A 55,893-nucleotide genomic window follows, 5' to 3' on the forward strand; every position below is an offset into this window, starting at 1 on the left:
TAAACACCAGGGCCTCCGCTGCATGTCGGCACCCCAAGGCCGCTCCTCGGGGATGATCCACGAATCTGCACCGTGAGGCCCTGGCCTACAAGACCAACATCAGAACCCCACACTCATAGGGTCTGAGGCCGACGGCGCCCTCAGACCGCGTACGGGGCGAGATCGGCCGCCAGGCGCTCGGAGACACGCGCGTGCACCGCGGTGCCGCCGGGCTCGTGGCGGGTCGAGACGATGAGACCCGACTCGTGCACGGCGTTGATGAGGTCACCCCGGTCATACGGGACGAGGGCGTGGATCTCGACCGCCGGCAGCGGCAGCGCGTCGGCGATCGCGGCCCGCAGCTGTTCGATGCCCTCGCCCGTGCGCGACGACACGAACAGCGCACCCGGCTCCAGCCCGTGCAGCACGAGGCGCGTATCGGGGTCGACGAGGTCGGCCTTGTTGAACACGACGATCTCGGCCGTGGACCGCGCGCCCACGTCGCCCATCACGTCCCGCACCGTCGCCAGCTGGGCCGCCGGGTCGGGGTGCGATCCGTCGACCACATGCACGATGACGTCGGCCTCACCGACCTCCTCGAGGGTGGAGCGGAAGGCCTCCACGAGCTGGTGCGGCAGGTTGCGGACGAACCCGACCGTGTCGGTCAGCGTGTACACGCGGCCGTCTTCGGTCTGGGCGCGCCGCACCGTGGCATCCAGGGTCGCGAACAGGGCGTTCTCGACGAGCACACCGGCGCTGGTGAGCCGGTTGAGCAGACTGGACTTGCCGGCGTTGGTGTAGCCGGCGATGGCGACCGACGGAATGGTGTTCCGCTTGCGCTCGGCCCGCTTGGCACCGCGGGCCGGGGCGAAGTCGCGGATCTGGCGGCGCAGCTGCGCCATGCGCGTGCGGATGCGACGCCGGTCGAGCTCGATCTTGGTCTCACCGGGTCCGCGTGAGCCCATGCCGGCACCGGCCGCGCCCACCTGGCCACCGGCCTGGCGGCTCATCGACTCACCCCACCCGCGCAGACGCGGGAGCAGGTATTCGAGCTGGGCCAGTTCGACCTGCGCCTTGCCCTCACGGCTCTTGGCGTGCTGGCTGAAGATGTCGAGGATGACGGTGGTGCGGTCGATGACCTTCACTTTGACGACGTCTTCGAGGGCACGCCGCTGGCTGGGTGCCAACTCGGTGTCGGCGATGACGGTGTCGGCGCCGAGCGCGGCGACGAGGTCGCGCAGCTCCCCGGCCTTGCCGCTGCCGATGTAGGTCGCCGGGTCGGGGTGGGGGCGCCGCTGCAGGACGCCGTCGAGCACGACGGCGCCCGCGGTCTCGGCCAGGGCCGCGAGCTCACGCAGCGAGTTCTCGGCGTCCTCCTGCGCGCCCTGCGGGTAGACGCCGATGAGGACGACGTTCTCAAGGCGCAGCTGCCGGTACTCGACTTCGGTGACGTCTTCGAGTTCGGTCGACAGCCCGGGCACGCGTCGCAGCGCGGCGCGCTCTTCGCGATCCCACTGCTCGCCGTCGGTGTCGCCGTACGCGACGGTCGACTCCTCCTGCAGCGCCTGCGCAGCGCCGAACACGCGCACCCCCGAACGCGACTGCGCGTTGGCCAGCACCCGGTCCACCGGGTCGACCGGTGTCTCGTCGGGGCTGTTCGGGGTGGTGGTGTCTGTCATGTCATCCTTCCGGGGTGGCGCGTGGCCACCCGTGCACTCTAGCCTCCCGCGGCGGGGGGCTCCTCCGCTACGCTCTACTGCGTGCCGAGCGACCACTATTTCAGCGCGAGTCCGTCCAGCGCCGAGAATCTCCGTCGCATCCGGGTCCATCTCGCCGGGCGGGACGTCGAGGTGTCGACGGCCGGCGGCGTGTTCAGTCCCGACCACGTGGACGGCGGCACCGGCGTGCTGCTGGCCAACACGCCGAGCCCGCCGCCGGGCGGGCATCTGCTCGACGTGGGGTGCGGATGGGGGCCGATCGCCTTGTCGCTGGCCCTGGACGCGCCGCACGCGACGGTATGGGCTGTCGACGTCAACGAGCGCGCTCTGGACCTGGTGCGCCGCAACGCGGCGGAACTGGGGCTCGACAATGTGAACGCGGTGCGCCCGGAGGATGTTCCCGACGACATCGTGTTCCGCACGATCCGCTCCAACCCGCCCATCCGGGTGGGCAAGAACGAGCTGCACCGCCTGCTCGAGACGTGGATCCCGCGGCTCGACGAGCGCAGCGACGCCTGGCTGGTCGTCCAGCGCAACCTCGGGTCGGATTCGCTGCAGCGCTGGCTGGCGGCCACGTTCACCGACGGATACACGGTGTCGCGCGCCGCGACCGGTCGGGGATTCCGCGTGCTGCGCGTGCGCCGGCACGGCACGCCGCCGACCGCGCCGATCACCCTCCCCTGAGCACCGGCGGCCCGCAGGGCACCGGCATCCGTCAGGCGAGCGCCACCGTGCCCGAGAACACCAGGGTCGCCGGGCCGGACAGCAGCACGTGAGGGCCGTCGGCCGCCGGGTCGACGCGGACTCCCAGCCGGCCGCCGGGCACGTCGACCACCCACCGGTCGGGTGCGGCGGCACCGGCCCAGCTGCGCACCGCGAGCGCGGCCGCGGCCACACCGGTGCCGCACGACAGCGTCTCGCCCACCCCGCGCTCGAACACCCGCATCCGCAGCCGGCCGACGCCCCCGCGCACGAGGGGATCGGCCGGTACGACGAACTCGATGTTGGCGCCCGCCGGCGGCAGGGGCGCGAGGATCGGCTGCACCGTCAGGTCGAGCGCATCCAGCTCGGCCGCGCTGGACAACGCCACCACCACGTGCGGGTTGCCGACATCGATGCCCATACCCGGTCGCGGCACGTCGAGGCCGCGCGCCCGCACCGTCACCTCGTCCGGCTCCTCGCGCCAGACGCCCAGGTCGACTTCGAAGCCGTCGTCGCTGCGGGTGAGGGTCTTCACGCCGGCGCGGGTGCCGATGCGCAGCGGCGTGTCCAGCGTGGCCCAGCCGGCATCGACGAGGTAGCGGGCGACCACACGGGTGCCGTTGCCGCACATCTCGGCCGCCGAGCCGTCGGCGTTGCGGTAGTCCATGAACCATTCGACGCCGGCTGCGGCCGCCGCGGCACCGTCGGCGATGCGGTCGGCCCGGACCACGCGCAGCAGCCCGTCGCCCCCGATGCCGAATCGCCGGTCGCACAGCGCCGCGACCTGATCGTCCCCGAGCTCGAGGCCGCCCTCGGCGTCGGGCACGATGACGAAGTCGTTGCCGGTGCCATGGCCCTTGGTGAATGCGATGGTCTCCGGCATCCCCCCATTCTAAGGAGCGAGACCGGCGGTCAGTCGGCGATGAGGCGCTTGCCGGTCGCCCAGATGTCGAACGGCTCGTAGTCGAACGACGGCTTCGGTATCGGGAAGAGCGAACGGACGATCTCGACAGTCATGCGGTCGAGTCTGCCAGCGCCGCCGCGTCGACGGGGGAATCTATCCACCGGATGCCGGCGTAGCGTTTGAACCACGACACCTGCCGCCGTGCGTAGCGACGGGTGAGCGCCTGCGTCTGCGCGATCGCCTCGGCCTCGGTGATCTCGCCGGCCAGCTGAGCGAGAGCCTGCGCGTATCCGATCGCCCTGCGCGCCGTGACGCCGTCCTCGAGCCCGTGCTCACGCAGGTGCCGGACCTCGTCGAGAAGTCCGTCGCGCCACATCGCCTCGACGCGCGCGTCGAGCCGCTGCACGAGGGTCGCGCGGTCGAGGTGCACGCCGATGATGCGCAGCGGCTCGTGCCACGGTGTGGGCGCCGCCGGCAGCACGGCGCCGTGGGTGGCCTCGCCCTGCAGCACGACCTCGAGGGCACGCACGACCCGCCGGCCGTTGCGCGCGTCGATGCGCTGCGCGGTGGCCGGGTCGAGCTCGCGCAGCCGCGCGAAGAGCACGCCCGCCCCGTCGCGGGCCAGGTCGGCTTCCAGCTGCGCGCGCAGGGCGTCGTCGTGCGGCGGGAACCGGAAATCGAACAGCACGCTGGACACGTACAGGCCGGACCCGCCGACCAGGATCGCGTCGGCGCCGCGCGCGAAGATCTGCCCGATGGTGTCGCGGGCGGCCGGCTGGTACGCGGCCACCGCGGCCTCCTCAGTCACCTCGAGCATGTCGAACAGGTGGTGCGGGATGCCGCGGCGCTGCGACGCGGGGAGCTTCGCGGTGCCGATGTCCATGCCGCGATACAGCTGCATGGCGTCGGCGTTCACGATCTCGGCCGCACGTCCGCGCGCGGCAAGGGCCTGAGCGAGGTCCAGGGACAGCCCGGTCTTGCCGGTGCCCGTGGCGCCGACGATCGCCCACAGGCGCGGGGCGGTCACTGCGCGGCGGTGAGGCGCAGCGTCGGCAGGCCGAGCGAGACCGCGCGCGGCCCCGCGCCGGATGCCGGCGCGGGAACGCCGCAGGATTCGGCCTGCGTGCGATCCCAGGCGTCACCGGCGCGGGTGCGGCGGATGCGCAGCGGGGCACCGTCGGGGCTGTCGGCGAGCAGGTGGAACGGCGCGGCGTGGGTCACCACGACCGAGACGATGTCACCGGGCCGGGGCGTGTCGCTGCCGGCCGGCAACTCGAAGTGCACGAGGCGGTTGTCCTCGGCGCGACCGGTCAGGCGGTGGGTCGCGGCGTCCTTCTTGCCCTCGCCGGTGGAGACGAGCACTTGCAGCTCGCGGCCGACCTGCTTCTGGTTCTCTTCGAGGCTGAGGCGCTCCTGCAGGGCCACGAGACGCTCGTAGCGGGCCTGCACGACCTCCTTGGGGACCTGGTCGGGCATGGTCGCTGCGGGGGTGCCCTCGCGGATCGAGTACTGGAACGTGAAGGCGCTCGCGAAGCGGGCCTGCTCGACGACGCGCAGCGTGTCTTCGAAGTCCTCCTCGGTCTCACCGGGGAAGCCGACGATGATGTCGGTGGAGATGGCGGCGTCGGGCATCTTCGCACGGACGCGGTCGAGGATGCCCAGGAACCGCTCGCTGCGGTAGGAGCGGCGCATCGCCTTGAGGATGCGGTCGGAGCCGGACTGCAGCGGCATGTGCAGCTGCGGCATGACCGCTTCGGTCTCGGCCATCGCGTCGATGACGTCGTCGGTGAAGGCGGCCGGGTGGGGGCTGGTGAAGCGGATGCGCTCGAGCCCCTCGATCTGGCCGGCGGCGCGCAGCAGCTTGCCGAAGGCCTGCCGGTCACCGAACTCGACGCCGTAGCTGTTGACGTTCTGGCCCAGCAGCGTCACTTCGATGGCGCCGTCGTCGACGAGGAGCTTGATCTCGCTGAGGATGTCGCCGGGGCGGCGGTCCTTCTCCTTGCCGCGCAGGCTGGGCACGATGCAGAAGGTGCAGGTGTTGTTGCAGCCGACCGAGATCGACACCCAGCCGCTGTACACGGAGTCCCGCTTGGTGGGCAGGGTCGACGGGAACACTTCGAGCGATTCGAGGATCTCCAGCTCGGCGTCGTCGTTGTGCCGGGCGCGTTCGAGCAGTCCGGGCAGCGAGCCCATGTTGTGGGTGCCGAACACGACGTCGACCCACGGCGCCTTCTCGAGCACCGTGTCCTTGTCCATCTGAGCGAGGCAGCCGCCGACGGCGATCTGCATGCCGGCGTGCTTGTCCTTGCGGCTCTTGAGGTGGCCGAGCGTGCCGTACAACTTGCCGGCGGCGTTGTCGCGCACGGCGCAGGTGTTGATGACGACGACGTCGGGGTCGGTACCCGGCTGGGCGCGCACGTAGCCGGCGCTCTCCAGCGAACCGGACAGACGTTCGGAGTCGTGGACGTTCATCTGGCAGCCGAAGGTCCGCACCTCGTAGGTGCGGGCGGCACCGTCGGCGGCGACGGCGGCCGGCGACGGTGCGATCAGCGTCGGCGCGGAAGAAGGCGAAGTCATGATCCGACCATTGTACGAGCGCAATCCGGGTGTCCGGCCGCTGGAGACGGGTCAGGTGAAGCGCACGCCCGTGCGGGGACCGCGGGAGCCCCCGGCCTCATCGAGCGCCTGCCGGGCGGCGTCGAGCGCCTGCGCGCCGTAGCCGCGTCGGGCCAGCTGCCCGGCCAGGCGTCGCAGCGCGACGTCCCGGTCGAGGTCGGTCATGGTGCGGGCCTTGTGTCGGGCGAACTCGAGGGCGCGCTCGGCGTCGTCGTCCGGCGCCTCGGCCAGCGCGGCGTCGACGACCTCGCGGGGAATGCCCCGTTGTGCAAGTGCCTGGGCGACGACCCGTCGCCCCTGCCCCTTGCGGTGCATCGCGGTGTGGATGAGCTGATCGGCCAGCTTCGCATCGTCGAGGTAGCCGTTGCGCTCGAACCGCGCGATCACCCCGTCGACGGCGGCGGCGTCGAGTTCGTGCCCGGCCAGGTGCGTGCGCGCCTCGCGGATCGAGAGCGAGCGGCCCCGCAGCTTGCGCAGCAGCATCGCCTCGGCGGCCTCGATCCGCTCCCGCTCGTCGTCATCGGCCGTCGCGGGGTCGTCGCCGGCCTCGTCGCCGAGCCAGCTGGTGTGCCAGTCGGTCTCCGGGGCACCGTGGCCCGCGGCGTCCGCACCGTCGTCGGCGGGCACGGCGCGGCCGGCGGCAGCAGCACGGGGTAGGTCGGAGACCTCTTCGCCACCGGGTTGCGGCCCGGCGGCGCCGCGCGCCCCGAACAGCGGGATGACGGGGGCGAGCCCGCGGCCGTTGTCGGCCCCGGGCTCGCCCTGGTCGTCGCTCATGCGTCTGTCACCTTGTGCGGCGGCTGCCGGCGCCTCACGCCGGGCGGCGCGCGGTCAGGTCTGCCGCCGGGGCGGGCGGCGCCTCGACCGCCCGCGGAACGCCGATGCCGAGCTTCTGCTTGATCTTCGCCTCGATGTCCGCGGCGATGTCGGTGTTCTTGATCAGGAAGTTGCGGGCGTTCTCCTTGCCCTGCCCGAGCTGCTCGCCGTCGTAGGTGTACCAGGCACCCGACTTCTTGACGATGCCGTGCTCCACCCCGTAGTCGATGAGGCTGCCTTCGCGAGAGATGCCGACGCCGTACAGGATGTCGAACTCGGCCTGCTTGAACGGCGGCGCCATCTTGTTCTTGACGACCTTGACGCGGGTGCGGTTGCCGACCGCTTCGGTGCCGTCCTTCAGGGTCTCGATGCGCCGGATGTCGAGGCGCACGGAGGCGTAGAACTTCAGCGCCTTTCCACCGGCGGTGGTCTCGGGCGACCCGAAGAACACGCCGATCTTCTCGCGCAGCTGGTTGATGAAGATGGCGGTGGTCTTGGTCTGGTTCAGGCCACCGGTCAGCTTGCGCAGCGCCTGCGACATGAGGCGCGCCTGCAGACCGACGTGCGAGTCGCCCATCTCGCCCTTGATCTCCGCCTCGGGCACGAGCGCGGCGACGGAGTCGATGACGACCAGGTCGATCGCGCCGGAGCGGATCAGCATGTCGGCGATCTCGAGCGCCTGCTCACCGGTGTCGGGCTGCGACACCAGCAGCTGGTCGATGTCGACGCCCAGCTTCTGCGCGTAGTCGGGGTCGAGCGCGTGCTCGGCGTCGATGAAGGCGGCGATGCCGCCGGCGCGCTGCGCGTTGGCGATCGCGTGGAGGGTCAGCGTCGTCTTACCCGACGACTCCGGACCGTAGATCTCGATGATGCGACCGCGCGGGAGCCCGCCGATGCCGAGCGCGGCGTCAAGGGCGATCGATCCGGTGGAGATCGTCTCGACCGGGGCGCGTTCGTCGCTGCCCAGTCGCATGACCGAGCCCTTTCCGAACTGCCGGTCGATCTGGGCGAGAGCCGACTCGAGGGCTTTCTCGCGCTCAGCGGGAGAGGGCATGGGTGCTCCTTCTGGTTCGCATTCCGTCGCCTGTAGGCTGTCGCGCCGCCCTCCGGTGGAGCACGTGCTGCGACAAGGCGTGTGGTGTCATCCGACGCTGTCCACGCTATGTGCACCCTCCGACATCGTCGGGCGGAAGCGCATCTTCGGTGGACAGCGGCGGAATGACTCCGCTTGTGCAGGAGGCTATGCCACGTCTCGAACGGATTTTCGATGACACGCCGAAAGCGGATGTTCGAACGCCGGCATCCCGCCGAACGCCGGCATCCCCTGTGCGGGCAGCCCCGCCCCGCCGGGTCACCCGTGCGGGTCAGTTACGCGGCGGGTCCTGCAGGCCCACGCCGTGCCGACGTGCGGGCGGCACATCGGTCTCCAAGCACAGCGCGTACCAGACCTCCCGCGGGTCGACACCCGCCCGCAGGCACTCGGCCGCGGTGCGGTTGCCGACGTGCGGCAGCGCCAGGTCGTTGACCAGGGTCGCGCCTGCGGAGCCGAACTCGCGCGCGACGGCGCGTTCGAACTCGCTGAGCCGCATCGGCGGCGTCAGCGCAGCGACAGCTCGGGCTGGACGAGGTCGTCGCCCAGCGACGCCAGGTCGTCCGGCACGACGTCGGGAATGGTCTGCAGGCCCTCGAGAACCGAGATGCGGTCGCCGACCTCACGCATGATGGACGAGATGGGGACATCGAGCGCTTCGGCGACGGCGGCGAGGATCTCGCTGGACGCCTCCTTCTGACCGCGCTCCACTTCGCTCAGGTAGCCCAGCGCGACGCTCGCGCGCCCCGCGACCTGACGGAGGGTGCGGCCCCTCTGCAAGCGAAGATCACGCAGGACATCGCCGATCTCTTGACGTACCAGGATCATGTCGGGCCCCCTCCTCTGCCTACTTCTGCTGTGTCTCGGGTGGACAACAGTACCTCACCTTTTCGGTCACCATATCCCCTTACCCCTGAGGAATACATGGGAATCACTCATACGTAACAGGTTCGACACCCGCGGTATTCCGAACCGTCAGAGCGCCTCGATGATCAGGCGCAGCGCCCGCGCAGTCGCTTCGGTGCGGATCGTATGGCGGTCGCCGGTCAGCAGCAGCGACTCGGCGCGCGAGCCGAGCGGCGTCGACACGGCGATGTGCACCGTGCCCACCGGCTGCCCGTCGGGCGAGACCGGGCCGGCGATGCCGGTGGTCGCCACGCCCACATCAGTGGGGACGCCCTCATGGCCGAGCGCGCGCCGCGCGCCGTCAGCCATCTGCCGCGCCACCCGGGGGTGGACCGGGCCGTGGGCCTCGAGCAGCGCCTGGTCGACACCCAGCAGCGTCTGCTTCAGCTCTGTCGCGTAGGCCACGACCCCGCCGCGGACCACGGCCGAGGCGCCGGCGACGTCGATGAGAGAGGCGATGACCATGCCCCCGGTGAGCGACTCGGCCACCCCGAGCGTCCACCCGAGCTCTTTGAGTCGGGCCACCAGACGCTCGGGGTCGGTGCGACGCCCCGGCGACACGAGGGTCGATTCGATGTCGTCGGGCAGGTCGGGCGCCGGCGCCGGTCGCCGGGTCATCGTCGCGCCCCCCGCCGTGCGCGGATCGCCGTGACGACGTAGTCGACACCGCTGGCGATGGTGAGGACGACGGCGATGGTCATCGTCACGGCGTTGACGATGTGGATCCACTCCCCCACGACCGTCCACAGCGGCAGCAGTGCGAGCGACAGGGCGACCGCCTGTGCGACGGTCTTGAGCTTGCCCATCCAGGCGGCGGCCACGACGTGGTCGGCGGCGACGATGAGCCGGTCGACGGTCACGCCCAACTCGCGTACGAGCACGACGATCGTGATCCACCAGGGCAGCTCGGCGAGGATCGACAGGCAGACGAACGCGGCGCCCGTCAGGACCTTGTCGGCGATCGGGTCGAGCAGTTTGCCGAGGTCGGTGACGATGCCGTGCTTACGCGCGAGGTGACCGTCGATGCCGTCGGTCGCGATGGCGACGATGAACAGCGCGGCGGCCCACCAGCGCAGAGCGCCGTCGGTCCCGGCATCCGCCAGCAGGAGCCAGACGAAGACGGGAGCGCACAGAATGCGCACGATGGTGATCGCGTTGGGCAGCTGCCTCGGGATGGCCACGGGACGAGCCTACCGGCGTCACTCGCGCCCGGTGAGACCCCACGCGTCTTCATCGCCATCGTCGCCGTCGACGACCTCGTAGCCCGCGAACTGCTCCTCCACCGGGTCGGCGGGCCCGGCGGCGGGCGGCTCCTCGCCGCGCAGCCGGGCCAGGACGGCCGGCAGCTGGTCGGGGGTGACCAGCACGTCGCGGGCCTTCGACCCCTCGGACGGGCCGACGATCTCGCGGGACTCGAGCAGGTCCATGAGCCGCCCGGCCTTGGCGAACCCGACGCGCAGCTTGCGCTGCAGCATGGAGGTGGAGCCGAACTGGGTCGAGATGATCTGCTCGGCGGCCGCCAGCAGCAGCTCGAGGTCGTCGCCGATGTCGGCGTCGATCTCCTTCTTCTCCACGACCGCGGCGACGTCGGGGCGGTACTCCGGCTCGGCCTGGCCCTTGACGTGCGCGACGACCTTCTCGATCTCGGGCTCGCTCACCCACGCGCCCTGCACCCGGATGGACTTGGACGCGCCCATCGGCAGGAACAGTCCGTCACCCTGCCCGATCAGCCGGTCGGCGCCGGGCTGGTCGAGGATGACGCGGGAGTCGGTGACGCTGGTCACCGCGAACGCGAGGCGCGAGGGCACGTTGGCCTTGATGAGGCCGGTGACCACATCGACCGACGGGCGCTGGGTGGCCAGGACGAGGTGGATGCCGCTGGCGCGGGCCAGCTGGGTGATGCGCACGATCGAGTCCTCGACGTCGCGCGGGGCGACCATCATGAGGTCGGCCAGCTCGTCGACGACCACCAGCAGGTACGGGTAGGGCTTGAGCACGCGCTCGCTGCCGGCCGGAAGGGTGATCTCCCCGGCGCGGACCGCCTTGTTGAAGTCGTCGATGTGGCGGAAGCCGAACGACGCGAGGTCGTCGTACCGCATGTCCATCTCCTTCACGACCCACTGCAACGCCTCGGCGGCCTTCTTCGGGTTCGTGATGATGGGGGTGATCAGGTGCGGCACGCCCGCGTAGCTGGTCAGCTCGACCCGCTTGGGATCGATCAGCACCATGCGCACATCGGACGGCTTGGCGCGCATCAGCAGGCTCGTGATCATCGAGTTCACGAAGCTCGACTTGCCCGAGCCGGTGGAGCCGGCCACCAGCAGGTGCGGCATCTTCGCGAGATTCGCGATGACGTAGCCGCCGCCGACGTCCTTGCCGACGCCGATGGTCATCGGGTGGGTGGACGCGGTCGCGGTGCTCGAGCGCAGCACGTCGCCGAGGGTCACGATCTCGCGGTCGGCGTTGGGGATCTCGACGCCGATGGCGCTCTTGCCCGGGATCGGGGCGAGGATGCGGACCTCGTTGGACGCGACGGCGTAGGCGATGTTGTTGGTCAGCGCGGTGATGCGCTCGACCTTGACGCCGGGCCCGAGCTCGATCTCGTACTGGGTGACCGTCGGGCCGCGCGAGAAGCCGGTGACGCGGGCGTTGACGCCGAACTGCTCGAACACACCGGTGATCGCGGCGACGACCTTGTCGTTGGCCTCGGACCGGGCCTTGGGCGGTGTGCCCTCCGCCAGCGCGGCCACCGACGGCAGGCGGTACGGCGCCGCCGACGGCGGGCGGCCCTCGCCGTCACCGCCGAGCCCGGACATGCCCGGCAGCATCGCGTCGTCGATGACCTCGGTCGCGTCGTCGCGGATGCCGGTGTCGGCGCCGCGGGCGGCCTTCTTCGCGCCGGCGACCACGGCCGGATCGATGACCTCGGTGGGGGCGTCCGGAGCCGGGAGGGGCGTGGTGACCGGGTTGTCGAATCCGCCCACGCCGGACGCGTCCAGCAGCGCCGTGAGGTCGTCCGAGCCGAGGTGCCCGTCCGGGTCCTCCTCGCGCCCGCTCTTTGTGCGGCGCCACCACGGCACGCCCTCGTCGGCGTCCTTGTCCGCCTCGGCGAAGGCGACGGTCCCCGGTTCGGCCGGTTCGGGCCGTTCGGCGCCGAACATCCACGCGTAGAGGTCGCCGAGACGGCGGCCGATGCGGTTGGGCGGGGTCTTGGTGATGATCAGCACGCTCAGCGCGGTCAGCAGGCTCAGCACGATCCCGGCTCCCACGGGGGTGAGGAAGGTGAGCGGCTCGCCGAGCATCCAGCCGAACAGTCCGCCGGCCTGGCTCAGCGCGGGCAGACCGTCCTTGGGCTGCGGCCGGCCGCCGAACACATGGCAGAAGCCGGCGACGGCGAGGATGAACATCGCGAAACCGATACCGATGCGGCCGTTGTCGTGCACCGACGCCGGGTGGCGGAACAGCCAGCCGGCGAGGATCAGCAGGAGCACGGGCATGACGAACGCCTCGCGCCCGATGAGCGCACCGACGGTGAAGGCGCTGACGGTGGTGCCGACCTCGGTGCCGATCAGGAACCACTCCACGATCGCGCCGACCACGGCCAGCAGCACGAGCACGAACGGGAACCCGTCGCGCCGCTGGTCCTTCTCGAGGGTCTCCGGACCGAACGCGCGGAAGGCGCCGCCGGTGGCGTGCGCGAGGCCCATCCAGGCGCGGGCCAGGACGGGCGGCTTGTCGGGTTCGTCGACGTAGCGCTTGGGTGCCGGCGCCGGCTTCTTGGCGCGCGAGGACGAGCCCTTCGCGGACGCGCGGGCGTTCGTGGGCGAGCTCGTGGAACGTGCCATTACTCCACGGTAAGCCGGGACGGGCTGTTTTCCGCGGATCGACGCGGCTCGGGCGCCAACCGGCCGGGCCGCGGGTCAGGCCTCGATGACCAGCGGCACGATCATGGGCCGGCGGCGCAGCTGCTGGTTGACCCAGCGGCCGATCGTGCGGCGCACCACCTGGGACAGCGCATGCGTGTCGCGCACGCCCGAGTGGGCGGCGTCGGCGAGCGCCGCGGCGATCTTGGGCTTGACCGACTCGAAGACCGTGTCGTCCTCGGCGAAGCCGCGGGCGTGGATCTCCGGCCCGGTGATGATCTTCCCGGTCGCGGCGTCGACCACGACGATGACCGAGATGAACCCCTCTTCGCCGAGGATGCGGCGGTCTTTCAGATCGGCATCCGTGATCTCGCCCACCGTCGACCCGTCGACGTACACGAAGCCGAGGTCGAGCTGTCCGGCCACGCGGGCGACGCCGTCCTTCAAGTCGACGATGGTGCCGTTCTCCCCCAGGATCGTGTTCTCGGCGGGGATGCCGGTGTCCTGCGCCAGCTTGGCGTTGGCCAGCAGCATCCGGTATTCACCGTGGACCGGCAGCACGTTGCGGGGCTTGAGGATGTTGTAGCAGTACAGCAGCTCGCCGGCGGCGGCGTGGCCCGAGACGTGGACCTTCGCGTTGCCCTTGTGCACGACGTTCGCCCCGAGCTTGGTGAGGCCGTCGATGACGCGGTAGACCGCGTTCTCATTGCCCGGGATCAGGCTGGATGCCAGGATCACGGTGTCGCCCTCGCCCGGCTCGATCGCGTGGTCGAGGTTGGCCATGCGGCTGAGCACGGCCATCGGCTCCCCCTGCGAGCCGGTCGACATGTAGACGATCCGGTCGTCGGGCAGGTCTTTGGCCTTCTTGTAGTCGATGAGCACGCCGTCGGGCACCTTGAGGTAGCCGAGGTCTTCGGCGATGGTCATGTTGCGGACCATGCTGCGCCCCAGGAATGCGACGCGGCGGCCGTGCGCGTGGGCGGCGTCGATGACCTGCTGCACCCGGTGGACGTGGCTGGAGAAGCTCGCGACGATGACCCGGCGCGGGGCCTTGGCGATGACCTGCTCCAGCACCGGCCCGATCGCGCGTTCGAGCGGCGTGAAGCCGGGCACGTCGGCGTTGGTCGAGTCGACGAGGAACAGGTCGACGCCCTCCTCGCCCAGACGCGCGAAGGCGCGCAGGTCGGTGAGGCGCCCGTCCAGCGGCAGCTGGTCCATCTTGAAGTCGCCGGTGGCCAGCACGAGGCCCGCGGGCGTGCGGATGGCGACGGCGAGCGCGTCGGGGATGGAGTGGTTGACGGCCACGAACTCGAGGTCGAACGGGCCGACCTGCTCGTGCTGCCCCTCGCTGACGGTCAGGGTGTAGGGCTTGATGCGGTGCTCTTTGAGCTTGGCCTCCACCAGCGCCAGGGTGAGCCCCGATCCGATCAGCGGGATGTCGGACTTGAGCTTGAGCAGGTACGGCACCGCGCCGATGTGGTCTTCGTGGCCGTGGGTCAGCACGACGGCGACGATGTCGTCCAGGCGCGCCTTGATGGGCTCGAAGTCGGGCAGGATCAGGTCGACGCCCGGCTGGTGCTCCTCGGGGAAGAGCACGCCGCAGTCGACGATCAGCAGCTTGCCGTCGAACTCGAACACCGTCATGTTGCGGCCGACCTCGCCCAGTCCGCCCAGCGGCGTCACGCGCAGGGCGCCCGCTTCCAGGGCGGGCACGTCTGTGACCTCGATGACCATCAGCGGGTCGTCCCGTGGACCTTGGGCAGCGCGCCGCCGGCGGCCGCATTGCGGTCGGGGCGGAAGTTGGAGAAGTCGGCGCCGTCGACGCCCGTGACCAGGGCCAGCTCGTCTTCGATGATCGCGGCCTCCCATTCTTCGGGGCCCACCAGTGGGAGCCGGACGCGGGGACTGGAGATGCGACCCAGGCCATGCAGGATGTACTTCGCGCTGACGGTGCCCGGCACGTGCGTCATGACCGCCCGCACGAGCGGCTCCAGGGCCCGGTGCGCGGCGGTCGCCGCCGCCAGGTCGCCCCGGTTCACGGCATCCACCATCTGCCGGTACGGCGCGGCGGTGATGTTGGCCGTCACGCCGATGAGCCCGGTGGCCCCGATCGCCATGTGCGGCAGCGCGTTGGCGTCGTCACCCGAGAAGTACATCAGGTCGGTCTGGTTGAGCACGCGGCTGACCTCGCTGAAGTCACCCTTGGCGTCCTTGACCGCGAGGATGTTCGGGTGCTTGGCCAGGCGCAGGATCGTCTCGTACTTGATCGGCACGCCGGTGCGGCCGGGGATGTCGTAGAGGATCGTCGGCAGGTCCGTCGCGTCGGCGACCAGCCGGAAGTGGGTGAGGATGCCGGCTTGCGTCGGCTTGTTGTAGTACGGCGTGACGATCATGATGCCGTCGGCGCCGGCCTTCTCGCTGGCCTTGTACAGCTCGATGGCGTGCGCGGTCTCGTTCGAGCCGCCGCCGGTGATGATCTTCGCGCGGCCGGCCGCGACGTCCTTGCCGACCTCGACGAGGCGGATCTTCTCGTCGTCGGTGAGCGTCGAGGTCTCGCCGGTCGTGCCCGTCACGACGATGCCGTCGGCACCGCCGGCGATGACGTCGTCCATGTGCTTCTCGACAGCGGGCCAGTCGACTTCGCCGTCGGCGGTCATGGGGGTGACCAGCGCGACGAGGACCTGTCCGAAGGGGTTGCCCGTGTGCGTCATGTGTCCAGGCTAGCGGGTGGGCGTCGGCCCGATCACCGCCCGGTCCGCGCGAGGCGGGCCGCGAGCGGTGCGGGCAGGATGCGCATGAGGGCGATCAGCACCTTGTAGCGCAGTGACGGGATCGACACGGCCACTCCGCGGGCCGCGTCGCGCAGCGCCTCGCGGACCACATGGCGGGCGTCGAGCCACAGGAAGCCCGGGATCCCCTCCTTGCCCGGCGGCAGGCCCATGCGCTCGTGGAAGTTCGTGTGGGTGAACCCGGGGCACACCGCCGTGACGGTCACACCGCGCGGCGTGTAGGTCACGTTCGCCCACCGGCTGAACGACACGACCCAGGCCTTGACCGCGCCGTAGGTGCCCCGCGGCATGAACGCGGCCACGGATGCCAGGTTGATCACGCGCCCGTGACCGCGGTCGAGCATGCCGCCCAGGGCCGCGTGGGTCAGATGCATCGTGGCGCGCACGTGCAGGTCGAGGTGGCGGTCTTCGAGCGCGATGTCGTTGTGCTCGAACCTCAGGTCGAGCCCGAACCCGGCGTTGTTCACGAGCACCTCGATCGGCCGCGCCCGGTCGCGCAGGCGCGCCTCGACGCGGGCCAGTTGCTCGGGGTCGGTCAGGTCGGCCGCCAGCACCTCGCACCGCACGCGGTGCTCCCGCTCGGCCCGCTGGGCGAGGTCGGCGAGCGCCGCCTCGTCCCGGGCGACGAGCACCAGGTCGGCACCGCGGGCCGCGAGCTGCCGTGCGAACTCGGCTCCCAGGCCTGAGCTCGCCCCCGTGATCAACGCCGTCTTCGCCATGTCCCCACGGTATCGCGCGGTGCCCGCGGTCAGCGGGTCAGGGTGAGGAAACGGTACGGGACGCCGGTGCGCGAATGGTGCCAGCCGTCGGCGGGGTCGGCGGCGTCGACGCGCCAGCCGTCACGCGGGGGTGCGAACGTGTCGCCATCGACGGTGAGGTCGAACTCGGTCACCTCGAGCACCGCGGCCTTCTCGATCGCCTCCCGGAACAGCGCTCCCCCGCCGATGACCCACACCGTGTCGGCGTCGGCGGCCAGGGTCAGCGCCTCGTCGAGGGACCCGGCGCGCTCGGCCCCGGCATCCGCCCACTGCGCATTGCGGGTGACGACGATGTTGCGCCGGCCCGGCAGCGGCCGGAACCGCTCGGGGAACGACTCCCAGGTGCGTCGCCCCATCACGACGGGAGCGCCGAGGGTGATCGCCTTGAAATGGGCGAGGTCTTCGGGCACGTGCCAGGGCATGGTGCCGCCGGCCCCGATGACGCCGCCGTGCGCCTCGGCCCAGACGAGACCGATGCGGCTCATACCGCGACCGCGCCGCGGATGGTCGGGTGGTGGCGGTAGTCCTCGAGCACGAAGTCGTCGAAGGTGTAGTCGAAGATGGATGCCGGGGTGCGGGCCAGCCGCAGCCGGGGGTACGGGTAGGGGTCGCGGCTCAGCTGCTCCCGCACCTGTTCGAGGTGGTTGTCGTAGATGTGGCAGTCGCCGCCGGTCCACACGAACTCACCCGGCTGCAGCCCGGTCTGCTGCGCGATCATGAGGGTCAGCAGCGCGTAGGAGGCGATGTTGAACGGCACGCCGAGGAACATGTCGGCGCTGCGCTGGTAGAGCTGGCAGGACAGCTTGCCGTCGGCGACGTAGAACTGGAACAGCGCATGGCAGGGCGCGAGCGCCATCGCGGGGATGTCGGCGGGGTTCCACGCCGACACGATGAGGCGCCGGGAGTCGGGGTTGGTGCGGATCTGCTCGATCACCTGCGCGATCTGGTCGATCTGCTGACCGTCCGGGGTCGGCCAGGAGCGCCACTGCACGCCGTACACCGGGCCGAGCTCACCGTCGTCGCCGGCCCACTCGTCCCAGATGGTGACCCCGTTCTCGCGCAGCCATCCCACGTTCGAGTCGCCGCGCAGGAACCAGAGCAGCTCGATGGCGACCGAGCGGAAGTGCACGCGCTTGGTGGTGATCAGCGGAAACCCCTCGGAGAGGTCGAAGCGGATCTGACGGCCGAACACGCTCGTGGTGCCGGTGCCGGTGCGATCGTCCTTGTGGGTGCCGTGCTCGAGCACCTCGCGCAGCAGATCCTCGTAGGGGGTGGGCACGGTGGCGGTGGGGGCGGTCACGCCTGCCAGGTTACCCGCGACCGGCCGGGGCGCGTTACGCTGATCTGCTGTGACCTTCGTCGATGCGCTCGTCCTGATCGCCGGGCTGCTCGCGGTGACCGTGGCCGTCGGCGTCGCCGTGCGGTGGCGGGCCGGCCGGCCCCGGCGCACAGACGGCGACGAGGTCATCGAACCGCACCGGCTCGGCGCCGACCGACTCGGCGAGCAGGCGACGCTCCTGCAGTTCAGCACCGAGAAGGGCTCCCACTGCCCGACCGTGCACCGCACCCTGCACGAGATCGCCGCGGAGCGCGAGGGCGTGCTGCACCTGGACATCGACCTCACGCACCGTCCCGACATCGCGAAGCACTTCAACGTGCTGCAGACGCCCACGACCCTGATCCTGGATCGGCGGGGCGTCGTGCAGACCCGGTTCGGCGGGGCGCCGCGGCGCGACGTGGTGGAGCTCGAGCTCACCCGGGTGTCCAAGCTGGCACACGCCTGACGGCGGGATCGACCCGCGCCCGGTCCGGGTTCCCCCGGCGCACCGGCCGCTCTAGGCTCGAGGGCACACACTGCGGAGCCGAAGCCGCTGTGTCGAACCGACGAGGAGGACCCAGATGAGCGTCACGAGTGAAGCCACCACCACCTGGCAGGGCAGCCTGTTCGAAGGCTCCGGCGAAGTCGCGCTGGAGAGCTCAAACCAGGGCCCGTTGCCGGTGAACTGGAAGGCCCGCAGCGAAGGGTCGACCTCGGTCACCACCCCCGAGGAGCTCATCGCCGCCGCGCATTCGTCGTGCTTCAGCATGGCGCTGTCCAATGCCTTGGCCGACAACGGCACACCGCCCGAGCGTGTGGAGACCACCGCGTCGGTGACGTTCATCCCGGGCACCGGCATCACCGGATCGCACCTCAACGTCAACGCGACCGTCCCGGGGCTCTCGCCCGAGGAGTTCGCGCGGCTGGCCGAGGGCGCGAAGGCCGGGTGCCCGGTCTCGGCGGCGCTGGCGGGCATCGAGATCACGCTCGAGGCGACGCTTGCCTGATGCCCCGGCGCCCGGTCGCGTCGTCATCGCCGGCGCTTCCGGGCTGCTCGGGCGGGCACTGGCGGCATCCCTGCGCAGCGACGGGGTGCCGGTGACCCGCCTCGTGCGGCGGCCGGCCCGGGCGCCCGACGAGATCGCGTGGGATCCGGCGCGTGTGCCCCTGGATCCCGATGTGCTCGCGGGGGCACGCGCGGTGGTCGGGCTGAACGGTGCCAACATCGGCCGGTTCCCCTGGACGGCCCGGTACAAGCACACCCTGCTGTGGTCACGCGTCTCACCGACGCAGAACCTCGCGCGCGCGGTGCGGGCGCTGGGCGCGGACGCGCCGGCGTTCGTCTCGGCCTCGGCCTCGGGGTACTACCCGGCGCACGGCGGCGGCGTGCTCACCGAGCAGTCGCCGCGCGGCGAGACCTTCCTGGGCGACCTGTGCGCCGAATGGGAGGGCGCGGCGCGGCTGGCAGGCGAGAAGGCACGTGTCGCCCTGCTGCGCACGGCGCCGGTGCTGCACCCGCGAGGCGTGCTCGCGCCGCTGATCGTGCTGACGGGACTCGGGGTGGCCGGGCCGCTCGGCCGCGGCACGCAGGTGTGGCCGTGGATCTCGCTCGACGACGCGGTCGGCGCGATCCGGCACATCATCGACCGTGGGATCACCGGTCCGGTCAACCTCACCGCACCCGAGCGCGCGACGGCCAACGACATCGGTTTCGCGCTCGCGGTGCGGATGAACCGGCCGTACCTGGTGCGGGTGCCGTCCTGGACGCTCACCTTCGTCCTGGGCCGGGACGCGACGCAGTCGCTGCTGACCAGTGACATGCACGTGGTGCCCGACGTGCTCACGTCCTCGGGGTTCGTGTTCCGGCATCCGCGCCTGACCGACGGCGTGGCCTCGGCCGTGCCGGCAGCCTCGGCAGGTCGGTGACCGCCCGGCGGAGACGTGGCAGGGGTCGGCGGCGCGGGGGCGACCGGTCAGCGGCGGTCGGCGCGCTCCAGCGCGATCGCCTTGCGGACGGCCTGACGCGCGCGGCGCCGGTCGCCGGCCCCGCCGTAGACGAGTCCGAGCCGGTACCAGGCGCGCCAGTCGTCGGGGTGTTCCTCCACGGCGGCGCGATAGGCGGGGAACAGCGCGTCCGCGTCGGCACGGTCGGGCCGGCCGCTGGGCGAGACGGCGAGCTCTTCGGCGGGCAGCGCGCCCTCGGCGTCCAGCCGGGCACCCAGCCGCGACGAGCCCAGGCCGAAGGAGATCTCGTGCCACAGCCCCCACACGGCGAGAACCGGGAGCACGATCAGCGCGGCGCCCATCACGATGCCGACCGGCTCGCCGGAGCCGACCAGGAGCACCGCCCGGTGCCCCACCAGCGCGACGTACAAGACCAGCAGCGCCGCCATCACGGCGACGCCGCTGCGGGCGTTCATGCGCCGGTCTCGCGGGCGACCTGGCCGGACACGCCGCCTTCGGCGATGCCCGGGGCCGGGGTGGCGGCCGGTGCACCGATGCCGATGTCGATGAAGCTGTCCAACCCCACGATCACGCCCCGCGCCTCCCGTGCGGCACGCAGCGCGACGAGGATGCCGGGGGTGTAGGCGGCGGCCGGGTCGATCGTGTCGTGGACGAGGCTGAGCGCCTCACCCGGCCCGGACAGGATCGTCTCCTGCCGGGCGACCACGCCGGGGCGGCGCAGCGAGTGGACCTGGATGCCGGCGACCTGCTGTCCCCGCGCCCGCTGGTCGACGTGCGGCGCGGCGACGGGGCCGGCCTCGGCGCGGGCGGCGGCGATGAGCTCCGCCGTGCGCACGGCCGTGCCGCTGGGCGAGTCGACCTTGGTCTCGCGGTGGGTCTCCACGATCTCGATCGAACCGAAGTACGGCGCCGCGGCGGCGGCGAGGGCGCTGCCCAGCACCGAGCCCAGCGAGAAGTTGGGGATGAAGACGGCACCGGTGCCGGCCTGCTCCACGAGAGGGCGGACCAGGGCGATGCGCTCGGTCGACCACCCCGAGGTGCCCACGAGCAGGTTGATGCCGCGTTCGATGGCGGCGCGGGCCACGTCGATCGACACCGCCGGGGTGGAGGCGTCGACGACCAGGTCGGCGCCCTCGATCTCGTCGAGGTCGCTACGCGACCCCAGAACGGCGGCGATCTCGAAGTCGTCGGCCTGCTCGATCACCTGCGCGATGATGCCACCGAGCTTGCCGGATCCGCCCACGAGTGCCACGCGCGTCGTCATGCCTCAAGCCTACGGCGGATCGATCGCACCCCGACGCAGACCCGCGTGCGGCCCGGCCGCCCGGCGCGATTAGGCTGAACGCCATGGTGAGCCTCAGAGCCGTGTCGGTCGACGACCCTGCGGCGCACGCGCTGCTGAGCGAGTACTTCGGTGTGCGGACCGAGGAGTTCCCCGGGGCGACCTACACGACGGTGTTCCCCGACCCGGCGGCGTTCGTGCCGCCGGCCGGGGTGTTCCTCGTGGTGACCGATGACGACGGCCACGATGTGGGCTGTGGCGGCATCCGGCGCATCGCCGACGGTCCGGACGGCCCACGCTACGAGGTCAAGCACCTGTATCTGCGGGCCGAGACGCGCGGCCGGGGCTGGGGGCGCGTCCTGCTCGACGCCCTCGAAGCGCGGGCCCGCGAGTTCGGCGCGGTCGACGCCGTCCTCGACACCCACCACACGCTCACCGCGGCCGGCGGGCTCTACGTCCGCAACGGCTACCGGGAGATCGAGCCGTACAACGACAACCCCAACGCAACGCGGTGGTACGGCAAGCGTCTGACCCCGACCCCCACGGAGTGAGTCCGGGGTTCGGCGCCGAGTGCGGGGTTCGGCGCCGAGCACGCCGCGCACACGCCCCGACTCAGCATCGAAGGCGCGACTCGACGCAGCGGCAACGCCCCGCGGCTCACCGCCCGGTCAGCTGCGCCCGGGCGTGCTGCGCCATGGCGCGGAAGCCGCGGTCGGGTGAGTCGAGCAGGAGGGTCGCGTACGCGACGGCCCAGGCCCGCGCACGGGTCCAGTCGGCCTCGTCGTAGCGGTCGGCGAGATCGGCTTCGAACACCCTCCGGCCGGCGGTGGTGAACGCGAGCCAGGCGACGGCGAGATCGGATGCCGGGTCCCCCGCCGTCATGTCGCCGAAGTCGATCAGGGCCACCGACGCGGGGCCGGGGCCCACCACGATGTTGCCGGGGTGCAGGTCGCCGTGGAGCCACACCCCGGCGCCGGCCCAGCCGGGCGCGGCACACCCCGCCGCCCACGTCGCCGCCAACTCGGGGGCGGCCGCAAGCCGGCTGCGGACGACCGCGTCACGGGTGTGCAGGGGCACGCCGCGGACCGGGTTGTGCGGCGCGTCGGACGGGGCCGGCACGTGCAGGGCACGCAGCACCGCCGCCAGCACGCCGGCGAACGCGTCCCGTTCGCCCGGGGCGACGTCGAGCCCGCGCCGGCCCTCGAACCATGGGACGACGCTCCATGCCCACGGGTACTGTTCATCCGGGCGCCCGACGGCGACCGGCACGGGCACCGGCACCGGGAGTCGCGGCGCCAGTTCGGGCAGCCACCGCTGCTCGTGCTCGATCAGCCGCGCCGCCGCCGCACGCCGCGGCAGACGGACCGCCAGGTGTGCGCCGAGGCGGAACACGTCATTATCCCAGCCGTGCGCGATGTGCGTGAGCGGGCCGCGGAGCGACGGATGCTGGGCGGCCAGCAGCCGGTCGACGTCGGCGCCCGTGATGTCGAGGTCGGCGGACGGGTGCGGCACCCGATGAGCCTATCCCCCGGCCTGGCGCGGCCCGGAGGGCTCAGACCAGCGCGACCTCGGGCAACCCCGTGCGCAGCTCCATCGGCAGGTGACCGAGATCGTTGTGGGTCACCAGCGTCCACGGCCGGCCCGCGCGCTGCGCGAGGATCGTCAGCCCGCAGTGGGCCTGATTGATCGTCATCCATCGCCACGCCTCGGCTCCGAGCACTTCGCGTACGAACCAGGCGATGACGAAGTTGTGGGTGATGAGCAGCTCGTGCGCGGCGGGCTTGCGCACCAGGAACTCCGCGACGGCGTCGGCCATCTGGGCCGCCCCGGCTTCGACCTCGGCCTCGGTGACGCCGCCGAAGAACGGCTCGTACAGGGCGGGGGTCTCCGGCGTCATGCCGGTCGGGATGCAGTCGAACAGCAGCGCCGTCGGCTCCGGCGTCACCGACGGCAGCCGCTCGGCGACGGCACGCGCGGTCTCCGCAGCGCGTTCGAGCGGTGAGTGCCAGACGCCGGTGAGCGGGACGCCGGAAAGCCGGTCGGCCAGCAGTTCGGCCTGTCGTCGTCCGCGGGGTGACAGTGGTCCGTCGTCGAGTCCATGCTCGGCATCGAGGTGCTCGCCATGGCGCACGAGGTACAGATAGTGCGTCACGTGTCACTCACTCCGTCGGGACAATCACAGGTCTTCTCAGACTACGTCACACTCGCGGGCCCGGGGCCGCGGCGGGGGGAATCAGGCGGCGGCGCGGGCCAGTTCAGCCAGGTGTGCGCGGCTGAGGTGCGCTCCGATGCCCTGCACGACCTCTTCGATGTGCTGCACGGCGTATGCGTTCATGATCGGCGCCGCCACGATGCGCTGGGCCAGCAGCCAGGCGATCGCCACCGCCGCCGGCGGGATCGACAGTTCCGCCCCGATCTTGTCGAGCGCCCGCAGGGTGCGGGTGCCGCGCCGGTTCATGTTCGACGCCAGCTGCATACCGCGCACCGAGTGACCCACACCCGACCGTGACCGGTGCGCGCCCGACAGGTAGCCGTGCTCGAGCGCCTGGGACGGCGTGACGGCGATGCCCTGGGCGTTGGCGACCAGCCGCAGGTCCTCGTCGAAGTCCTGCCGCCGCAGCACGTTGTAGGCGACGTCGAGCACCGAGAAGCGCGGGTAGCCGGCGGATGCCAGGATGCGCGCCTCGACCAGCTGCGACGCGGTGTGGCCGAACGAGCCGAGGGCGCGGACCTTGCCGGACTCGACGAGCCACTCCGAGGTGGCCAGGGTGTCCTCCAGCGGGGTGGTCGTGCCGCTGGTCGCGTCGAGGTAGAGCACGTCGATGTGATCGGTGCCGAGCCGGGTGAGTGAGGACTCGACGGCGCGGACGAGGTTGACGGCTCCCAGGCCCGGGTTCTCGGGATGGGTACCGACCCGCACCGACACGATGATGTCGTCGCGGATGCCGCGGGTCTGCAGCCACTGTCCGATGATGTGCTCGCTGCGACCGGACGCGTACCCGTCGGAGGTGTGCACGGCGTTGCCGCCCAGTGCGCGGTAGGCGTCGAGGATCGCATGGGCCTTGCCCAGGTCGACGTGCCAGCCGAACTCGGCGCCGCCGAGGATCAGGGGGAAGATGCGCAGACCGGTGTCGCCCAGCGGCACCCGGACACGCGCACCCAACGGGGTGCCCTGCACCGGGATAGGGGAAGAAGGGTGCTCGGCCGCGGGCGCATCGACCGTCAGGCGCGGCGACGGCGCCGCTGCCTCACCGTCGAACAACCCCATGACGGGCCCTCCACATCGTCTCGGTGGAGAGAGCGTGGATACCGCACCCCCCGATGCGTATCTCGAGGCTAGGCCAGGCGTCGGACACTTCCGGCCGCCACGGCGACCCCCAGGTAAACATTCGATAACGCTTTGGCTGTGGGAGCGCACCCACCGCTGAAATGTCCCCCGAACGGTGGACACATCCGCGAATCCGCGCGCGGAGACGACGAACGCCCGCCCTCCGGAGAGAGCGGGCGTCCGTGCGGCGGATCAGCCTTCGGCCGGAGCCTCGGCAGCGGCGTCGGCCGCTTCCTGGTCGGCGGCCTCTTCGACCACGGGCTCGAGCGACAGCTTGCCGCGGTCGTCGATCTTCGTGATGCGCACGAGCTGCTTCTGGCCCACCGAGAGCACGTCCTCGACGTTCTCGACGCGCTTGCCGCCGGCGAGCTTGCGCACCTCGCTGATGTGCAGCAGGCCGTCCTTGCCGGGCAGCAGCGAGATGAACGCGCCGAACGTCGCGATCTTCACGACGGTGCCCAGGAACTGCTCGCCGACCTCCGGGTTGGTGGGGTTGGCGATCGCGTTGACCTGCGCACGGGCGGCCTCGGCCGACGGGCCGTCGGTCGCGCCGATGTAGACGGTGCCGTCCTCCTCGATGGAGATCTGCGCGCCGGTCTCGTCCTGGATCGCGTTGATCGTCTTGCCCTTGGGCCCGATCAGCTCACCGATCTTGTCGACCGGGATCTGCACGCTGATGACGCGCGGCGCGGTGGGCGCCATCTCGTCGGGGGCGTCGATCGCCGCGGTGAGCACGTTGAGGATGGTCAGACGCGCTTCCTTGGCCTGGGTCAGCGCCGCCGACAGCACCGACGACGGGATGCCGTCGAGCTTGGTGTCGAGCTGGATGGCGGTGACGAACTCGCTCGTGCCGGCGACCTTGAAGTCCATGTCGCCGAGGGCGTCCTCGGCGCCGAGGATGTCGGTCAGCGCCGCGTAGCGGGTCTGACCGTCGACCTCATCGGTGACCAGACCCATCGCGATGCCGGCCACCGGGGCGCGCAGCGGCACACCGGCGTTCAGCAGCGAGAGCGTCGAGGCGCACACCGAACCCATCGAGGTCGAGCCGTTGGAGCCGAGGGCCTCGGACACCTGACGGATCGCGTACGGGAACTCCTCGCGCGAGGGCAGCACCGGCACGAGGGCGCGCTCGGCGAGGAAGCCGTGCCCGATCTCGCGACGCTTCGGGCTGCCGACCCGGCCGGTCTCACCGGTCGAGTAGGGCGGGAAGTTGTAGTGGTGCATGTAGCGCTTGGACGTGACCGGCGACAGCGAGTCGATCTGCTGCTCCATCTTGAGCATGTTCAGCGTGGTGACACCCAGGATCTGGGTCTCGCCGCGCTGGAAGATCGCCGAACCGTGCACGCGCGGGATCACCTGGACCTCGGCGTCGAGCGGACGGATGTCGGCCAGGCCGCGGCCGTCGATGCGCACGCCCTCGGAGAGGATGCGGCCACGCACGATCTTCTTGGTCACCGACTTGTAGGCGGCTGAGAACTCGAGGGTCGCCACGGCCGGGAGCTGCTCGGCTTCGACGGCGGCCACGAGCTCTGCCTTCACGGCATCCTTCAGCGCGTCGTCGGCGTTCTGCCGCTCGGTCTTGTCGGCGATCTGGTAGATCGGCACGAGCTTGTCGTAGGCGCGGCCGGCCACGAAGTCGTAGGTCTCCTGGCTGTACGCCGGGAACACCGGGTACTCCTGGATCTCCTTCGCCGCGGTCCGGGCGACGGTGTTCTGCGCCTCGACGAGCTGCTTGATGAAGGGCTTCGCGGCCTCCAGACCCTGCGCGACGACCTCTTCGCTCGGCTTGGTGGCGCCGCCCTTGATGAGGTTCCAGCTGTGCTCGGTGGCCTCGGCCTCGACCATCATGATCGCGACGTCGCCGTCGGGCAGCACGCGGCCGGCGACGATGAGGTCGAACACGGCCTCCTCGAGCTGCTCGGCCTTGGGGAACGCGACCCACTGGTCCTCGTTCTGGCCGTGGCCGGGGATGAGCGCGAGGCGCACACCGGCGATCGGTCCGGAGAACGGCAGACCCGAGATCTGGGTCGACAGCGACGCGGCGTTGATGGCCAGCGCGTCGTAGAACTCGCCCGGCGCGATCGACAGCACGGTCACGACGATCTGGACCTCGTTGCGCAGTCCGTCGACGAAGGACGGGCGCAGCGGACGGTCGATCAGTCGGCAGACGAGGATCGCCTCGGTCGAGGGGCGGCCCTCGCGGCGGAAGAACGAGCCGGGGATCTTGCCCGCCGCGTACGAGCGCTCTTCGACGTCGACGGTCAACGGGAAGAAGTCGAAGCCCTCACGAGGGTGCTTGCCGGCGCTGGTGGCCGACAGGAGCATGGTCTCCTCGTCGAGGTAGGCGGCGACCGAGCCCTGCGCCTGCTGCGCGAGTCGACCGGTCTCGAAACGGACGGTGCGGGTGCCGAAGCGGCCGTTGTCGAGAACGGCTTCCGCGGCGGTGATTTCTGGACCTTCCAAGAGGTCCCTCCTTCTTTGTTTAGACTCGCACGCGCGTTTCGCGCACGAGATCGTGCGAAGGAGCAGGAACAGGCAGATATGGGCGCGCGGGCATGTCGCGAGGACACAGCCGCGGGGACCGCCTGCGCTGGTCACCAGTCGAAGACCACTCTGCGAGAGAGGAATCCACCACAGGGGACCAGCTTCCTGCCGGGCCTGCTCCATGAGCTCAGTGTGGAATTGAGCGGATGCCGGTAGGCAACCTTCTCAACCCTACCAGCGCGCCCGTCCGGTGCGTATCGTGGGGCCATGAGCAGTGACCACAAGCCCGCAGGCGCGGCATCCGAAGACATGAAGCGGAAGTTCCGCGAAGCGCTCGACAAGAAGAACGCCCAGCAGCGGGAAGGCGAGTCGCACCTGGACGGCGAATCGGCCATCCACGGCACCCACGGGGCCGTGACCAAGCGGGAGTTCCGACGCAAGAGCGGCTGAGCGCGATCCGACAGCGAGGAGCGAACATGAGCGACGTGGATCTGCCGGTTCCGGACGAGGAGCGGGAGGTGCCCCTCGACGACGAGACGGAACTCGAGCTGCCGCCGCCCACCCTCGACGACCGGGAGTCGATCGAGGATGAGCCCGCCGACGAGGTGCGGGAGGCGGCCATCGAGGCCGGCGACATCGAGCCGGGCGTCTGAGCGATGACGGGGGCGCCGAGGCGCCACAATAGGTGAGTGACCCGACTCCCCCGCATCGCCCTGCCCGCCCGCCTGTCCGACGCGCGCGGAGCCGACGCGCGTGTCGCGCTGGCCAACACGATCTTCGACGACGTGGCGGCGCTCGTCCGCGCCGAAGGGTTCGATGTCGTGGTGGTGCGCGACACCGACCTGGCCGGCTTCGCCGGCGTCGTCCTGCCCGGCGGCGGTGATGTCGACCCCGCGCGCTACGGCGGCGACGTCTCCGCCCCCTGCTACGACGTGAACCCGGCGCAGGACGACCTCGACCTCGGCATCGCCACGGCGGCGCTGGATGCCGGCATCCCCCTGCTCGGTGTCTGCCGCGGACTGCAGGTGCTCAACGTCGCCCTCGGCGGGACGCTGGTCGAGGACCTGCCCGCCTCCGCCGTGCGGCACACCCCCGCCGGGCGCGGGAGCCGCCTGGAATGGACGTGGCACACCGTACGGCTGAGCGACTCCCGGCTGCGCCGGGAGATCGGCGCCGACCAGGTCGAGGTCGCGTCGGGCCACCACCAGGCCATCGGCACGCTCGGCGCGGGGCTGGTGCCCACCGCCGTCGCCGACGACGGTGTCGTCGAGGCGGTCGAGCATGCGCACCTGCCGGCGCTGGCCGTGCAATGGCACCCCGAGGCCGCCGGCACCGAGGCGCTGCTGGCTTCGGCGCCGTTCGCCGTGTTCGCCGACCTCGTCCACGTCGGGCGCAGCCGCGCCGCCTGACCGCCGCGCGGCTCAGCGGCGGGCGGCCCGGCTCACTCGCCCGACAGTCCGCCGAGCAGGTGCCCGAACGAACGTCCCTCGCCCAGGTACTGGGCCGGGTCGAACGGATCGGCAGCCGTCGCCGGCTCACGGCGCGCGACCGCGTCGGCCAGTTCGCGGGCGCCGCGGTCGATGCGGGCGCTCAGCGGCGCGACGCTGTCGGCACTGCCGCCCCAGTCACTGGACGCCGCGAACACGCCGGTCGACACGGGCGCCGCGTGCAGGTACGTGAACAGCGGACGGATCGCGTAGTCGATGGCCAGCGAATGCCGCGCCGTGCCGGCGTTGGCGCCGATCAGCACCGGGGTGCCGGTCAGCGCGTCCGGGTCGAGGACATCGATGAACGACTTGAACAGGCCCGAGTAGCTCGTGGAGAAGATCGGCGTCACCGCGATGACCGCGTCGGCCGACACGACCGTGTTGATCGCGGACTCCAGGGCCGCCGGCGCGAAGCCGGTGAGCAGGTTGTTCGTGATGTCGTGCGCGAACTCGCGCAGCTCGATCGTGTCGACCTCGGCCTCGATGCCGCGCTCGGCCAGTTCGCGCACGGTCGCGGCGGCGAGGCGGTCGGCCAGCATCCGGGTCGATGACGGGTTGGACAGACCCGCGGAGACGACGGCGATACGACGGGCGCTCATGTCAGGCACCCGCCTTCACGGCCGCGGCGCCGAACGCCGCGCCGGCCTTCGGAGCGGTGTCCTGATACGGGTTGGGACCGCTCAGGTTGTCGCCGCGGTTGGCGCGGGGCCGGGCCTGGCGCGGTTCGGCGTCACCGTAGACCGCCCGCACGCGTGCGGCGTGCGTCGGCCCGTCGGGGACGTTCGCGGGGCGGTCCTTCGCGAACTCGCGACGCAGCACGGGCACGACGTCCTCGCCGAGGAAGTCGATCTGCTCGAGGACGGTCTTCAGCGGCAGGCCGGCGTGGTCCATGAGGAACAGCTGACGCTGGTAGTCGCCGAACAGCTCGCGCATGCCGGCGTAGCGGTCGATGACCTGCTGCGGTGAGCCCACCGTCAGCGGCGTCATCTGGGTGAAGTCCTCCATCGAAGGCCCGTGGCCGTACACCGGCGCGTTGTCGAAGTAGGGACGGAACTGCGCCACGGCATCCTGCGACTTCTTGGCCATGAACGCCTGGCCGCCCAGGCCCACGATCGCCGTCTCCGGCGCGCCGTGACCGTAGTGCTCCCAGCGCTGGCGGTAGAGCGCGATCAGGCGCTGATAGTGTTCGGCGGGCCAGAAGATGTTGTTGGCGAAGAACCCGTCGCCGTAATAGGCGGCCTGCTCGGCGATCTCGGGGGTGCGGATCGAGCCGTGCCAGACGAACGGCGCGACGCCGTCCAGCGGGCGGGGCGTGGCGGTGAAGCCCTGCAGCGGGGTGCGGAACTGACCCTCCCAGTCGACGACGTCCTCGGTCCACAGCTTGTGCAGCAGCGCGTAGTTCTCGATCGCCAGCGGCAGACCCTGCCGGATGTCCTTGCCGAACCACGGGTAGACCGGTCCGGTGTTGCCGCGGCCCATCATCAGGTCCATGCGGCCACCCGACAGGTGCTGCAGCATCGCGTAGTCCTCGGCGATCTTGACCGGGTCGTTCGTGGTGATCAGCGTGGTGGCCGTCGACAGCAGCAGGCGTTCGGTCTGCGCCGCGATGTAGGCGAGGGTCGTGGTGGGCGAGCTCGACCAGAACGGCGGGTTGTGGTGCTCGCCGAGCGCGAAGACGTCGAGCCCGGCCGCTTCGGCGTGCCGCGCGATGGTGACCGTGGCCTGGATGCGCTCGGCCTCACTGGGCGTGTGACCTGTGGTGGGGTCCGTGGTGATGTCGCTGACCGTGAAGAGGCCGAACTGCACCTGTGGGGCGGTGCCGGTGGTGGTGTCGCTCACGTGTGTCTTCCCGATTCCCAGGCTGTCGCCTGATTCATGCAGTTGAATATACCTCGTTCAACACGGGGATGCGAGATCTATTCCCGCAGGTCACACCCGGCTCCTGCCGGTAGCGTTGCCCGCAGCATGCACGATTCGACGCCCCCTCGCACGGCCCCGACCGCCACCCGCCGGCGGGTGCCGCTGTGGGACAACGCCCGCTTCGCCTGCATCGTCCTGGTGGTGCTCGGGCACGCGATCCAGCGCCTCACCTACGACTCCGACATCGCCTACGGGCTGTACCTGCTCGTGTACGCGTTCCACATGCCGGCGTTCGCGCTGATCTCCGGCTACTTCTCCAAGTCGGATCCGCCCAGTCGGCGCCAGATGGCCCGCGTGCTCACCGACATCGTGGTGCCCTACATCATCTTCGAGGGCTTGTGGACCCTCACCAAGTTCCTGGTCGAAGGCCAGGCGAACCCGAACATCACCCAGCCGTCATGGACCCTGTGGTTCCTGCTGGCGCTGGCGATCTTCCGCCTGGTGCTGCCCTATCTCGCCCTGCTGCGCTGGCCACTGCTGTGGGCGCTGATCATCTCGATCAGCGTCGGCTACCTGCCCAACATCGACTCGACCCTGTCCCTGTCGCGCACGCTGGGCCTGTTGCCGTTCTTCACGCTGGGCTGGTGGCTGAAGCACCATGGCATTCTGGAACGGTTCGACCTGCTGCGCCGCCGACGCTGGTGGGTGCGGCTGGTCGCGGTGGCCACCTTCGTCGTCGCCGGGTGGGCGTGCTGGTTCTTCATCGACGTCTGGAAGGCCGTCGACCTGCGCCTGTGGCTGTTCTACGACGACAGCTACGTCGATCTGGCCGGCGGGGCGTGGTGGAGCGGGCTCGTGCGCCTGGCCCTCATGGGCGTCGCGCTCATCCTGAGCATCGCGTTCTTCGCCCTCATCCCCCGCGGCACCCACCGGTGGACGCACTTCGGCCAGTACACGATGTACATCTACCTGCTGCACTCGTTCGTGCTGTACCCGTTCCGCGAATCGGGCGTGCTGCGCGACCTCGACCCGACATGGATCTGGCTGCCGCTGGTGACCGTCCTGTCGGTGCTGATCGCGGTGGGGCTGGCCACGAAGCCGGTGCGCACCGTCTTCCGGCCGCTCATCGAGCCGCGTCCGGCCTGGCTGTTCGCCGACCCCGGAATGGCCGGCCGTGAGGGGCGCCGCAGCGACCCCACGGGATCGCGCCGCTCGTCGTAGCCCCTGACATGAACCGGCCGGGGCTCTGACCGAGCGGCGGGCGCGGCAGGCGGCGATCTGCCGCACGCGCGGGCGAAGTGAAATATGACGCGATGTCGGGTGAAACATTCGTCTGGATGCCGGCGCGCCCACTTACTGTCGTGCCATGACCGACATGAACCTGCCCATTCTCGACCTCTCCCAGCTGGACGCGGGCCCGGAGGCCGCGGCCAGGTTCTGCGACGACCTGCGCGCCGCCACCCACGACGTGGGCTTCTTCTATCTCACCGGCACGGGTGTCACGCCCGAGCTGGAGGCGCGGCTGCACCAGACCGCACGCGACTTCTTCAACCTGCCCGAGGCCGACAAGCTCGAGATCGAGAACACCCGCAGCCCCCACTTCCGCGGTTACACCCGCATCGGCGGCGAGCGCACCCAGGGCAAGGTCGACTGGCGTGAGCAGATCGACATCGGCCCCGAGCGGGAGGCCGTCACCGATCCCGACGCCCCCGACTTCGCCCGGCTCACCGGCCCCAACCAGTGGCCGAGCGCGCAGCCCGAGCTGCGCGAGGTGGTCGACGAGTGGCAGGACCGCCTCACCGGCATCGCCCGCAAGCTCCTGCGGGCCTGGGCCGTCGCGCTGGGCGCCGAGGAGGACCATTTCGAACGGCACTTCGGTGACCCCGCCTCGCTGCTGAAGATCGTCCGCTACCCGGGCAAGGAGGACCCGACGCCGCAGCAGGGCGTGGGGGCGCACAAGGACTCCGGCGTGCTGACGCTGCTGTGGGTGGAGCCGGGCAAGGGTGGCCTGCAGGTGCAGCGCGACGGCGAATGGGTCGACGCACCCCCGGTGCCGGGGGCGTTCGTCGTGAACATCGGCGAGATGATGGAGTATGCCACCGGCGGCTACCTCATCGCCACCAACCATCGGGTGATCTCGCCGACGTACCCCGACGATCGCATCTCCGCGCCGTTCTTCTTCAACCCGGCGCTGGACGCGCAGCTGCCGCTGGTGGAACTGCCGGCCGAGCTGAAGGCGCAGGCGCGGGGCATCACCCAGGACCCGGACAACCCGATCCACTCGCTGTACGGCGAGAACGCGCTCAAATCGCGGCTGCGGGCGCACCCCGACGTGGCCGCGATCTGGCACGCCGATCTGCTCGCCGAACGCGCCGCCGTCGGCTGAGCCGGTCCGGCGGCGGCGACTGCCAGAGCGCGACGCCGCCCGCAACCCCCTGGCGGCACGGAAACCGCGGCCGTAGCGTGCCGGACATGAGCGACGTCGTGATCTTCGCCCCTTCGCCCGTGCTGACCGTGACCGTCGAGGAGCACCCCGGCGGCCCGGACATCCACGTGCACGCCGGGGGCCAGGGTGTCTGGCAGGCGCGCATGCTCATGCGGCTGGGCGCGTCGGTGACCATGTGCAGCGTGCTCACCGGTGAGACCGGCGACATGGTGCGTCACCTGCTCGAGCAGGACGGCGCGACGGTGGCCGGACCGAGCCGCGAGGGCCGCGGCGCCGCCTACCTCCACGATCGGCGCAGCGGCCGGCGCGAGGTCGTCGCCGAAGCGGACGGCGACCCCCTCGGCCGGCATGAGCTCGATGAGCTGTTCAGCACCACGCTGCGCGAAGGGGCCGAGTCGGGACTCGTGATCCTCAGCGGCCCCCAGGGCGACACGGCGCTGGACCCCGACACGTACCGGCGCCTGGCCGCCGATCTTCGCGAGGCGGGCGCCCAGGTGGTGGTCGACCTGGCGGGCGAGCGGCTGAAAGCGGCGCTGGCCGGCGGGGTGACGGTGCTGAAGGTCAGTCATGAGGAGCTGCACGAGGACGGCCTGATCGATGAGCACACCGTGCCGGCGCTCATGCGGGCGATGCGGCAGCTGCGCACGCGCGGTGCCGAGACCGTCATCGTCACCCGGTCGAGCGACGCCCTGCTGCTGCTCGACGGCGACGGATTCCTCGAGGTCGCTCCCCCGCGTCTCGAGGTGGCCGACACCCGCGGCGCGGGCGACTCGCTCACGGCCGGAATCGCCGCGGGACTTTCCCGCGGAGAGACTCCGCGGGAAGCGGTGACGATGGCCGCGGCCGCCGGCGCCCTCAATGTCACGCGGCACGGACTGGGCACCGGCGACCCGGAGGCGATCGCCCGACTGCGCGACGAGGTCACCGTGCGGGTGCTGGACGACGAGACCGACACCGACATGCCGCAGCCGGACACCGGCCGGGTCAGTCCCGACGGCCTCGCCGCCCTCGCGCAGCAGGACGACGCGGAGGACCCGCCGCCCGAAGGCAGCGCGCCCCACGGTGGGGAGGGCGACCGATGACCCGTGTGCTGGTGACCAATGACGACGGCATCGACGCCCCGGGCCTGCATGCACTCGCGCGCGCAGCGGTGGACGCCGGCTACGACGTGACGGTGGCGGCCCCGGCGCGGCAGTCCAGCGGCGCGAGCGCCTCGATCGCCGCCGCCGAGGAGGACGGCCGGATCGCGGTGGAGCGCCGCGAACTGGCCGGGCTCGACGGGGTGCCCGGCTTCGCGGTGCGCGGCGGCCCGGGGCTCATCGCCCTGATCGCCGCACACGGCGCATTCGGCGAGGCGGCCGAGCTGGTGCTGTCGGGGGTGAACCACGGCGCCAACGTGGGCCGGGCGATCCTGCACTCCGGCACGGTGGGCGCCGCACTCACCGGCGGCCTCAACGGGGCGTGGGGCGTGGCGGTGTCCCTGGACGTGGGCATGCACCCGGACACGTTCCACTGGGATGCCGCCGCCGACGCGGCGCTGGGCCTGCTCCCGTTCCTGCTGGCGCGGCCCCGCGGCACCGTGATCAATGTCAACGTGCCGAATGCGCCGACCCATCGCGGGATCCGCGAGGCGGAACTGGCCCCGTTCGGCATCGTGCAGACGACGCTGAGCGAACGCGGTGAACACCACCTGCGGCTCGCCGTCGAGGATCTGCCGAACGTGCCCGAGCCGGGCACGGATGCCGCCTACCTCGCCGAGGGCTGGGTGACTCTGAGCGGGCTCGATCCGGTCTCGCACGTCGCGCTCGGCTACGCCGAGTCCCCGGCATCCGCACCGTGATCCGACCCGTCCGCGCATGACGAAGGCCGCCCCACACCGTGGAGCGGCCTTCCCAAGAAGTTTCGAGCGATTGAACGGCTGGTGGCGGTGCCTTATCGACGCAGACCGAGACGCTCGATGAGCGAGCGGTAGCGGTTGATGTCGACGTCCTGCAGGTAACCCAGCAGGCGGCGGCGCTGACCGACGAGCAGGAACAGCCCACGACGCGAGTGGTGGTCGTGCTTGTGTCCCTTGAGGTGCTCGGTCAGGTCCTTGATGCGCTGCGTCAGCATCGCGACCTGCACCTCGGGGGATCCGGTGTCACCGGGGTGCGTCGCGAACTCTTCGATGATCGCCTTCTTGACCTCTGCATCCAGTGCCATAGGTGATCCCCTCTCTCTTCGTTGCGCGGTGCCCGACGCCTTCTGCGTGAGCTCTCTTTATCCGCGGCCGATCCAACGGCAACCTGAAGAGTCTACCAGCGATTAGGCTCACTCTGTGCTCCGCCCTGATCGCTCCCGCCCCCGGCTGCGACGCGACCATTTCATCGATCTGAGTCCGCTGACCACCAGTCCCGCGTTCGCGCGCATGTGGATCGGGTCGACCCTCGCCGGCCTCGGCGGGCAGCTGACGATCGTGGCGATCATGCTGCACATGTACGAGCTCACCGAGTCGACCTTCGCGGTGTCGATGATCGCTGTGGCGGGCCTGGTGCCGATGATCTTCGCGGGCCTGTACGGCGGCATGCTCGCCGACGCATTCGACCGACGCCGGGTCGCGCTGATCGCCGCGAGCGTGACGTTCGCGTCGACCGCCGTGCTGATGGTGCTCACGTGGACCGGTGCCGAGTCGGTGGCGTGGCTGTACGTCATCGCCGTGGTGAACTCGTCGGCCAACTCGGTCGTGATGGCGGCGCGGCAGGCGATCGTGCCCCGGCTGATCCCGGCGGCGCTGCTGCCGGCCGCATCGGCGCTGGGCGGCATCACCATGGGCATCATGGTCTCGATCGGCCCCGCCGCCGCGGGCGTGCTGGTCGCCTTCACCGGGTACGGCTGGACGTACACGATCGACCTCGTGCTGATGTCGGCACTGTTCCTCGGGCTGTGGACGCTGCCGGCGATCAAGCCCGAGGGTGAGATCGTGCGCCCCGGGCTCGCCTCGCTCGTCGACGGCTGGCGGTTCTTGCGGCGCGCCGGCAACATCCGCATGCAGTACATCCTCGACATCGTCGCCATGACGTTCGGGCAGCCCCTTGCCCTGTTCCCCGCGATCGGGGCGCTGCTGCTGGGCGGCGGCGCCATCACCACCGGCGTGCTGACCGCGGCGATCGCCGTCGGTGCGTTCTTCTCGAGCCTGCTGTCGGGGCCCGTCGCCCGCTATCGCTGGCATGGCCGCGGCATCGAACGCGCGATCATCGCGTACGGGGCATCGATCGCCGCGTTCGGCGCCGTCTTGCTGCTGGCAGCCTTCGGTCTGTTCTCCCCCGCCGTGGTCAGCGACACGTCGGTGAACATCGTGCTGCTCGTCGCGGCATGCGTCGCCCTGGCGGGGTCGGGCGCCGCCGACAACATCAGCTCGATCTTCCGCAGCACCATGATGCAGTCGGCCGTACCCGACGCGATCCGCGGGCGCCTGCAGGGCATCTTCATCGTCGTGGTCGCCGGCGGCCCGCGCGTGGGCGCGCTGTACGCCGGCACCCTCGCGACCTTCACCGCACTGTGGTTCCCGCCGCTGCTGGGCGGGTTCGTCATCATCGGCCTCGTGCTGTTCCTCGTGCGGCTGGCCCCGCGCTTCCGCGCATACGACGCCGAGAACCCGGTGCCCTGAGCCGGGGAGGGGGTGGATGCCGTGGCATCCACCCCCTCCCTCGCACGCAGCCGATCAGGCCTGCAGCGAACCCTGCAGGTCGAGCGTGATGGTGACGTCCTTGCCGACCAGCACGCCGCCGGTCTCCAGCGCAGCGTTCCAGGTGAGGCCGAAGTCCTCGCGGTCGATGACGGTCTCGGCCGTCGCGCCGGCCTTGTAGTTGCCCCACGGGTCGGTGCCGAAGCCGCCGAACTCGAGCTCGAAGGTGACCGGCTTGGTGACGCCGTGGATGGTGAGGTCGCCGTCGACGAGGAAGTCGTCACCGGCGACGCGCACACCGGTCGAGACGAAGTCGATGGTCGGGTAGGCCTCGACGTCGAAGAAGTCACCCGAGCGCAGGTGGGCATCGCGGCCCTCGTCCTTGGTGTTGATCGACGTGGCGTCGGCGCTGGCGGTCACCTGCACCTCGAGGGGGTTCTCGGGCGCGACGATGGTCGCCTCCTTGATGGCGAACGTGCCGCGCACCTTCGAGATCATCATGTGGCGGACGCTGAAGGAGATCTCGCTGTGGCTGGGGTCGAGCACCCAGGTGCCGGCCTTGTAGCCGGGGATCTCGATGGTGGTGGTCGCAGTGTCGGTCATGCGGTGGCCTTTCGGTCAGGGTGACGGTTCTGCGACGGTTCAACGCACCGGCGTGAGATCTATTCCAGCGAATGTAAAAAACTCTGGGCCTGCAGCGTGACCGGGCAGCCACGCCGGACATGACAAAGGGTGGATGCCGTGGCATCCACCCTTCGGTGCGGTCAGAACGTGTCAGCCGACCTTCTCGAGGTCGATGACGAAGATCAGCGTCTTGCCGCCGAGGAAGTGGCCGCCGGCGGGACCGTACGCCAGGTGCGGCGGGATGACCAGTTCACGACGGCCCCCGACCTTCATGCCCGGGATGCCGTCCTGCCAGCCCTGGATGAGTCCGCGCAGCGGGAACTGGATGGTCTCGCCACGTCCCCACGACGAGTCGAACTCCTCGCCGGTCTCGTACTCGACACCGAGGTAGTGGACGGTGACGGTGTCGCCGGGCTTGGCCTCATCCCCGTCGCCGACGATGATGTCGCGGATGACCAGTTCAGTGGGCGCGGGCCCTTCGGGCGCGTCGATCTCGGGCTTGGTGCGGTCTGTGCTCATACGTCCATCCAAGCACGCCGGAACCGCCGGCGAGACCTCTTGACAGTCTCGGAGAGCGCTGGTGAAAATGGGGGCAGATCAACTCAGCGCCCGGGAGACACGCAGGCATCGCCGCGGCACCGGGCGCTGAGTCTTGCCACCGGCGGACGTTCGACGACAGCCACGCCCACCCGTCCGCTCGGCTAGGGGCGGGCCAGCAGTTGCGTGCGGGCAGCCGTCGCGCGAGCCAGGAACACGCGTTCGTCTTCCACCGCGTGCGGGTCGCGACCGGAGAGCGCACGCTGTCGGGCAGCGGCGAGCGACGTGGCCTCGGCGATGAACCGTCGCATGAGCGCGGAGCGGTCGCCCGGAAGGCCCCGCGCCCATACGACGGCCTGCCGGCGACCGCGGGGCGTGGCGAGCATCTCGACCTCGGTGGCGGTGAACCAGCCGGCGGCCGCGTACTCCCCCAGCCGCTCACGCGTCAGCCGCGCCTCTTCGCGGCGCAGCAGGATGATGCCGACGATGAAGCAGATGAACAGCGGCACCTGCAGCGTGAAGTACAGGGCGAAGAAGTCGGCGAACATCGCCGAGCCGTTCCAGAACGCGTGCAGGATCGTGGCGCCGAGCACCCCGAGCAGCCAGTGACCGCCGACCCGCCCGGCGGCGCGGCCGGTGCGGACCGCCCGGCCCAGCAGGTAGCCGGTGACCGCGGTGAACATCGCGTGCGCGAACGGCGAGAGGATGCCGCGCAGCAGGAACGTCATCGTGACGTCGGCGACCCCGCCCTCGATGAGGCTCGTGGCGAAGTAGAGGATGTTCTCGGTGAAGGCGAAGCCGGCGCCCACGAGCGCGCCGTAGACCACCCCGTCGACCGGGCCGTCGAAGGCGCGGCGGCCGACCGCCAGGAGCACGAGCAGCCCCAGGCCCTTCGCGAGCTCTTCCACGACCGGTGCCTGGATGACGGTCGAGAACGCCTCGCGCGCCGGCGATGCGCCCACGCCGATGACGAGGGTGAGCAGCACATCGACCAGCAGGGTCAGGGCGACGGCGACGATCGCCCCCCAGGCGACGGCGAAGATCGTGAGCGAGCGCGGCTCGGGCTCCCACCGGTCGATGACCCGGATCGTCAGAAGCACCCCCGTCAGCGGCAGCAGCGCCAGGATCATCGCAATGACCGACGCGGCCGTGCCGAGGAAGCTCAGCAGGTAGGCCGCCAGCGCGATGAGCACGACGATGATCACCGCGAAGCCCCACAACGGGGCCGACCGCCCTTTGCGCGCGGGCACCGGCAGCGGCGCGGGGGCTGGAGCGGGCGGGATCGGGGCGGCGGCGCCGTGCGGCGGCTGGGCGAGCGGCGACGGATAGGTCATGCGCTTCAGCCTATGGTTGCCGACGGCGCCGGTCCGGGTGCGCGTGCGGCGGGTAGCGTAGAAGGATGCGCTTCGCCCACGTGACCTCCCCCGCTCACGTCGAACCGCAGCTCGCCGTCGTCGGTGACGAACAGCTCCTCCTGGTGGCCGAGCTGTTCGACGGAGCCCCCCGCGACCTGCAGACACTGATCAGCGGAGGCGACGCGCTGCTGACCCGGGTGCGCGAAGCCGCCGCGGCGGCCGACTCCTGGCATCCACTCGACGGGTTCGGCTTCGCGCCGGCCGTGAACCGCCCGCCGGTGATCCTCGCGGTGGGCCTGAACTACGCCGCACACGCGGGCGAACTGGGACTGAAGGCCGACAAGGCGCCGACCGTGTTCGTGCTGTGGCCGAACTCGCTCACCGGACACGATGCGACCACCTCGTGGCCGCGGTCGCTCAGCGAGTCGATCGACTACGAGGCCGAACTCGGGGTCATCATCGGCCGCCCGGCGCGTGACGTCAGCGCCGAGGACGCCCTCGACCACGTCTGGGGTTACACCGTCGTCAATGACATCACCGCGCGCGACATCCAGTTCTCCGAAGCGCAGTGGTCGCGGTGCAAGTCGTTCGACGGGTTCACCCCGACCGGGCCGGTCGTGGTCACCGCCGATGAGGTCCCCGATCCGCAAGACCTGCACATCTGGGCGGTAGTGGACGGCCAGACCGTGCAGGACGCGTCGACCGGTCAGATGATCCGCCCGGTCGCCACGCTCGTCGCCCACCTGTCGCAGTCGGCGACGCTGCTGCCGGGCACCCTCATCTCGACCGGCAGCCCGGGCGGCGCCGGCTACTCGCGCGACCCGCAGATCTTCCTGCGCGACCGGTCGACGGTCACCGTCGGCATCGACGGCATCGGGCAGCTCACCACCCACTGCCGCATCGAGGGCTGAGCACCCACCACGCGTGGGCGGCGGCCGCCGGGATGCGCGGAACGGCGGTGGATGCCGGAGCACCCACCGCCGCTGCGTCGGAATCGGATCAGCGTCCGGCCTGGTTCAGCACCTCTTCGCAGGAGAGCTGCTGGCCCCAGATCTCGATGTAACCGGTGCCGCCGTTGGCCATGCACGCCTCGACCTGCGAGTTGAGGTCGCCGATGGCGCTGGCGAAGAGCGCGACGGCCACGATGCCGGCGATGATGCCGAGCACGATCAGCACCGAGCTGACGATGATCGCCGCCAGGGCCATGCCGTTCTTCTGGCCCGCCTTCTTGCTCTGCACGAGCGCGACGATGCCGAGGATCAGACCCACCAGCTGCAGGCCGATGGGCACGATCGCGAGGACGAGCGCCACGATGCCCATCGTGCGGCCGGGGTTGGCCGGCTGCGGCGCACCGTAGCCCTCGGTCGGGTACGCGGGCGCCGCGTAGGCCGGCGCGGCCGCGGGCTGTTCGGGCGCCTGGTACGCGGGCGGCTGGTACGCCGGGGGCTGGTCGGCCGCGGGCGGCTGGTAGGCGGGCGGCTGCTCGGCCGCCGGCGGCTCGGGAGCCGGGTTCTGGTCGCCGGACGACGTGGGGTTCTGGGGGTCGGACATGTGGCCTCCTGATTCGTGCACGGATGTTTCCGGCAGTGCGAAACTAGCGGATCGCGGTGGCTGCGCACAGTATGCGCGCCGTGGTCAGTTCTCGACGACGTTCTCGGCGGGCTGGACGATCGGGATCGCCTGGGTGATGGCCTCGAGCCCGGACAGCCGGGCCGGCGACAGCTGCTTGTCGACCTCTTCCCGGGTCATCAGGCCCGCCTCCACCACGAGGTCGCCCACGTTGCGGTGGGTCAGCAGCGCGGTCTTGGCCAATGCCGCCGACGCCGCGTAGCCGATGAACGGGGTGAGCGCGGTGACGACGCCGACCGACGAGCCGACCATCGCGCCCAGCCGCTCGCGGTTGGCGGTGATGCCGTCGACGCAGTGCACCCGCAGAGTGCGCATGGCCCGGCGCATCCAGGTGATCGACTGGAAGATCGAGTGGGCGATGACCGGCTCGAACGCATTCAGCTGCAGCTGGCCGGCTTCGACGGCCATCGTGACGGTCGTGTCGGCGCCGACGACGGCGAAGGCCACCTGGTTGACCACCTCGGGGATGACGGGGTTGACCTTGCCGGGCATGATCGACGATCCGGCCTGCTGGGCCGGGAGGTTGATCTCGCCCAGCCCCGCTTGCGGTCCGCTCGAGAGCAGGCGCAGGTCGTTGCAGATCTTCGACAGCTTGATCGCGTTGCGCTTGAGCGATGACGAGAACGACATGAACGATCCAGTGTCGCTGGTGGCCTCGACCAGGTCGTCGGCGGTGGCCAGGTCCAGCCCGCTGATCTCGCGCAGGTGGCGCAGCACCGCGGGGGCATACGCCGGGTGGGTGGTGATGCCGGTGCCGATGGCCGTGGCGCCCATGTTGATCTCGTAAAGCAGGTAGGCGTTCTCGGTGAGCCGCTGGTGGTCGTAGCCGAGGGTCGTCGCGAAGCCGTGGAACTCCTGCCCCAGGGTCATCGGCACGGCATCCTGCAGCTGCGTGCGGCCGATCTTGAGCACGTCGTGGAACTCGACCGCCTTGCGCAGGAACGACTGCTTGAGCAGGTCGAGCTCCTCCAGCAGCGTCCGCAGGTCGAGCGACAGCCCCACCTTCACGGCGGTCGGGTACACGTCGTTGGTCGACTGGCTGCGGTTGGTGTGGTCGATCGGCGACAGGAACGCATAGTCGCCCTTCTCCCGGCCGGCCAGCTCGAGCGCGATGTTGGTGATGACCTCGTTCGCGTTCATGTTGGTCGAGGTGCCGGCGCCGCCCTGGATCACCCCCACGATGAACTGATCGTGGTACTCGCCGTCGATGACCTTCTGCGCGGCGCGGTCGATGAGGTCGGCGCGTTCGGCGTCGAGCACGCCGATCTCGCGGTTCGCGCGTGCCGAGGCCTGCTTGACCATCGCCAGTGCGACCACGAGGTCGCGGTAGACGGAGATCGGTCGCTGGGAGATCGGGAAGTTCTCGAGGGCCCGGGCGGTATGGATGCCCCAGTAGGCATCGGCCGGGATCTCCATCGAGCCCAGGGAGTCGGTTTCTGTGCGCGTCGTCGCGTCAGCCATGTGTGCAGTCCTCGTGGGTCGTCACAGTGCGGATGGGTGTCCGACCAGCCTACCGCCGCCGGTGCACGAGACCGGGTCAGCGCTTGCGCGAGAACGCTTCGAGACGCTCCTGGGGCGTCAGGCGCGCCATGTGTGCCACCCATTCGGGGGTGAAGTACTCCCCCGTCTCCGCTTCCAGCACCGGGACCACCGTCGCGGTGATCGTGTCGTCGTACACGTGGACCAGCTGGAACGACTGCCCGGCATCCATGCCGTTGACCGCCCCGGCCGGGCGCTGCAGGTTCATCGTGTAGCAGGTGGCCGCGGCCACGCTCACCGGGACGCCCGCGAACATCCCGCTCATCGAGTAGTGCAGGTGGCCGGCGAGGATGCCGCGGACGTCACTGCCGGCGATCGCCTCGGCCAGTGCATCTTGGTGGCGCAGTTCGAGGATGTCGAACAGGGGCAGGTGGCTCGGCAGCGGCGGGTGGTGCAGCGCCAGAAGGGTGCCGAGTTCGGCCGGGGTGGACAGTGTCTCGCGCAACCACTCCAGCTGCTGCTCGTCGAGGTCGCCGTGGTGCCAGCCGGGCACGCTCGTGTCGAGCGCGATGAGGCGCAGCCCGCCTAGATCCCATACCCCGGTCACCGGTTCCTGCGTGGGATCGGCGCCGAGCAGCCCCTCGCGCAGGGCGGGCCGCTCGTCATGGTTGCCGGCCACCCACACCAGGGGCGCACCCAGCCGCTGCGCGAACGGCTCGACCTCCGCGCGCAGCGCCGCGTACGCCTCGGGTTCGCCGAGGTCGGTCAGGTCGCCGGTGAACACGAGGGCGTCGGGCCGGATGCCGGTGCGCTCCACCGCGGCCAGGGTCGCCCGCAGGTTCGTCGCGGTGTCGTAGCGGCCGCCGAGCGGGGCGTTGCCCGCCATGAGGTGCGTGTCGCTGAGGTGCACGATCACGCGCTGCGCGGGCGGGTGCTGACCGAACTGCACGACGTCCATGCCCTCAGCCTAGAGGCCAGCGCCGACGCTCATCCCGTGCGCCCAGACGCTCAGTGGTTGAAGATGATCAGCAGCAGGCCGGCGAGCACGACGACGCCGGACACCGTGAAGCTCGCCCAGGCGCCGACCAGCGCCAGGGTCTTCTGCCCCTCGCTGAGCGGGCTCTTGCGGGCCGCCTTCGCGGCGGCCTTGGCGGCACGCCGGGCCTCCTTCTCGCTGATCACCGTGATGGCGTCGGTGAACTCGGCCGGGGCCACGACCGGCGCCCGGCCGGCACGCACCAGAAGGCGCAGCCCGACGGCGTACGACGAGACCACCAGGGTCGCGGCCAGCAGCGCGGCGCAGAACACCTCGACGAAGGCGATCCAGTCGATCTGAACGTTCATCGCAGACCGTCCTTCCCGTTGCGCGCAGCCTCTTTGACGGCTTTCTGTTTGGCCTTCTTCTCGGCTTTGTCCTTGGCCTTCTTCTCGGCCTTGACCTTGGCCTCGGCTTCGGCGCGCTGACGCGCCTGCTCGCGGAGGATCGCCCGTTGCCGGCGCGTGGGCGGCGGGTTGCGCTTGACCTTGACGGCCTGGGCCGATTCGGCGACATCGGCCATCGCGTTGCCCGCGTTGACCTCGTTGCGCCGCGAGCGGAGGTAGATCCCCACCACGACGACCACGGCCAGCACGGCGCCGATCAGCACGCCCCAGACCTGCCCGAACCAGACCACCAGGAGCGCGGCGAGCGCGCCGACGGCGCCGGCGGCCGGCAGCGTCAGCAGCCAGCCGATCATGATGCGACCGGCGGTGCGCCACCGCACCTTCGAGCCGCGACGCCCCAGCCCCGAGCCGATGACCGAGCCGGAGGCGACCTGCGTGGTCGACAGGGCGAAGCCCAGAGCGCTGGATGCCAGGATCGTCGACGCCGTCGACGCCTCGGCCGAGAAGCCCTGCGCGGGCTTGACGTCGGTCAGCCCCTTGCCGAGGGTGCGGATGATGCGCCACCCGCCCATGTAGGTGCCCAGCGCGATCGTGACCGCACACGCGACGATGACCCACAGCTGGGGCTCGTGCTGGGCGGCCGACTGCCAGCCGACGGTGATCATGGCGAGGGTGATGACGCCCATCGTCTTCTGCGCGTCGTTGGTGCCGTGGGCCAGGGCAACGAGCGAGGAGGTGAAGATCTGCCCCCAGCGGAAGCCGTCGCGGCCGTCGGGCTTGCCGTCGTAGCGCCGGGTGATGCCGTAGGCGATCTTGGTGGCGACGAAGGCGATGATGCCGGCCGTCAGCGGCGCGATCACCGCGGGCAGCACGACCTTCGACATGACGACGCCGAAGTCGATCGCGGCGACGCTGGCGCCGACCAGGGTCGCGCCGATCAGACCGCCGAACAGGGCGTGCGACGAGCTGGAGGGCAGCCCCAGCAGCCACGTCAGCATGTTCCAGGTGATGGCGCCGATGAGCCCCGCGAAGATGATCGCGGGGAAGATGGTGGCCGATATCTGGTCTTCGCGCACGATGCCGCCGGAGATGGTCTTGGCCACCTCCGTGGACAGGAACGCGCCGACGAGGTTGAGCACAGCGGCCAGCAGGACCGCGACCTTGGGCTTGAGGGCACCCGTCGCGATGGGCGTGGCCATCGCGTTGGCGGTGTCGTGGAAGCCGTTGGTGAAATCGAAGAACAGCGCCAGTGCGATGACAAGCACGACGATGAGGGCTGCGGTCTCCACAGTTCGCTTTCAGTCGTTGGGAGTGGGGAGGATGCCGACGTGGTCGGCGGTGCGAACGAAGAGTTCACCGTGGGTTCAATTTCCGGCAACCGGACCGTTGAAGATCTTCCCACACCCGACCGCGTTCGCAGAACCCGGGAGGCCGATTCCCCGGTCGGCGCCCGGCGCTGCGGGTCCGGCGGGTCGCGTAGCGTGGAGCGATGAGCACTTCGGACCTCTCCGCCCCGGTCGCACCGGCCCGCCCCGTCACGCGCAGCCACCACGGCGACGACGTCGCCGACCCGTACGAGTGGCTCCGCGCCAAGGACGACGCCGAGGTCATCGCCCATCTGAACGCCGAGAACGCGTACACCCGGGCGCGCACCGCCCACCTCGACACACTCGAGCAGACCGTGTTCGACGAGATCAAGAGCCGCACGCTGGAGACCGACCTGTCCGTGCCCGTCCGGCGCGGCGACTGGTGGTACTACAGCCGCACCGTCGAGGGTGCGCAGTACGGCATCCACTGCCGCGCTCCCCTCACCGACCCCGACGACTGGACGCCGCCCGAGCTGGTCCCCGGCGTCGCGGTCGAGGGCGAGCAGGTGCTGCTGGACGGCAACGCCGAGGCCGAAGGCCACGAGTTCTTCTCGCTGGGCAGCTTCGAGACGTCGACGGACGGCACCCGCCTGCTGTACGGCGTGGATGTCGCCGGCGACGAGCGCTACACGCTGCGCATCCGCGACCTGGACACCGGCGAGGACCTGCCCGACGTCATCCCGAACACCTTCTCGGGCGCCACCTTCTCCCCCGACGGCCGGTTCGTCGTCTACACGACGGTGGACGACGCGTGGCGCCCGGACACCGTGTGGCTGCACGAGGTGGGCACCGACGCGGCGGCCGACCAGCAGCTGTTCCACGAGCCGGACGAGCGCTACTGGGTCGGCGCGGGCTTCACCCGCAGCGACGCCTACCTGATGATCGGCGTCGGCTCGTCGATCACGACCGAGGAGTTCCTGGTCCCCGCCGACGACCTGCGGGCGCAGCCGCGACCGGTCTGGCCCCGCCGCGAGGGCGTGGAGTACGACTCGACGCACGTGGTGACCGGCGGTGAGGACTACCTGTACATCCTGCACAACGACGGCGCCCTGGACTTCGAGCTCGTGCGGGTACCGGCATCCACCCCCGACGGACCGCGCGAGGTCGTGATGGCCCACGAGCCGGGCCGGCGCCTGCTGGACATGTCGGCGTTCCGCGACTGGGGCGTCGTGTCGTACCGGCGCGACGGCATCGTGCGGATGGGGGTGCTCGACTACGCCACGGGCGCGGTGCGCGAGCTGGAGTTCGACGAGCCGCTGTACACGGTGGGCGCCTCGGGCAACCCGGAGTGGGCGCCGCCGATGGTCCGGCTCGGCTACGGCTCGTTCGTCACGCCCGGCACGGTCTACGACTACGTCGTGGCCACCGGCGAACTGCTGCTGCGCAAGCGGCAGCCGGTGCTGGGCGGTTTCGACCCGGCCGACTACGACCAGCGGCGCGTGTGGGCCACCGCCGAGGACGGTGCCCGCGTGCCGGTGTCGCTGGTGTGGAAGCGCTCGTTCGGCGACCCCGCCCAGGGACCCCGCCCCGTGCACCTGTACGGCTACGGCTCGTACGAGCACTCCATCGACCCCGGGTTCTCGATCCCCCGGCTGTCACTGCTGGACCGGGGTGTCGTCTTCGCGGTCGCGCACGTGCGCGGCGGCGGGGAGATGGGCCGCCAGTGGTACGAGGACGGCAAGCTGCAGAACAAGCGCAACACGTTCACGGACTTCGTGGCCGTGGCCCGGCACCTCGTGGCCGAGGGCTACACCGCGCCCGAGCTGCTCGTCGCCGAGGGCGGCTCGGCGGGCGGGCTGCTGATGGGCGCGGTCGCGAACCTCGCGCCCGAGCTGTTCGCCGGCATCCTGGCCGATGTGCCGTTCGTCGACGCGCTGACGACGATCCTGGACCCGGCGCTGCCGCTCACGGTCATCGAATGGGACGAGTGGGGCGACCCGCTGCACGACGCCGAGGTGTACGCGTACATGAAGTCGTACACGCCGTACGAGAACGTGCGCGCCGGGGTGACGTACCCGCGGATCCTCGCGGTCACCTCGCTCAACGACACGCGCGTGCTGTACGTCGAACCGGCGAAGTGGGTCGCGCGGCTGCGGGAGGTGGGCGCCGACGCGCTGCTGAAGTGCGAGATGGTGGCCGGGCACGGCGGCGTGAGCGGACGCTACAACGCGTGGCGGCAGCGTGCGTTCGAGCTGGCCTGGCTGCTCGACGTGCTCGGCCTCGCCGACGCCTGACCCCCGCGCGCTTCGACCCGCGCTTCAACCCCCGCGAGCCGCCCAGTTGCGTGCGAGCCGCCTATCCGTGTACCGCCCAAAGGTCGGCGGCCCGCACAGAAGTAGGCGGCTCGCGCAACGGGTGGGACGCGTCAGCCAACGGGTCGCGCGTCAGCCGAAGAGGGCAGCGGCCTCTTCGTAGCGGTGGCGCGGCACGGTGTTGAGCTCGCCGAGGGCGTCGTCGAACGGCACCCGCACGATGTCGGTGCCCTTCAGCGACACCATCTGGCCCCAGGCGCCGTCGACGATGGCGTCGGCGGCGTGCAGCCCCAGACGGGTGGCGAGCACGCGGTCGAAGCCCGACGGTGAACCGCCGCGCTGGATGTGGCCGAGCACCGTCGAGCGGGTCTCGATGCCGGTCAGCCGCTCGATCTCGGGGGCGAGGACCTCGCCGATGCCGCCCAGCCGGGGGCGGTTGAACGCGTCGAGGCCCTTGTCGCTGTAGGCCTCGTCCATGCCCGTCAGGGTGAAGCCTTCGGAGACGACGACCAGCGGCGCCCGGCCGCGGTCATGCGCCTTGGTCACCTGGGCGACGATCTCCTCGATGGACATGGGCACCTCGGGGATGCAGATCACGTGCGCGCCGGCGGCGACTCCCGAGTGCAGGGCGATCCAGCCGACGTGGCGGCCCATGACCTCGGCGACCATGCAGCGCTGGTGCGAGTCGCCCGTGGTGCGCAGCCGGTCCATCGCGTCGGTGGCGATGTTGACGGCGGTGTCGAACCCGAACGAGTAGTCGGTGGCGCGCAGGTCGTTGTCGATCGTCTTGGGCACGCCCATCACGTTGATGCCGTCGTTGTAGAGCCGGTTGGCGGCGGCCAGCGTGCCCTCCCCGCCGATGGCGATGATGCCGTCGATGCGGTGGCCGTACAGCGTCTTGGCGATGTTCTCCGCCCCGCCGCGCGGCCCCTCGTACGGGTTGGTGCGGCTGGTGCCGAGGATCGTCCCGCCCACCTTCGACAGACCTTTCACCTCGTGACGGGTGAGGGGGAAGAAGTCGCCGTCGACGACGCCGCGCCAGCCGTCGCGGATGCCCACGAACTCCATGTTGTAGGTCGTGGTGCCCTTGAGCACGACGCCGCGGATGACCGCGTTCAGGCCGGGGCAGTCGCCGCCGCTGGTGAGGATGCCGATCTTCATGGTCTGAGGATCCTTCGTTGTCCGGGGAACTCGATACGGCGTCGTCGCCTCGCACTGAGACTAGCGCCGCACGGCCGCCGCATGCCACACGGGCGGCCGTGCAAAGGAGCGTCGCTCAGGCGGCGCCGAGCGCCTGGCGCAGCAGGTGCATGAGCGCCGACAGCTGCACCGAGTCGCTCGAGGTCGGGTCGACCTGAGCGCCGTCGAGCGCCCGCAGGGCCAGGCCCTGCTTCGAGTCGATGAGCTCGGCGATCTTCGTGTCGATCGTGTGGGCTGCGATGATGCGCCATGCGGTGACCGGCTCGTCCTGCCCGATGCGGTGCACCCGGTCGATCGCCTGCGTCTGCTCGGCGGCCGTCCAGCTCAGTTCGGCCAGCACGACGTTCGAGGCGGCCTGCATGTTCAGGCCGACACCGGCGGTCGTCAGCGAGCACACGGCGATCGCCACCTCGGGGTCCTTGTTGAACGCGTCGATGGCGTCCTGACGTGCCGGGGTGGACTGGTCGCCGCGGATGGACACGGTGCGCAATCCGGATGCCGCGAAGTGCGCCTCTGCGGCATCCATCACGTCGATGTGCTTGGCGAAGAACACCACCTTGCCGACCGACCGCTGCAGCTGCACGGCGTAGTCGGCGGCGAGGAGGGCCTTGGCCTGGCCGATCCGGCGGACCATGGTGAACACGTTGTCCGCGTCCGGTGCAGCCGCCTTGGTCTCTTCGAGCTCGCCGTGGGCGACCAGGCGCACGATGTCCTCGTCGGCCTCGCCGTAGACGACCTGGTCGCCGCGAGCCTCGACGATGCGGCGGTACTTGGCCGCCAGCCGCTCACCGAGCTCGCGTTCGGCGTCGCGGATCGACCGGCCGTACTCGTCGTCCAGTTCGACGGGCAGATCGGCGATGAGCTTGTCGGGCAGGTCGGCGGCGACGTCCTTCTTCTTGCGCCGGACGATGCCCATCGAGATCACCGCGTCGCGCGCGGCGGGGTAGAACGCCTTGTCGGCGGGCGTGAGGCCGGTGGCATCCAGCTTCTCCATCAGCTCGGGGCCGGGCTTGGTGCCGTCGGTCCAGCCGAGGAACCGCCAGATCGCGTCGAAGTCCTCGACGTCGTTGATCAGCGGTGTGCCGGTCAGGGCGAGCATGAGCGGGTTGCGCACCTGCTCGCGGATGCGACCGGCCAGGGCCAGCACGTTCTGCGAGCGCTGCGAGGTGAGGTTCTTGATGAAGTGCGCCTCGTCGACGACCATGCCCTTCAGCCCCAGCGAGCCCAGCCACGACAGGTGCCGGTCGAGCACCTCGTAGTTGACGATGAACACGTCCGCGAACGCGTCGACCGTGTCGCCGTCGCCGTGGATGACGGTGGCGCGCCGCTGCGGCGTCCAGCGCTCGACTTCCCGTGCCCAGTTCATCTTGACGACGTTGGGCACGACCGCCAGCAGCGGATAGGCGCCGGCGACGGATGCCGCGAGCACGGACTGGGCGGTCTTGCCCAGACCCGGTTCGTCGGCCAGCAGGAAGCTGCGGTGACCGGCGCGGACCGCCTCGAGGAACCGCGACTGGTGGACCATGATCTCGAGCCCCTTGGGCGAGATGCGGTCGAACTCCGGCACGGGCGGCAGCTCCATCGTGGCCGCTCCCCCGCCGGCGCCCGTCTCGAACGCCTTGTAGAGGGGGCCCATGAGCTCCCAGCCGTCGAGGCGACGCCGCGTCGTCGGCACCGGCGGGTGCAGGTCGGGCGCCAGGAACGGGTTCGCCTCGCGGCGGGCCTCGATCTGCGGGGGCGTGACCTGCCGGTCGGCGAGCGCGGCCGGCACGACCGGCGCCTGCACGGGCTTGACGTCGGTGATGATCAGCTCGTCGTCGGGCAGGTCGGCCCCGGATTCGAGCAGCCAGTCGCGGCGCATGCGGCGCGCGACCGGCGAGGTGGCCTGGTCGACCTCGAGCAGCTGGATCAGCGACGTGTCGCGGGCGGCCGTCTTCGCGAGGATCGTGGCCACGCCGTCGAGGCGCTTGAGCAGCTCGGCGCGCGGGCCGTCGGCGATGTCGCCGTCGGCCTTGACCCGGGCGCGCTCTTCGCGCACCAGGAAGGCGATGACCTGGAACTTGACGCGGTTGGTGGGTCCCAGCTTGCCGCGCTGCGCCTTGGCCTCGACCTCGCGCACCTTGCGGGCGAGGATCGGGATGAGCGGGGCGTCGTCGTGCTTGCGTGCAGACGAGCCGCCACGACGGCGCGAGGACGTCTTGGAAGCGGTGGATGCCGTGGTCGGCATGCTCCTCCTGAGCGTGATGCCGGTGCGGTGACGACGATGCGATGTCGGCCGACCGGGTGGTGTGCGGCACGGATGCCGCGTCGGGGATACGAGACCGTTCCCGCCGACCGCAGAGCCCTCGCTTCTGCGAGGTGCGGTGAGCCGGGACGCGACCCTCCCCCGAGTCTAGCGCGCAACGCGGTGTCGATGCGATCTCTGTGACGGCCGCGGCGGGGTGTGGCGGCGCAGGGACGGTGCGGCGGGGCGGCTCAGGGACCGGTGCGGCGCTGCCACTCGTGCAGGGCGTCGGGGTCGTCGGTGACGATGCCGTCGACCCCCAGCCGGGTGACCTCATCCCACTGCCGGTCGCTGTTGAGCGTGTACACGACCAGGCGGAGGCCGGCCTCGTGCAGTTCGTCGACGATCTCGGGGTGGGCCACCACCGCCCGCCGGTCGACGATCAGTCCCGACACCCCGAACTGCTCGGCGGCGTCGACGACGTCCTCGGGCAGGGTCTTGAGCGTCGCCATCCGCGCGAGGCCGGGGGCTTCGGCCACGAGCGCGGCCAGTGTGCGGGCGTCGAATGCGGCCGCCACCACCCGCTCGGACAGACCGCGGGCGGCGATCTGCTCGGCGAGAAGCGCGACGTCGGCGGCGTCCCACCGGCCCTTCAGATCGAGCAGCGCACGCCCGCCGCCGGCGGCGATCACGTCGAAGGCCTCGGCCGCGGTGGGCACCGGCGTGCCCGCGAATCCGGGCCTGAAGGCGCGACCGGCATCCAGAGCCCGCACCTGGGCGAGGGTCAGCTCCGCGACCGGGCCGGACCCGTCGGTCGTGCGGTCGACGGTGCGGTCGTGCATGAGCACCGCGTGTCCGTCGACAGTCAGGGCGAGGTCGATCTCGACGTACTCGAACCCGGCCGTCAGGGCGGCGTGGATGGCGGGGAGCGTGTTCTCCGGCGCCGTGGCGCCCCCGCGGTGTGCGGCGATGAACGCCCGGTCGCCGGGGTCCCGCGCCTGCCCGAGCAGCGCCGCGGTGCCGGCCCGGGCGGGCGCGACGTCGGCGAGGCCGATCACGAGCATGCTGGCCACGGCGAGCACGCCGACGATCAGCAGGGTGTGGATCCGCTCGCGCAGAGCGGATGCCGCGGCGTCGGGCATCGGGTGTGTCCTTCGGTCGAGCACCCCGTCGTCGTCGACGGGGTGCGACCACCCTACCCGATATCGTTACCGTTCTGTTACACGAATTCTCACACCATGCTCTTGGTGTGCCACACCGTCTTCGTCTCGGTGAACGCCGTGATCCGTCCGAGGCTGGGCGCCGCGGCATCCACCCCCGCTTCGGGCGGGAGCACCCGGGTGAGCGTCTCGGCGGCGGCGATCTGCAGGGAGACCCAGTCGAGGTCGCCGGCTCCGACGAGGTCGAGCGCGTGCACGTCGGGGTGGGAGGCCAGCCACGGGGCGATCTCTGCAGGCGAACCGGTCAGCACATTGACGACCCCGGCCGGGACGTCGGAGGTGGCCAGCACCTCGGCCAGGCCGATCGCGGCCAGCGGATGGGGCTGCGACGCGATGACGACGACGGTGTTGCCGGCCACCAGCGCCGGGGCGACGGCCGAGACCAGGCCGAGCAGCGCCGTGTCCTGCGGTGCGACGATGGCGACGACCCCGGTCGGCTCGGGCACCGAGATGTTGAAGTACGGGCCGGCCACCGGGTTGCCGCTGCCGGAGACCTGCGCGAACTTGTCGCACCAGCCCACGTACCAGACCCACCGGTCGATGGCCTCGTCGACTTCGGCGCCGGCCGCGGCGGTGGATGCGCCGGTGGACCGCTGGATCTCGTCGACGAACTGCGCGCGCCGCCCCTCGAGCACCTCGGCCACGCGGTAGAGCACCTGGCCGCGGTTGTAGGCGGTGGTGCCCACCCAGCCCTTGCCGGCGGCGCGGGCGGCCACGACGGCGTCCCGGGCGTCCTTGCGGGAGGCCAGTGCGGCGTTGGCGAGGAACTCGCCCTTCGGCCCGGTCACCTCGTAGGTGCGCCCCGACTCGCTGCGCGGGAAGGCGCCGCCGATGAACAGCTTGTACGTCTTCGGCACGCTCAGTCGCTTGCTCACGCGGCCGCTCCCTTCAGGTAGGCCAGCAGGCCGTGGCGCCCGCCTTCGCGGCCGTAGCCGGATTCCTTGTACCCGCCGAACGGCGAGGCCGGGTCGAACCGGTTGAACGTGTTGGCCCAGACGACGCCCGCGCGGAGTCGGTCGGCGACGGCGAGGATGCGCGAGCCCTTGTCGGACCAGATTCCCGCCGAGAGTCCGTACGGCGTGTTGTTGGCCTTCTCGATCGCCTCGGCCGGGGTGCGGAAGGTGAGCACCGACAGCACCGGTCCGAAGATCTCGTCGCGGGCGATGCGGTGGCTGGCCTGGACGCCGGTGAAGATCGTGGGCGCGAACCAGAAGCCGCTGTCGGGGATCGCGCAGTCGGCGCTCCAGCGCTCGGCCCCCTCGGCCTCGCCGATCGCGCTCAGCTCGCGGATGCGGTCGAGCTGGGCACGGGAGTTGATCGCGCCGATGTCGGTGTTCTTGTCGAGCGGGTCGCCCAGGCGCAGCGTCGACAGCCGGGCCTTGAGACGGTCGACGACCTCGTCGTGGATCGACTCCTGCACCAGGAGCCGGCTGCCCGCGCAGCAGACATGACCCTGGTTGAAGAAGATGCCGTTGACGATGCCCTCGATGGCCTGGTCGATCGGGGCGTCGTCGAAGACGATGTTCGCGGCTTTGCCGCCCAGTTCGAGGGTGACTTTCTTGTCGGTGCCGGCGACGGCCTTCGCGATCTCCCGGCCGACGGCCGTCGACCCGGTGAACGCGATCTTGTCGACGCCCGGATGCCGGACCAGTGCCTGGCCGGTCGATCCGGCGCCGGTGACGATGTTGACGACACCGGGCGGGAGGTCGGCCTGCTGCAGGATCTCGGCGAAGATCAGTGCCGACAGCGGCGTGGTCTCGGCGGGCTTGAGCACGACGGTGTTGCCGGCGGCCAGCGCCGGGGCGATCTTCCACGCGAGCATGAGCAGCGGGAAGTTCCATGGGATGATCTGCCCGGCCACGCCCAGCGCGCGGGGGTTCGCCCCGAGCCCGGCGTAGTCGAGCTTGTCCGCCCACCCGGCGTAGTAGAAGAACCATGCGGCCACCAGGGGCACGTCGACGTCGCGGCTCTCCTTGATCGGCTTGCCGTTGTCGAGGCTCTCGGCCACGGCCAGCTCGCGGGCCCGCTCCTGCACGAGTCGCGCGATGCGGAAGAGGTACTTGCCGCGGTCGCGGCCGCTGAGCTTGGACCAGGTCTTGTCGTAGGCGCGGCGCGCTGCGGCGACGGCCGTGTCGATGTCGGCCTCGGTCGCGTTCGCAACGGTGGCGATGTGGGATTCGTCGGCGGGCGAGATCGTCGCGAACGGGTCGCCGGAACCGGGCCGGAACCCGCCGTCGATGAACAGGCCGTACTCCTCCCGCAGCCGCAGGATGGCGCGCGACTCGGGGGCGGGCGCGTAGTCGAGGAAGCCGCTGCCGGCGGGCTGGATGTCGGTCATCTCGATACCTCAGTCGATCGTCAGATAGTCGGCGCCGGTGTAGTGGCCGGTCGCGATCTTCTTGCGCTGCAGCAGCACGTCGTTGAGCAGGCTCGACGCCCCGTAGCGGAACAGGTGGGGCTGCAGCCAGTCCTCGCCGACCGTCTCGGCGACGGTGACGAGGTACTTGATGGCGTCCTTGGCGGTGCGGATGCCGCCGGCGGGCTTCACGCCGATCTTCTGCCCGGTCGCGCGGTACCAGTCGCGCACGACCTCGAGCATGAGCAGCGTGGTGGGCAGCGTGGCCGCCGGCTGCACCTTGCCGGTGGAGGTCTTGATGAAGTCACCGCCGGCGAGGATCGCGAGCCACGACGCGCGTTTGATGTTGTCGTACGTGTTCAGCTCGCCGGTCTCGAGGATCACCTTCAGCGACGCCGAGGTGCCGTCCTCGCGACGGCACGCGGCCTTGACCTGCGCGATCTGGTCGAACACGAGGCCGTACCGGCCGGCGAGGAAGGCACCGCGGTCGATGACCATGTCGATCTCGTCGGCCCCGGCGGCGACGGCCTCGGCGGTGTCGGCGAGCTTGATGGCCAGCGACGCGCGGCCGCTGGGGAAGGCCGTCGCCACGGCGGCCACGCTGATCCGGCCCTCGTCGGGGTCGCCGTGCGCGGCGCCCAGGGCGCCGACGGCGTCGCCGACCATGTCGCCGTACACGCACACGGCCGCCACGCGCGGGCAGGTCGGGTCCGCGGCATCCGGCTGGAGCGCCTTGGCCACCAGCGATCGCACCTTGCCGGGGGTGTCGGCCCCTTCGAGCGTGGTCAGGTCGATGAGCGTGATGATCTTGTCGAGCGCCCAGGCCTTCGAGGTGGTCTTGATCGACCGTGTGCCCAGCGCCGCGGCGCGCTGCTCGAGGCCGACCGCGTCGACGCCGGGCAGGCCGTGCAGGAAGCGCCGCAGCGTGGTGTCGTCGGGCTCGGCGCCGAGCACATCGACGGCGCGGTCCGCACCGCTTCGGATATCCACTGTCATGTCAGGAGCCTCCGCACCTCGGCGACGTCTTGGGTCATCTGGGCGATGAGGGCCTCTACCCCCTCGAACGCGACCATACCGCGCACGCGCGCGACGAACTGCACTTCCACCGAGCGGCCGTACAGGTTGAGGTCGGTCTCATCGAGCACATACGCCTCGACCTGCCGCACCGGCACGTCGTCGAACGTGGGGTTGGTGCCCACCGAGATCGCCGCGGGGTACCGGGTGACCGCGTGCATCCCGCCGTGCGCGTCGGGCCATCCTTCGTCGCGCAGCCATCCGGCGTAGATGCCGTCGGCGGGCACGAACCCGGCCACATCGGTCTCGAGGTTCGCGGTCGGGAACCCCATCTCGCGGCCACGTTTGAGGCCGTGGACGACCTCGCCGGTGACCGCGTGCGGGCGGCCGAGCAGACGGGCGGCCCCGGCCACGTCACCGGCGGCCAGCATCTCGCGCACCCAGGTCGACGACACGCGACGGCCCCCGCCCTGCACGTCGCCGACGACGTCGGTGCGGAACCCGAACTCCTCGCCCATCTCGCGCAGCGTCGCCGGGTCCCCGGCGCCACCGCGACCGAACCGGAAGTCGTCGCCGACGAGCACCTGGACGACGCCGAGCGCATCCACGAGCACGTGCTCGACGAACTCACGCGGCGTCAGTGCCGCCAGGTCCGCGTCGAAACGGAGCACGAGCGTGGCGTCCACGCCGGCACGGGCCAGCAGGTCGAGCTTCTGCTCGAGGCTGACCAGCGGTTCCGGGCACAGCTCGGGGCGCAGCAGGCTGAGCGGATTGCGGTCGAAGGTGACCGCCACGACGCGCGCATCGGCCTCGGCGGCCGCGACCCGCGCCCGGTCGATGACGGCGCGGTGGCCGGAGTGGACGCCGTCGAACTTGCCGATGGCCACGACACTGGGACCGAAACCCTCAGGCACCTCGGCCGGGTCGCGGAAGACGATCACCGGGTCGCCTCCTCGGCCACGCGCTCCGCGGCCGGTGTGGCGGCGGGGCGGTGCACGATGAGCCACCACAGGCCGATCATCGGCAGGACGAGCGGGACCCAGACGTACCCGGCACCGAACCCGGACCACACGGTGGCATCGTGCGCGAACAGCTCGGGCAGCACCAGGCTGAGCGTGCCGACGATGAGCACGCCCGCCAGCTCGAAGCAGATCGCGATCCACGCGATGACGTACCAGCGCGCGGTGCCGGCCTTGACCAGCGCGACCGTCGCGACGATGTAGACGACGGCGGCGGCCGCCGACAGGGTGTAGGCCAGGGGCGCGGCGGCGAAGTCCT

General features: G+C 70.9%; 56 protein-coding genes (1 of these 56 only partly in view). 15 read left to right on the forward strand and 41 right to left on the reverse strand.

What is annotated here, in order from left to right; genetic code table 11:
- Positions 1-140 precede the first annotated feature (140 nt).
- The gene (gene hflX, locus ACQ143_RS11605; protein WP_449570857.1) at positions 141-1,658 is read right to left on the reverse strand and encodes a GTPase HflX; all 1,518 of its coding nucleotides are present in this window, start codon (positions 1,656-1,658) and stop codon (positions 141-143) included.
- Between the two features lie 81 nt (positions 1,659-1,739).
- On the opposite strand from hflX, the gene ACQ143_RS11610 reads away from it, so the two are divergent.
- On the forward strand, positions 1,740-2,381 hold the full coding sequence (locus tag ACQ143_RS11610; protein WP_449570858.1) for a class I SAM-dependent methyltransferase: 642 nt from the start codon (positions 1,740-1,742) through the stop codon (positions 2,379-2,381).
- Positions 2,382-2,412: 31 nt separating this feature from the next.
- Here ACQ143_RS11610 and dapF read toward each other — a convergent pair whose 3' ends face one another.
- The 15 genes from dapF to ACQ143_RS11685 all read right to left on the reverse strand — a co-directional run bounded on the left by dapF (position 2,413) and on the right by ACQ143_RS11685 (position 17,450).
- Positions 2,413-3,282 carry a diaminopimelate epimerase gene (gene dapF / locus ACQ143_RS11615; RefSeq protein ID WP_449570859.1) on the reverse strand — a complete coding sequence of 290 codons (870 nt, stop codon included), beginning with the start codon at positions 3,280-3,282 and terminating at the stop codon, positions 2,413-2,415.
- A gap of 130 nt (positions 3,283-3,412) precedes the next feature.
- Positions 3,413-4,330: a tRNA (adenosine(37)-N6)-dimethylallyltransferase MiaA gene (gene miaA / locus ACQ143_RS11620; protein WP_449570860.1), complete on the reverse strand. Its 918-nt coding sequence runs from the start codon at positions 4,328-4,330 to the stop codon at positions 3,413-3,415.
- Positions 4,327-5,880, reverse strand: coding sequence for a tRNA (N6-isopentenyl adenosine(37)-C2)-methylthiotransferase MiaB (gene miaB, locus ACQ143_RS11625; RefSeq protein ID WP_449570861.1), 1,554 nt, complete (start codon positions 5,878-5,880; stop codon positions 4,327-4,329). Before miaB ends, miaA begins: the two co-directional genes overlap by 4 nt.
- Before the next feature lie 51 nt (positions 5,881-5,931).
- The gene (locus ACQ143_RS11630) at positions 5,932-6,696 is read right to left on the reverse strand and encodes a regulatory protein RecX (RefSeq protein WP_449570862.1); all 765 of its coding nucleotides are present in this window, start codon (positions 6,694-6,696) and stop codon (positions 5,932-5,934) included.
- A gap of 34 nt (positions 6,697-6,730) precedes the next feature.
- Complete coding sequence (gene recA, locus ACQ143_RS11635) at positions 6,731-7,789, reverse strand: recombinase RecA (protein WP_449570863.1); 1,059 nt, start codon at positions 7,787-7,789, stop codon at positions 6,731-6,733.
- 310 nt (positions 7,790-8,099) lie between these two features.
- Positions 8,100-8,324: a DUF3046 domain-containing protein gene (locus ACQ143_RS11640; RefSeq protein ID WP_449570864.1), complete on the reverse strand. Its 225-nt coding sequence runs from the start codon at positions 8,322-8,324 to the stop codon at positions 8,100-8,102.
- An 8-nt stretch (positions 8,325-8,332) separates the two neighbouring features.
- Positions 8,333-8,653 (reverse strand): helix-turn-helix domain-containing protein, encoded by a 321-nt coding sequence (locus ACQ143_RS11645; RefSeq protein ID WP_449570865.1) that lies wholly within the window; start codon positions 8,651-8,653, stop codon positions 8,333-8,335.
- 147 nt (positions 8,654-8,800) lie between these two features.
- Positions 8,801-9,349: a CinA family protein gene (locus ACQ143_RS11650; RefSeq protein ID WP_449570866.1), complete on the reverse strand. Its 549-nt coding sequence runs from the start codon at positions 9,347-9,349 to the stop codon at positions 8,801-8,803.
- A complete protein-coding gene (pgsA, locus tag ACQ143_RS11655; protein WP_449570867.1) occupies positions 9,346-9,912 on the reverse strand; it encodes a CDP-diacylglycerol--glycerol-3-phosphate 3-phosphatidyltransferase in 567 nt (188 codons plus the stop codon). The genes ACQ143_RS11650 and pgsA overlap by 4 nt, the downstream gene beginning before the upstream one ends.
- An 18-nt stretch (positions 9,913-9,930) precedes the next feature.
- Positions 9,931-12,576: a DNA translocase FtsK 4TM domain-containing protein gene (locus tag ACQ143_RS11660; RefSeq protein WP_449570868.1), complete on the reverse strand. Its 2,646-nt coding sequence runs from the start codon at positions 12,574-12,576 to the stop codon at positions 9,931-9,933.
- A gap of 75 nt (positions 12,577-12,651) precedes the next feature.
- Positions 12,652-14,328: a ribonuclease J gene (locus tag ACQ143_RS11665; protein ID WP_449570869.1), complete on the reverse strand. Its 1,677-nt coding sequence runs from the start codon at positions 14,326-14,328 to the stop codon at positions 12,652-12,654.
- Positions 14,328-15,305 (reverse strand): 4-hydroxy-tetrahydrodipicolinate synthase, encoded by a 978-nt coding sequence (gene dapA / locus ACQ143_RS11670; RefSeq protein WP_449570870.1) that lies wholly within the window; start codon positions 15,303-15,305, stop codon positions 14,328-14,330. Before dapA ends, ACQ143_RS11665 begins: the two co-directional genes overlap by 1 nt.
- Positions 15,306-15,337: 32 nt before the next feature.
- Positions 15,338-16,102 (reverse strand): SDR family NAD(P)-dependent oxidoreductase, encoded by a 765-nt coding sequence (locus ACQ143_RS11675; RefSeq protein ID WP_449570871.1) that lies wholly within the window; start codon positions 16,100-16,102, stop codon positions 15,338-15,340.
- A gap of 29 nt (positions 16,103-16,131) precedes the next feature.
- Positions 16,132-16,626, reverse strand: a complete 495-nt coding sequence (locus ACQ143_RS11680; RefSeq protein WP_449570872.1) for a dihydrofolate reductase — start codon at positions 16,624-16,626, stop codon at positions 16,132-16,134.
- Complete coding sequence (locus tag ACQ143_RS11685) at positions 16,623-17,450, reverse strand: thymidylate synthase (RefSeq protein WP_449571111.1); 828 nt, start codon at positions 17,448-17,450, stop codon at positions 16,623-16,625. The genes ACQ143_RS11680 and ACQ143_RS11685 overlap by 4 nt, the downstream gene beginning before the upstream one ends.
- A gap of 40 nt (positions 17,451-17,490) precedes the next feature.
- Here ACQ143_RS11685 and ACQ143_RS11690 point away from each other — a divergent pair, with 40 nt between their 5' ends.
- The 3 genes from ACQ143_RS11690 (at position 17,491) to ACQ143_RS11700 (ending at position 19,385) form a co-directional block, all read left to right on the forward strand.
- Complete coding sequence (locus ACQ143_RS11690; RefSeq protein ID WP_449570873.1) at positions 17,491-17,925, forward strand: thioredoxin family protein; 435 nt, start codon at positions 17,491-17,493, stop codon at positions 17,923-17,925.
- A gap of 115 nt (positions 17,926-18,040) precedes the next feature.
- A complete protein-coding gene (locus ACQ143_RS11695) occupies positions 18,041-18,466 on the forward strand; it encodes an OsmC family peroxiredoxin (protein WP_449570874.1) in 426 nt (141 codons plus the stop codon).
- Positions 18,459-19,385 carry a TIGR01777 family oxidoreductase gene (locus ACQ143_RS11700; RefSeq protein ID WP_449570875.1) on the forward strand — a complete coding sequence of 309 codons (927 nt, stop codon included), beginning with the start codon at positions 18,459-18,461 and terminating at the stop codon, positions 19,383-19,385. Before ACQ143_RS11695 ends, ACQ143_RS11700 begins: the two co-directional genes overlap by 8 nt.
- Positions 19,386-19,432: 47 nt before the next feature.
- On the opposite strand, the gene ACQ143_RS11705 is transcribed toward ACQ143_RS11700, so the two are convergent.
- Both ACQ143_RS11705 and dapB read right to left on the reverse strand, forming a co-directional pair.
- A complete protein-coding gene (locus ACQ143_RS11705) occupies positions 19,433-19,879 on the reverse strand; it encodes a tetratricopeptide repeat protein (protein WP_449570876.1) in 447 nt (148 codons plus the stop codon).
- On the reverse strand, positions 19,876-20,688 hold the full coding sequence (dapB, locus tag ACQ143_RS11710; protein ID WP_449570877.1) for a 4-hydroxy-tetrahydrodipicolinate reductase: 813 nt from the start codon (positions 20,686-20,688) through the stop codon (positions 19,876-19,878). The genes ACQ143_RS11705 and dapB overlap by 4 nt, the downstream gene beginning before the upstream one ends.
- An 83-nt stretch (positions 20,689-20,771) precedes the next feature.
- Between dapB and ACQ143_RS11715 the strand changes: the two genes are divergently transcribed.
- Entirely contained in the window at positions 20,772-21,257 is a 486-nt protein-coding gene (locus ACQ143_RS11715; protein ID WP_449570878.1) for a GNAT family N-acetyltransferase, read from the forward strand.
- Positions 21,258-21,363: 106 nt separating this feature from the next.
- On the opposite strand, the gene ACQ143_RS11720 is transcribed toward ACQ143_RS11715, so the two are convergent.
- From ACQ143_RS11720 to ACQ143_RS11735, 4 genes are all read right to left on the reverse strand, one after another.
- Complete coding sequence (locus ACQ143_RS11720) at positions 21,364-22,218, reverse strand: phosphotransferase (RefSeq protein ID WP_449570879.1); 855 nt, start codon at positions 22,216-22,218, stop codon at positions 21,364-21,366.
- Positions 22,219-22,258: 40 nt separating this feature from the next.
- Entirely contained in the window at positions 22,259-22,858 is a 600-nt protein-coding gene (locus ACQ143_RS11725) for a histidine phosphatase family protein (RefSeq protein ID WP_449570880.1), read from the reverse strand.
- A gap of 81 nt (positions 22,859-22,939) precedes the next feature.
- The gene (locus ACQ143_RS11730; protein WP_449570881.1) at positions 22,940-23,974 is read right to left on the reverse strand and encodes an aldo/keto reductase; all 1,035 of its coding nucleotides are present in this window, start codon (positions 23,972-23,974) and stop codon (positions 22,940-22,942) included.
- Between the two features lie 252 nt (positions 23,975-24,226).
- The gene (locus ACQ143_RS11735) at positions 24,227-26,497 is read right to left on the reverse strand and encodes a polyribonucleotide nucleotidyltransferase (protein WP_449570882.1); all 2,271 of its coding nucleotides are present in this window, start codon (positions 26,495-26,497) and stop codon (positions 24,227-24,229) included.
- Between the two features lie 288 nt (positions 26,498-26,785).
- Between ACQ143_RS11735 and ACQ143_RS11740 the strand changes: the two genes are divergently transcribed.
- From ACQ143_RS11740 to ACQ143_RS11750, 3 genes are read left to right on the forward strand one after another with little or no spacing between them, the layout of a single operon-like run.
- A complete protein-coding gene (locus ACQ143_RS11740; RefSeq protein ID WP_449570883.1) occupies positions 26,786-26,968 on the forward strand; it encodes a DUF5302 domain-containing protein in 183 nt (60 codons plus the stop codon).
- A 26-nt stretch (positions 26,969-26,994) separates the two neighbouring features.
- A complete protein-coding gene (locus tag ACQ143_RS11745) occupies positions 26,995-27,171 on the forward strand; it encodes a hypothetical protein (protein WP_449570884.1) in 177 nt (58 codons plus the stop codon).
- Between the two features lie 36 nt (positions 27,172-27,207).
- The gene (locus ACQ143_RS11750; protein ID WP_449570885.1) at positions 27,208-27,927 is read left to right on the forward strand and encodes a gamma-glutamyl-gamma-aminobutyrate hydrolase family protein; all 720 of its coding nucleotides are present in this window, start codon (positions 27,208-27,210) and stop codon (positions 27,925-27,927) included.
- A gap of 32 nt (positions 27,928-27,959) precedes the next feature.
- On the opposite strand, the gene ACQ143_RS11755 is transcribed toward ACQ143_RS11750, so the two are convergent.
- Positions 27,960-28,604, reverse strand: a complete 645-nt coding sequence (locus ACQ143_RS11755; RefSeq protein WP_449570886.1) for an FMN reductase — start codon at positions 28,602-28,604, stop codon at positions 27,960-27,962.
- Position 28,605: 1 nt separating this feature from the next.
- Complete coding sequence (locus ACQ143_RS11760) at positions 28,606-29,811, reverse strand: LLM class flavin-dependent oxidoreductase (protein WP_449571112.1); 1,206 nt, start codon at positions 29,809-29,811, stop codon at positions 28,606-28,608.
- 159 nt (positions 29,812-29,970) lie between these two features.
- Here ACQ143_RS11760 and ACQ143_RS11765 point away from each other — a divergent pair, with 159 nt between their 5' ends.
- The 4 genes from ACQ143_RS11765 to surE all read left to right on the forward strand — a co-directional run bounded on the left by ACQ143_RS11765 (position 29,971) and on the right by surE (position 34,151).
- The gene (locus ACQ143_RS11765; protein ID WP_449570887.1) at positions 29,971-31,086 is read left to right on the forward strand and encodes an acyltransferase family protein; all 1,116 of its coding nucleotides are present in this window, start codon (positions 29,971-29,973) and stop codon (positions 31,084-31,086) included.
- A gap of 145 nt (positions 31,087-31,231) precedes the next feature.
- Positions 31,232-32,251 (forward strand): isopenicillin N synthase family dioxygenase, encoded by a 1,020-nt coding sequence (locus ACQ143_RS11770; RefSeq protein WP_449570888.1) that lies wholly within the window; start codon positions 31,232-31,234, stop codon positions 32,249-32,251.
- Between the two features lie 86 nt (positions 32,252-32,337).
- On the forward strand, positions 32,338-33,393 hold the full coding sequence (locus ACQ143_RS11775; protein WP_449570889.1) for a 1-phosphofructokinase family hexose kinase: 1,056 nt from the start codon (positions 32,338-32,340) through the stop codon (positions 33,391-33,393).
- Positions 33,390-34,151, forward strand: a complete 762-nt coding sequence (gene surE / locus ACQ143_RS11780; protein ID WP_449570890.1) for a 5'/3'-nucleotidase SurE — start codon at positions 33,390-33,392, stop codon at positions 34,149-34,151. The genes ACQ143_RS11775 and surE overlap by 4 nt, the downstream gene beginning before the upstream one ends.
- Positions 34,152-34,243: 92 nt before the next feature.
- Here the strand turns inward: surE and rpsO are convergent, their stop codons facing one another.
- On the reverse strand, positions 34,244-34,513 hold the full coding sequence (gene rpsO, locus ACQ143_RS11785) for a 30S ribosomal protein S15 (protein WP_449570891.1): 270 nt from the start codon (positions 34,511-34,513) through the stop codon (positions 34,244-34,246).
- A gap of 115 nt (positions 34,514-34,628) precedes the next feature.
- Here rpsO and ACQ143_RS11790 point away from each other — a divergent pair, with 115 nt between their 5' ends.
- Positions 34,629-35,957 (forward strand): MFS transporter, encoded by a 1,329-nt coding sequence (locus tag ACQ143_RS11790; RefSeq protein ID WP_449570892.1) that lies wholly within the window; start codon positions 34,629-34,631, stop codon positions 35,955-35,957.
- A 54-nt stretch (positions 35,958-36,011) separates the two neighbouring features.
- On the opposite strand, the gene ACQ143_RS11795 is transcribed toward ACQ143_RS11790, so the two are convergent.
- From ACQ143_RS11795 to ACQ143_RS11805, 3 genes are all read right to left on the reverse strand, one after another.
- Entirely contained in the window at positions 36,012-36,578 is a 567-nt protein-coding gene (locus ACQ143_RS11795) for a YceI family protein (RefSeq protein WP_449570893.1), read from the reverse strand.
- Between the two features lie 171 nt (positions 36,579-36,749).
- Entirely contained in the window at positions 36,750-37,118 is a 369-nt protein-coding gene (locus ACQ143_RS11800; RefSeq protein ID WP_449570894.1) for an FKBP-type peptidyl-prolyl cis-trans isomerase, read from the reverse strand.
- A gap of 182 nt (positions 37,119-37,300) precedes the next feature.
- Positions 37,301-38,470, reverse strand: a complete 1,170-nt coding sequence (locus ACQ143_RS11805; protein WP_449570895.1) for a PrsW family intramembrane metalloprotease — start codon at positions 38,468-38,470, stop codon at positions 37,301-37,303.
- A gap of 65 nt (positions 38,471-38,535) precedes the next feature.
- Here ACQ143_RS11805 and ACQ143_RS11810 point away from each other — a divergent pair, with 65 nt between their 5' ends.
- The gene (locus tag ACQ143_RS11810) at positions 38,536-39,402 is read left to right on the forward strand and encodes a fumarylacetoacetate hydrolase family protein (protein WP_449570896.1); all 867 of its coding nucleotides are present in this window, start codon (positions 38,536-38,538) and stop codon (positions 39,400-39,402) included.
- An 88-nt stretch (positions 39,403-39,490) separates the two neighbouring features.
- Here ACQ143_RS11810 and ACQ143_RS11815 read toward each other — a convergent pair whose 3' ends face one another.
- From ACQ143_RS11815 to ACQ143_RS11835, 5 genes are all read right to left on the reverse strand, one after another.
- Positions 39,491-40,042 (reverse strand): DUF4190 domain-containing protein, encoded by a 552-nt coding sequence (locus tag ACQ143_RS11815; RefSeq protein ID WP_449570897.1) that lies wholly within the window; start codon positions 40,040-40,042, stop codon positions 39,491-39,493.
- A gap of 84 nt (positions 40,043-40,126) precedes the next feature.
- Positions 40,127-41,581, reverse strand: coding sequence for an aspartate ammonia-lyase (locus tag ACQ143_RS11820; RefSeq protein ID WP_449570898.1), 1,455 nt, complete (start codon positions 41,579-41,581; stop codon positions 40,127-40,129).
- 76 nt (positions 41,582-41,657) lie between these two features.
- Positions 41,658-42,557, reverse strand: coding sequence for a phosphodiesterase (locus ACQ143_RS11825; protein ID WP_449570899.1), 900 nt, complete (start codon positions 42,555-42,557; stop codon positions 41,658-41,660).
- Between the two features lie 50 nt (positions 42,558-42,607).
- Complete coding sequence (locus tag ACQ143_RS11830; protein WP_449570900.1) at positions 42,608-42,943, reverse strand: peptidase; 336 nt, start codon at positions 42,941-42,943, stop codon at positions 42,608-42,610.
- Positions 42,940-44,271 (reverse strand): anion permease, encoded by a 1,332-nt coding sequence (locus ACQ143_RS11835; RefSeq protein ID WP_449570901.1) that lies wholly within the window; start codon positions 44,269-44,271, stop codon positions 42,940-42,942. Before ACQ143_RS11835 ends, ACQ143_RS11830 begins: the two co-directional genes overlap by 4 nt.
- 200 nt (positions 44,272-44,471) lie before the next feature.
- Between ACQ143_RS11835 and ACQ143_RS11840 the strand changes: the two genes are divergently transcribed.
- Positions 44,472-46,583 carry a S9 family peptidase gene (locus ACQ143_RS11840; protein ID WP_449570902.1) on the forward strand — a complete coding sequence of 704 codons (2,112 nt, stop codon included), beginning with the start codon at positions 44,472-44,474 and terminating at the stop codon, positions 46,581-46,583.
- Between the two features lie 150 nt (positions 46,584-46,733).
- Here ACQ143_RS11840 and ACQ143_RS11845 read toward each other — a convergent pair whose 3' ends face one another.
- The 8 genes from ACQ143_RS11845 to ACQ143_RS11880 all read right to left on the reverse strand — a co-directional run.
- Positions 46,734-47,762: a 6-phosphofructokinase gene (locus ACQ143_RS11845; protein WP_449570903.1), complete on the reverse strand. Its 1,029-nt coding sequence runs from the start codon at positions 47,760-47,762 to the stop codon at positions 46,734-46,736.
- A 115-nt stretch (positions 47,763-47,877) separates the two neighbouring features.
- On the reverse strand, positions 47,878-50,028 hold the full coding sequence (locus ACQ143_RS11850) for a DEAD/DEAH box helicase (protein WP_449570904.1): 2,151 nt from the start codon (positions 50,026-50,028) through the stop codon (positions 47,878-47,880).
- A 248-nt stretch (positions 50,029-50,276) separates the two neighbouring features.
- Entirely contained in the window at positions 50,277-51,167 is an 891-nt protein-coding gene (locus tag ACQ143_RS11855) for a glycerophosphodiester phosphodiesterase (protein WP_449570905.1), read from the reverse strand.
- Between the two features lie 89 nt (positions 51,168-51,256).
- On the reverse strand, positions 51,257-52,120 hold the full coding sequence (locus tag ACQ143_RS11860; protein ID WP_449570906.1) for an aldehyde dehydrogenase family protein: 864 nt from the start codon (positions 52,118-52,120) through the stop codon (positions 51,257-51,259).
- Positions 52,117-53,583: an aldehyde dehydrogenase family protein gene (locus ACQ143_RS11865; protein WP_449570907.1), complete on the reverse strand. Its 1,467-nt coding sequence runs from the start codon at positions 53,581-53,583 to the stop codon at positions 52,117-52,119. Before ACQ143_RS11865 ends, ACQ143_RS11860 begins: the two co-directional genes overlap by 4 nt.
- A gap of 9 nt (positions 53,584-53,592) precedes the next feature.
- Positions 53,593-54,597 (reverse strand): deoxyribose-phosphate aldolase, encoded by a 1,005-nt coding sequence (gene deoC, locus ACQ143_RS11870; RefSeq protein WP_449570908.1) that lies wholly within the window; start codon positions 54,595-54,597, stop codon positions 53,593-53,595.
- Positions 54,594-55,556 carry a bifunctional riboflavin kinase/FAD synthetase gene (locus ACQ143_RS11875; protein ID WP_449570909.1) on the reverse strand — a complete coding sequence of 321 codons (963 nt, stop codon included), beginning with the start codon at positions 55,554-55,556 and terminating at the stop codon, positions 54,594-54,596. The genes deoC and ACQ143_RS11875 overlap by 4 nt, the downstream gene beginning before the upstream one ends.
- Positions 55,553-55,893, reverse strand: the 3' portion of a protein-coding gene (locus tag ACQ143_RS11880; RefSeq protein WP_449570910.1) for a hypothetical protein. It continues 106 nt past the right edge of the window; only the last 341 of its 447 coding nucleotides appear in the window; its start codon lies off the right edge, out of view; its stop codon occupies positions 55,553-55,555. Before ACQ143_RS11880 ends, ACQ143_RS11875 begins: the two co-directional genes overlap by 4 nt.

It is taken from the genome of Microbacterium pollutisoli (assembly GCF_053586795.1).

Coding starts and splice junctions, on each gene's coding strand:
- hflX (WP_449570857.1), bottom strand. CDS start 1,658: ATGACAGACACCACCACCCCGAACAGCCCCGACGAGACACCGGTCGAC.
- dapF (WP_449570859.1), bottom strand. CDS start 3,282: ATGCCGGAGACCATCGCATTCACCAAGGGCCATGGCACCGGCAACGAC.
- miaB (WP_449570861.1), bottom strand. CDS start 5,880: ATGACTTCGCCTTCTTCCGCGCCGACGCTGATCGCACCGTCGCCGGCC.
- ACQ143_RS11630 (WP_449570862.1), bottom strand. CDS start 6,696: ATGAGCGACGACCAGGGCGAGCCCGGGGCCGACAACGGCCGCGGGCTC.
- recA (WP_449570863.1), bottom strand. CDS start 7,789: ATGCCCTCTCCCGCTGAGCGCGAGAAAGCCCTCGAGTCGGCTCTCGCC.
- ACQ143_RS11640 (WP_449570864.1), bottom strand. CDS start 8,324: ATGCGGCTCAGCGAGTTCGAACGCGCCGTCGCGCGCGAGTTCGGCTCC.
- ACQ143_RS11645 (WP_449570865.1), bottom strand. CDS start 8,653: ATGATCCTGGTACGTCAAGAGATCGGCGATGTCCTGCGTGATCTTCGC.
- ACQ143_RS11650 (WP_449570866.1), bottom strand. CDS start 9,349: ATGACCCGGCGACCGGCGCCGGCGCCCGACCTGCCCGACGACATCGAA.
- ACQ143_RS11660 (WP_449570868.1), bottom strand. CDS start 12,576: ATGGCACGTTCCACGAGCTCGCCCACGAACGCCCGCGCGTCCGCGAAG.
- ACQ143_RS11665 (WP_449570869.1), bottom strand. CDS start 14,328: ATGGTCATCGAGGTCACAGACGTGCCCGCCCTGGAAGCGGGCGCCCTG.
- dapA (WP_449570870.1), bottom strand. CDS start 15,305: ATGACGCACACGGGCAACCCCTTCGGACAGGTCCTCGTCGCGCTGGTC.
- ACQ143_RS11675 (WP_449570871.1), bottom strand. CDS start 16,102: ATGGCGAAGACGGCGTTGATCACGGGGGCGAGCTCAGGCCTGGGAGCC.
- ACQ143_RS11680 (WP_449570872.1), bottom strand. CDS start 16,626: ATGAGCCGCATCGGTCTCGTCTGGGCCGAGGCGCACGGCGGCGTCATC.
- ACQ143_RS11695 (WP_449570874.1), top strand. CDS start 18,041: ATGAGCGTCACGAGTGAAGCCACCACCACCTGGCAGGGCAGCCTGTTC.
- ACQ143_RS11705 (WP_449570876.1), bottom strand. CDS start 19,879: ATGAACGCCCGCAGCGGCGTCGCCGTGATGGCGGCGCTGCTGGTCTTG.
- dapB (WP_449570877.1), bottom strand. CDS start 20,688: ATGACGACGCGCGTGGCACTCGTGGGCGGATCCGGCAAGCTCGGTGGC.
- ACQ143_RS11715 (WP_449570878.1), top strand. CDS start 20,772: ATGGTGAGCCTCAGAGCCGTGTCGGTCGACGACCCTGCGGCGCACGCG.
- ACQ143_RS11730 (WP_449570881.1), bottom strand. CDS start 23,974: ATGGGGTTGTTCGACGGTGAGGCAGCGGCGCCGTCGCCGCGCCTGACG.
- ACQ143_RS11740 (WP_449570883.1), top strand. CDS start 26,786: ATGAGCAGTGACCACAAGCCCGCAGGCGCGGCATCCGAAGACATGAAG.
- ACQ143_RS11745 (WP_449570884.1), top strand. CDS start 26,995: ATGAGCGACGTGGATCTGCCGGTTCCGGACGAGGAGCGGGAGGTGCCC.
- ACQ143_RS11755 (WP_449570886.1), bottom strand. CDS start 28,604: ATGAGCGCCCGTCGTATCGCCGTCGTCTCCGCGGGTCTGTCCAACCCG.
- ACQ143_RS11765 (WP_449570887.1), top strand. CDS start 29,971: ATGCACGATTCGACGCCCCCTCGCACGGCCCCGACCGCCACCCGCCGG.
- ACQ143_RS11770 (WP_449570888.1), top strand. CDS start 31,232: ATGACCGACATGAACCTGCCCATTCTCGACCTCTCCCAGCTGGACGCG.
- ACQ143_RS11775 (WP_449570889.1), top strand. CDS start 32,338: ATGAGCGACGTCGTGATCTTCGCCCCTTCGCCCGTGCTGACCGTGACC.
- surE (WP_449570890.1), top strand. CDS start 33,390: ATGACCCGTGTGCTGGTGACCAATGACGACGGCATCGACGCCCCGGGC.
- rpsO (WP_449570891.1), bottom strand. CDS start 34,513: ATGGCACTGGATGCAGAGGTCAAGAAGGCGATCATCGAAGAGTTCGCG.
- ACQ143_RS11795 (WP_449570893.1), bottom strand. CDS start 36,578: ATGACCGACACTGCGACCACCACCATCGAGATCCCCGGCTACAAGGCC.
- ACQ143_RS11800 (WP_449570894.1), bottom strand. CDS start 37,118: ATGAGCACAGACCGCACCAAGCCCGAGATCGACGCGCCCGAAGGGCCC.
- ACQ143_RS11805 (WP_449570895.1), bottom strand. CDS start 38,470: ATGACCTATCCGTCGCCGCTCGCCCAGCCGCCGCACGGCGCCGCCGCC.
- ACQ143_RS11810 (WP_449570896.1), top strand. CDS start 38,536: ATGCGCTTCGCCCACGTGACCTCCCCCGCTCACGTCGAACCGCAGCTC.
- ACQ143_RS11815 (WP_449570897.1), bottom strand. CDS start 40,042: ATGTCCGACCCCCAGAACCCCACGTCGTCCGGCGACCAGAACCCGGCT.
- ACQ143_RS11820 (WP_449570898.1), bottom strand. CDS start 41,581: ATGGCTGACGCGACGACGCGCACAGAAACCGACTCCCTGGGCTCGATG.
- ACQ143_RS11825 (WP_449570899.1), bottom strand. CDS start 42,557: ATGGACGTCGTGCAGTTCGGTCAGCACCCGCCCGCGCAGCGCGTGATC.
- ACQ143_RS11830 (WP_449570900.1), bottom strand. CDS start 42,943: ATGAACGTTCAGATCGACTGGATCGCCTTCGTCGAGGTGTTCTGCGCC.
- ACQ143_RS11840 (WP_449570902.1), top strand. CDS start 44,472: ATGAGCACTTCGGACCTCTCCGCCCCGGTCGCACCGGCCCGCCCCGTC.
- ACQ143_RS11845 (WP_449570903.1), bottom strand. CDS start 47,762: ATGAAGATCGGCATCCTCACCAGCGGCGGCGACTGCCCCGGCCTGAAC.
- ACQ143_RS11850 (WP_449570904.1), bottom strand. CDS start 50,028: ATGCCGACCACGGCATCCACCGCTTCCAAGACGTCCTCGCGCCGTCGT.
- ACQ143_RS11855 (WP_449570905.1), bottom strand. CDS start 51,167: ATGCCCGACGCCGCGGCATCCGCTCTGCGCGAGCGGATCCACACCCTG.
- ACQ143_RS11865 (WP_449570907.1), bottom strand. CDS start 53,583: ATGACCGACATCCAGCCCGCCGGCAGCGGCTTCCTCGACTACGCGCCC.
- deoC (WP_449570908.1), bottom strand. CDS start 54,597: ATGACAGTGGATATCCGAAGCGGTGCGGACCGCGCCGTCGATGTGCTC.